Origin of the sequence: Pandoraea sp. LA3, from assembly GCF_022696215.1 — a bacterium.
Taxonomy (GTDB): domain Bacteria; phylum Pseudomonadota; class Gammaproteobacteria; order Burkholderiales; family Burkholderiaceae; genus Pandoraea; species Pandoraea capi.
On record NZ_PTPY01000031.1, the window covers coordinates 345,744 to 403,414 of the forward strand.

32 protein-coding genes and 1 tRNA gene (2 of these 33 cut by a window edge) are annotated in these 57,671 nt (G+C 65.5%); 11 read left to right on the forward strand and 22 right to left on the reverse strand.

The features are described from left to right. From C5N93_RS13555 to C5N93_RS13575, 5 genes are all read right to left on the reverse strand, one after another. Positions 1 to 18,966, reverse strand: the 5' portion of a protein-coding gene (locus tag C5N93_RS13555; protein ID WP_242559660.1) for a non-ribosomal peptide synthase/polyketide synthase. 9,369 nt of this gene lie to the left of the window's left edge; the window shows 18,966 of its 28,335 coding nt (coding positions 1–18,966); the start codon lies at positions 18,964 to 18,966; the stop codon falls past the left edge of the window. Between the two features lie 124 nt (positions 18,967 to 19,090). Then, positions 19,091 to 20,215, reverse strand: a complete 1,125-nt coding sequence (locus C5N93_RS28445) for a YqcI/YcgG family protein (protein WP_347403304.1) — start codon at positions 20,213 to 20,215, stop codon at positions 19,091 to 19,093. A gap of 212 nt (positions 20,216 to 20,427) precedes the next feature. Continuing rightward, a complete protein-coding gene (locus tag C5N93_RS13565) occupies positions 20,428 to 21,879 on the reverse strand; it encodes a peptide synthetase (RefSeq protein WP_242559661.1) in 1,452 nt (483 codons plus the stop codon). Positions 21,880 to 21,892: 13 nt separating this feature from the next. After that, entirely contained in the window at positions 21,893 to 22,654 is a 762-nt protein-coding gene (locus C5N93_RS13570) for an alpha/beta fold hydrolase (RefSeq protein ID WP_242559662.1), read from the reverse strand. Positions 22,655 to 22,705: 51 nt separating this feature from the next. Beyond that, positions 22,706 to 22,954 (reverse strand): MbtH family protein, encoded by a 249-nt coding sequence (locus C5N93_RS13575; RefSeq protein WP_150721794.1) that lies wholly within the window; start codon positions 22,952 to 22,954, stop codon positions 22,706 to 22,708. Between the two features lie 482 nt (positions 22,955 to 23,436). On the opposite strand from C5N93_RS13575, the gene C5N93_RS13580 reads away from it, so the two are divergent. The 3 genes from C5N93_RS13580 to C5N93_RS13590 are packed head-to-tail and all read left to right on the forward strand — an operon-like array spanning position 23,437 to position 28,045. Then, positions 23,437 to 24,528, forward strand: a complete 1,092-nt coding sequence (locus C5N93_RS13580; protein WP_242559663.1) for an efflux RND transporter periplasmic adaptor subunit — start codon at positions 23,437 to 23,439, stop codon at positions 24,526 to 24,528. Then, positions 24,522 to 26,594 (forward strand): MacB family efflux pump subunit, encoded by a 2,073-nt coding sequence (locus tag C5N93_RS13585; protein WP_242559664.1) that lies wholly within the window; start codon positions 24,522 to 24,524, stop codon positions 26,592 to 26,594. The genes C5N93_RS13580 and C5N93_RS13585 overlap by 7 nt, the downstream gene beginning before the upstream one ends. Before the next feature lie 5 nt (positions 26,595 to 26,599). After that, positions 26,600 to 28,045, forward strand: coding sequence for an efflux transporter outer membrane subunit (locus tag C5N93_RS13590; RefSeq protein WP_242559665.1), 1,446 nt, complete (start codon positions 26,600 to 26,602; stop codon positions 28,043 to 28,045). Positions 28,046 to 28,167: 122 nt separating this feature from the next. Here the strand turns inward: C5N93_RS13590 and C5N93_RS13595 are convergent, their stop codons facing one another. The 8 genes from C5N93_RS13595 to fdnG form a co-directional block, all read right to left on the reverse strand. Next, positions 28,168 to 28,404, reverse strand: coding sequence for a hypothetical protein (locus C5N93_RS13595; protein WP_242559666.1), 237 nt, complete (start codon positions 28,402 to 28,404; stop codon positions 28,168 to 28,170). Positions 28,405 to 28,643: 239 nt separating this feature from the next. Then, positions 28,644 to 28,739, reverse strand: a tRNA-Sec gene (locus tag C5N93_RS13600). 105 nt (positions 28,740 to 28,844) lie between these two features. Beyond that, on the reverse strand, positions 28,845 to 30,791 hold the full coding sequence (gene selB, locus C5N93_RS13605) for a selenocysteine-specific translation elongation factor (protein WP_242559667.1): 1,947 nt from the start codon (positions 30,789 to 30,791) through the stop codon (positions 28,845 to 28,847). Further along, a complete protein-coding gene (selA, locus tag C5N93_RS13610) occupies positions 30,788 to 32,218 on the reverse strand; it encodes an L-seryl-tRNA(Sec) selenium transferase (RefSeq protein WP_242559700.1) in 1,431 nt (476 codons plus the stop codon). The genes selB and selA overlap by 4 nt, the downstream gene beginning before the upstream one ends. Positions 32,219 to 32,246: 28 nt before the next feature. After that, on the reverse strand, positions 32,247 to 33,269 hold the full coding sequence (gene fdhE, locus C5N93_RS13615; protein WP_301232330.1) for a formate dehydrogenase accessory protein FdhE: 1,023 nt from the start codon (positions 33,267 to 33,269) through the stop codon (positions 32,247 to 32,249). A gap of 54 nt (positions 33,270 to 33,323) precedes the next feature. After that, positions 33,324 to 33,965, reverse strand: coding sequence for a formate dehydrogenase subunit gamma (locus C5N93_RS13620; RefSeq protein ID WP_242559669.1), 642 nt, complete (start codon positions 33,963 to 33,965; stop codon positions 33,324 to 33,326). A 2-nt stretch (positions 33,966 to 33,967) separates the two neighbouring features. Beyond that, on the reverse strand, positions 33,968 to 34,912 hold the full coding sequence (gene fdxH, locus C5N93_RS13625; protein WP_069344079.1) for a formate dehydrogenase subunit beta: 945 nt from the start codon (positions 34,910 to 34,912) through the stop codon (positions 33,968 to 33,970). A 9-nt stretch (positions 34,913 to 34,921) separates the two neighbouring features. Continuing rightward, positions 34,922 to 37,990, reverse strand: coding sequence for a formate dehydrogenase-N subunit alpha (fdnG, locus tag C5N93_RS13630; RefSeq protein ID WP_242559670.1), 3,069 nt, complete (start codon positions 37,988 to 37,990; stop codon positions 34,922 to 34,924). A gap of 217 nt (positions 37,991 to 38,207) precedes the next feature. Here fdnG and C5N93_RS13635 point away from each other — a divergent pair, with 217 nt between their 5' ends. The 5 genes from C5N93_RS13635 (at position 38,208) to C5N93_RS13655 (ending at position 43,373) form a co-directional block, all read left to right on the forward strand. Then, entirely contained in the window at positions 38,208 to 38,909 is a 702-nt protein-coding gene (locus C5N93_RS13635) for a paraquat-inducible protein A (protein ID WP_242559671.1), read from the forward strand. Further along, positions 38,906 to 39,550, forward strand: coding sequence for a paraquat-inducible protein A (locus tag C5N93_RS13640; RefSeq protein ID WP_069344076.1), 645 nt, complete (start codon positions 38,906 to 38,908; stop codon positions 39,548 to 39,550). The genes C5N93_RS13635 and C5N93_RS13640 overlap by 4 nt, the downstream gene beginning before the upstream one ends. Further along, positions 39,543 to 41,225: an MlaD family protein gene (locus C5N93_RS13645; protein WP_242559672.1), complete on the forward strand. Its 1,683-nt coding sequence runs from the start codon at positions 39,543 to 39,545 to the stop codon at positions 41,223 to 41,225. The genes C5N93_RS13640 and C5N93_RS13645 overlap by 8 nt, the downstream gene beginning before the upstream one ends. Next, positions 41,222 to 41,902 carry a PqiC family protein gene (locus tag C5N93_RS13650; RefSeq protein ID WP_242559673.1) on the forward strand — a complete coding sequence of 227 codons (681 nt, stop codon included), beginning with the start codon at positions 41,222 to 41,224 and terminating at the stop codon, positions 41,900 to 41,902. The genes C5N93_RS13645 and C5N93_RS13650 overlap by 4 nt, the downstream gene beginning before the upstream one ends. Positions 41,903 to 42,104: 202 nt before the next feature. Then, entirely contained in the window at positions 42,105 to 43,373 is a 1,269-nt protein-coding gene (locus C5N93_RS13655) for an ABC transporter substrate-binding protein (RefSeq protein WP_150721778.1), read from the forward strand. Between the two features lie 71 nt (positions 43,374 to 43,444). On the opposite strand, the gene mdtD is transcribed toward C5N93_RS13655, so the two are convergent. The 3 genes from mdtD to C5N93_RS13670 all read right to left on the reverse strand — a co-directional run bounded on the left by mdtD (position 43,445) and on the right by C5N93_RS13670 (position 46,573). Further along, positions 43,445 to 44,890, reverse strand: coding sequence for a multidrug transporter subunit MdtD (gene mdtD, locus C5N93_RS13660; protein WP_242559674.1), 1,446 nt, complete (start codon positions 44,888 to 44,890; stop codon positions 43,445 to 43,447). Positions 44,891 to 45,088: 198 nt separating this feature from the next. Beyond that, positions 45,089 to 45,664: a hypothetical protein gene (locus C5N93_RS13665; RefSeq protein WP_242559675.1), complete on the reverse strand. Its 576-nt coding sequence runs from the start codon at positions 45,662 to 45,664 to the stop codon at positions 45,089 to 45,091. Between the two features lie 126 nt (positions 45,665 to 45,790). Continuing rightward, positions 45,791 to 46,573: a sulfite exporter TauE/SafE family protein gene (locus tag C5N93_RS13670; RefSeq protein WP_242559676.1), complete on the reverse strand. Its 783-nt coding sequence runs from the start codon at positions 46,571 to 46,573 to the stop codon at positions 45,791 to 45,793. Positions 46,574 to 46,798: 225 nt separating this feature from the next. Here C5N93_RS13670 and C5N93_RS13675 point away from each other — a divergent pair, with 225 nt between their 5' ends. Beyond that, positions 46,799 to 48,142, forward strand: coding sequence for a PLP-dependent aminotransferase family protein (locus C5N93_RS13675; RefSeq protein ID WP_242559677.1), 1,344 nt, complete (start codon positions 46,799 to 46,801; stop codon positions 48,140 to 48,142). 81 nt (positions 48,143 to 48,223) lie between these two features. Here C5N93_RS13675 and C5N93_RS13680 read toward each other — a convergent pair whose 3' ends face one another. The 3 genes from C5N93_RS13680 to C5N93_RS13690 all read right to left on the reverse strand — a co-directional run bounded on the left by C5N93_RS13680 (position 48,224) and on the right by C5N93_RS13690 (position 52,487). Next, positions 48,224 to 50,104 carry a glycoside hydrolase family 15 protein gene (locus C5N93_RS13680; RefSeq protein WP_242559678.1) on the reverse strand — a complete coding sequence of 627 codons (1,881 nt, stop codon included), beginning with the start codon at positions 50,102 to 50,104 and terminating at the stop codon, positions 48,224 to 48,226. A gap of 342 nt (positions 50,105 to 50,446) precedes the next feature. Next, positions 50,447 to 51,706 (reverse strand): CoA transferase, encoded by a 1,260-nt coding sequence (locus C5N93_RS13685; protein ID WP_242559679.1) that lies wholly within the window; start codon positions 51,704 to 51,706, stop codon positions 50,447 to 50,449. Between the two features lies 1 nt (position 51,707). Continuing rightward, the gene (locus C5N93_RS13690; protein ID WP_242559680.1) at positions 51,708 to 52,487 is read right to left on the reverse strand and encodes an enoyl-CoA hydratase-related protein; all 780 of its coding nucleotides are present in this window, start codon (positions 52,485 to 52,487) and stop codon (positions 51,708 to 51,710) included. A gap of 210 nt (positions 52,488 to 52,697) precedes the next feature. On the opposite strand from C5N93_RS13690, the gene C5N93_RS13695 reads away from it, so the two are divergent. Further along, the gene (locus C5N93_RS13695; protein WP_242559681.1) at positions 52,698 to 53,372 is read left to right on the forward strand and encodes a GntR family transcriptional regulator; all 675 of its coding nucleotides are present in this window, start codon (positions 52,698 to 52,700) and stop codon (positions 53,370 to 53,372) included. Positions 53,373 to 53,423: 51 nt separating this feature from the next. Here the strand turns inward: C5N93_RS13695 and C5N93_RS13700 are convergent, their stop codons facing one another. Beyond that, positions 53,424 to 54,143: a GntR family transcriptional regulator gene (locus tag C5N93_RS13700; RefSeq protein WP_242559682.1), complete on the reverse strand. Its 720-nt coding sequence runs from the start codon at positions 54,141 to 54,143 to the stop codon at positions 53,424 to 53,426. A gap of 323 nt (positions 54,144 to 54,466) precedes the next feature. On the opposite strand from C5N93_RS13700, the gene C5N93_RS13705 reads away from it, so the two are divergent. Further along, a complete protein-coding gene (locus C5N93_RS13705; RefSeq protein ID WP_069344066.1) occupies positions 54,467 to 55,225 on the forward strand; it encodes a hypothetical protein in 759 nt (252 codons plus the stop codon). 40 nt (positions 55,226 to 55,265) lie between these two features. Here the strand turns inward: C5N93_RS13705 and C5N93_RS13710 are convergent, their stop codons facing one another. Both C5N93_RS13710 and C5N93_RS13715 read right to left on the reverse strand, forming a co-directional pair. Beyond that, a complete protein-coding gene (locus tag C5N93_RS13710) occupies positions 55,266 to 56,528 on the reverse strand; it encodes an MFS transporter (protein ID WP_242559683.1) in 1,263 nt (420 codons plus the stop codon). Positions 56,529 to 57,025: 497 nt separating this feature from the next. Continuing rightward, on the reverse strand, positions 57,026 to 57,671 hold the 3' portion of the coding sequence (locus tag C5N93_RS13715) for a LysR family transcriptional regulator (RefSeq protein ID WP_069344064.1). It continues 305 nt past the right edge of the window; the window shows 646 of its 951 coding nt (coding positions 306–951); its start codon lies beyond the right edge, outside the window; the stop codon is at positions 57,026 to 57,028.

The window sequence follows — 57,671 nt, forward strand, 5'->3', positions numbered from 1 at the left end:
CGCGCGATCGAGCTTGCCGTTGGTGGTCAGCGGCAGCGTGGCGAGCACGCTCACGCTCGCTGGCACCATGTAGTCGGGCAGATGTTGCGCCAGCGCCGTGCGGACCGATGCCCCGTCGAGCGCCGACGCGCCGCACACGTAAGCGTGCAGACGTGCGTCCGCCGTGCCGCCCACGGCGATCACCGCCGCGTCGGTCACACCCGGCACGCGCAGCAGTTGTGCTTCGATCTCGCCAAGCTCGATGCGATAGCCGCGAATCTTGACCTGCTGGTCGATACGACCGAGGTAGACGAGTTCGCCGTCATCGGTCCAGCTCGCCAGATCGCCGGTGCGATAGAGGCGTTCACCGTCCTGTGAAAACGGATTCGGCACAAAGCGCTCGGCCGTGAGCGCTGCACGGCCCAGATAGCCGCGCGCCAGCCCTTCACCGCTGACATGCAGCTCGCCCGGCACGCCGACCGGCGCGAGTTCGCCCCACGCGTCGAGCACGTACAGCCCGAGGTCGTCGATCGGACGCCCCACAGGACTGCGTTCCGCCCCGATGTCCCGCGACGTAATCTCACGGGCCGTGACGTGCACCGTCGTCTCCGTGATGCCGTACATGTTGACCATGGCCGGACCGCGATCGCCGTAATGCGCGAACCACGGCGCGAGCGCGCGCACTTCCAGCGCCTCGCCCCCGAAGATGACCGTGCGCAGGCACAGGCCGTCCTCATACATGGACGGCACTTGCAGCAGTTGACGGAACGCCGACGGGGTCTGGTTCAGCACCGTCACACCGGTCTCGCGCAACAACGTCGCGAACTCGGCGGGCGAGCGTGAGACCGCGTGCGGCACGATGACCAGCGTGCCGCCGTAGCACAGCGCGCCGAAGATTTCCCACACCGAGAAGTCGAAGGCGAAGGAGTGGAACAGCGTCCAGACGTCCTGCTCGCCGAACCCGAAGCGCGCGTGCGTGCGATCAAGCAATCGCATGACGTTGGCATGCGTGAGTTGCGCCCCCTTCGGCTTGCCGGTCGAGCCCGACGTGTAGATCACGTAGGCAAGCTGCCGCGCATCGACCTTGATCGCCGGGGCTTCTGCCGCTTCCACGGTGTCCGTGTCGCCCAACTCGTGGTCGATGTCGACCACAGGCAAGCCGTCCGGCACCGGCAACAGCTCGCGATCGCCCGCGCGGGTCAGCAGGCAGCGCATGCCCGAGTCCGCCATCAGGTACGACAGCCGCTCGGCCGGATAGGCCGGATCGACCGGCACATAGGCCGCGCCGGCTTTAAGCGTTGCGAGCATGGCCACGATCATCTGCGGCGAGCGTGTCATGCCGATACCGACGCGCGACTCCGCGCCGATGCCCATGGCGAGCAGACGGTGCGCGAGGCGATTCGCCTGCACATCGAGCTCGCCGTAGGTGACGACCGTCTCGCCGTCGCGCAGCGCCGGGGCATGCGGTGCGCGACGCGCGTTCGCCGCGATACGTTCGTGCAGACACAACGCCTGCTGTGCCACCGGCGACGCGGCTTGCGACTGCGGCGCACCGAGCGCCGCGATCTGCATGGCCGTGTCGGCGTTCAGGCGCAGCGCATCGGCCGCCGCCTGCGAACCTTCGCCGGCCAGCGCGCGCAACGTGCGGGCAAAGCGTGTCGCGAGCGTGAGCAATTCCTCGCGCGAGAACGCCTGCGTGCGGTAGCTCCAGCGAATGCGCCACGCCGCGCCCGGCACGACTGTGACGGCGAGCGGGTAATGCGTCGATTCGTCAGTGCTCGCCCCCGAGAGCGTCAGACCGTGCGAAGACGCCTGCGCAAGCGCACCGTCGACCGGGAAGTTTTCGAAGACGAACAGCGTGTCAAACAGCGAACCGCTCAGCGGCGCCACGCGTTGAATGTCGTGCAGCGGCGTGTGTTCGAAGTCGGCCGCCTCGGCACGCCGTGCCTGCAAGTCACGCAGCCAGTCGCCCGCCGCGTCGCGAAGTGGGCGGTGACTCACGACCGGCACCGTGTTGATGAACAAACCGACGATGGTCTCGGCGCCGGGCAGCGACGCAGGACGCCCCGCCACGGTCGTGCCGAACGCCACGCTGGCATGCCCCGTCGCCTGATGCAGCATCAACGCCCACGCACCTTGCGCAAGCGTGTTGACGGTGATGTGTTCGCGTGCGGCGAACGCATTCAACCGGCTGACGGTGTCGGCATCGAGTTCCGAGACTTCCGTCGCGAAATCCTCGCGCGCCTGCGCACCGGGCAATTCACGAGGTGCGAGACGCGTCGCGCTGTCGAGGCCGCCGAGCGTCTTACGCCAGAACGCATTCGCGCCACCGGCATCGTCCTGGCGCTGTGCGACAAGCCAGGCGACATAGTCGCGGAACGTCGCTGACGAGGCCGTCTGAGCCGCTGCGGATTCGCCGCGATAGTGGCGCATGACGTCGCCGATCAGGCGCGACGTGCTCCAGCCGTCGAGCAGCAGATGGTGGCAGGTCCAGATCAGGTGGTACGTCGACGCGCCGGTGCGCACGAGGGCGACACGTTGCAGCGGCGGCGTGGCGAGATCGAACGGCTGCTCGCGCTGTGCGAGCGCCAGGGCATCCAGCGCGACCGCCAACGACGTCGTATGCTCACGCCAGTCGTGATGCAGGAATGGCACGGGCGCCTTGCGGGCCACCCATTGCAGCAGCGTGCTGCCCGTAGCCACGAAGCCCGTGCGCAGCATCTCGTGACGCGCGCATACGGCCTGCCACGACGCTTCGAAACGCGCCGGATCGAGTCCGTCGATATCGACACGCATCTGATTCAGGTACGCCCCACCCTGCCCGTCGACCATGGCGTGGAACAGCAGGCCCGCCTGCATCGGCGCCAACGGGTAAAGATCGTCGACGTCGCGCCACGGCAGGGGCAAGCTGGCGAGCGTTGCCTCGTCCAGTGCAGCCAGCGGGAAATCGTCTGCCGTCACGCCGGCGGCGTGCGCATCGAGACAATGCGCGACGACAGCCGACAGTTCGCGGTCGATGGCAGCGGCCAGCGCTTCGACGTCCGCCTTCGCCAGACGTCGCGCGCTGAACGACAAGGCCACGCTCAACGCGCCGTCCACGACCTTGGCGTCGATGCTGAGGTCATGCGTGAGCGGCGTATCGCCAGCGACGGTCTGCCCCAGCGGTTCCCCGGCTTGCTGCCAATCCTGCCCCAGCGCACCGTCAAAGCGCCCCAGATAGTTGAAGACGACGCTCGGCACCGGCACTTCGGCGAGCGCCTCGCGGGTCGCGTCGTCACCCAGCCAGCGCATCACACCGAAGCCCAGACCGCGTTGCGGCACCGCACGCAACGCCGACTTCGTGCGCAGAATGGCGTCGCGAAGCTCACCCTGCGCCTGAACGGCAAACGGGTACAGGCTCGTATGCCACCCGACCGTACGCGACAGATCGACGTCGTCGCTCCACGGCTCGCGTCCATGCCCTTCGAGTGCGATGACGTAGTTCGACGGATGCGTCGGCGATTGCGTCGACACCGTCGCCGGGGCATCCACCCACGAGTGCAGGGCACGCGCCACGGCAACGAGCAGCAGCTCGGCCGTCTGCGTGCGATAGGCCACGCCTGCGTCTTGCAGGAGGTGTCGCGTCACGTCCCGATCGAACTGGCGTTCGACCCGGGTCAGATCTGCCGCCAGCGCCACGGCGCTGTCGTTCGTCACCGGCAGATGCGTTGCACCGCGAATGCCCGTCCAGTAAGGCAGCTCGGCGCGTTGCGCCTCGCGCGATGCACCTTGCGCCAGATGCTCGGCCCACGTGCGATAGCTCGTGCCCACCGAGAGCAGCGCCGGTGCGCGCCCGGCGCGCCATGCGTCGTATGCCGCACGCAGGTCGCCAAGCAGGATGCGCCAGGACACCCCATCGACCGCCAGGTGATGCGCACTGAGCAGCAGGCGCTGGCTGGCGTCCGGCAGCGTGATGAGCACGGCGCGCAGGATGGGCCCGTGCGTGAGATGGAGGCTGGCGTGCGCTTCGTTGCCGACGGCTTCGATCTCGTCGGCGCTCGCGACCGTTCGCGTCCACAGCACCGCCTGCGCCGCTTCGCGGTCGAACGGCGCATACGACTGACGCCATCCGCCGGTCTGCGCGGCGTCGGGCGTGAGGTCAGACGTGAAGCGCAGACGCAGCGAAGCATGAAGCGCGATGACGCTCACCAACGCCTGACGCAGCGCCTGCGCGTCCAGCGGCTCGGCCGGCGTGAGCAGCAAGGCCTGATGCCAGTGATGCACGTTGGCCATGCCGGTAGCGAAGAACGCCCGCTGGATCGGCAACAGCGGCAGGTCGCCCGGCGCGTCGTCGGTCGTCACGCGTGCGGCGCCGGCCTCGGCGGGTGTCGTCACCGCGGCCAGCCCGGCGAGTGTCGGCGCCGAGAAGAGTTGCTTCGGCGACAACGACAGCCCCTTCTGACGGGCGCGCGCCACGACTTGCAGACTCAGGATCGAGTCGCCGCCCAGTGCAAAGAAGTTGTCGTGACGCCCCACTTGCGGCACGCCCAGCACCGTTTGCCACAAGTCGGCAAGCACGCGCTCGGTCTCGCCCTGCGGGGCTTCAAACGCCGTGACGGCGGCGCCGGGGTCCGGCAGCGCCACGCGATCGACCTTGCCGCCCGGGGTGAGCGGCAGGGCGTCGAGCACGACGACCGTCTCGGGCACCATGTAGTCGGGCAGCGCCTTCGCGAGCGTCTCACGCAGTCGGACGCCGTCCACGGCTTGCGACGGCTCACAGCCCACATAGGCAATCAGACGCGTGCGGGCGCCGTCCGTGCGCACGATCGCAGCGGCTTCCCGCACGCCTGCTTGCGCCGTCAGCGCGGCTTCGATTTCGCCCGGTTCGATCCGGTAGCCACGCAGTTTGATCTGATGGTCAATGCGACCGAGATAATCAAGCGCGCCATCGTCACGCCAGCGCACCAGATCGCCGGTGCGATACAGGCGCGCGCCATCACCGGCGAAGGCATCCGGCACAAAGCGTTCGGCGGTGAGTGCCGGGCGGTTCAGATACCCGCGCGCGAGCAGGTCGCCACCGATCAGGAGCTCACCCGGGGCACCGCGCGCCACGAGCGACAGATCCGGCGACACGACATACAACCGACGTCCCGGCAGCGCACGTCCGATGGGCACGAAGGCCGACAGCGACGGCAGCGCGTCGGCACCGATCTCCGCAGCATCGTAGACCGTCGCCGTAATGGTGGCCTCGGTCGGGCCGTAAGTGTTGATCAGCGTGACCGGCGCCAGCCCGGCGCTCTCGCGCGTGCGGCGCAATGCCTGCGCGGACATCGCTTCGCCGCCGGCGTGAAATTCACGCAGCGGCGCGAGGGATTCGGCGCTATCTGCCAGATCCTGCGTCAGCGCGTGCCAGTAGGCCGTGGGCAAGTGCGCCACCGTCACGCCGTGACGGCGTACGCGCGCGACAAACTCGTCGCTCGACCAGACATCCGGGCCGCGCAACACGACCGTCGCGCCGACACACAGGCTCGGGAAAAGCTGTTCGACGAAGCCGTCGAAGTTCACCGTCGAGAATTGCAGCACCCGGTCGGCGGCACTGAGCTTCGCGTAGGCAATGGTGGCGTCGACGTGGCCCGTGAGTGCGCCATGCGAGATCGCCACGCCCTTCGGAACGCCGGTCGAGCCGGACGTGTGGATGACGTACGCCAAATTGTCGCTGTGCAACGCCACGTCGGGCGGCAGCGGCTGGCCGTCGGTCAGAACGGATTCGTCGATATCTAGACGCTGCACGCCCGCCGACAACGTCAGCGAGACGTCGGCCTGCGAGAGCACGACGCGCACCCCGCTATCGTCGATCATGTGCGCGATGCGCGCCGCCGGATATGCCGGATCGAGCGGCACATAAGCGCCGCCTGCCTTCATGACGGCCAGCAACGCGACCACCATGTCGATGGAGCGATGCATCGCGACACCGACGCGCGCTTCCGGCGTGACATGCATGCCGATCAGGCGGTGTGCCAGCCTGTTGGCCGCAGCGTCGAGTTCAGCAAAGCTCAGGCTGCGCTCGTCGAGGACAAGCGCCACGGCATCGGGGGTGCGTCGCGCCTGCGCCGCGATGCGTTCGGGCACGAGGGTCGTCGCGACGTCGGTCGCCACAGCCTCGCCCAACGCCGCGAGTGCGTTCGTCGTGTCGGCGCTCGGGGTCAGTGCGTCAACCACGCGCTGACCGGTCGCAGGGGCGTCGGCCAACGCGCTCAGCAACGTCAGGTACTCGCGACGCAGCCGTGTCGCCTGTGCGTCCGAACAACGCGTCGCGTCGAAGCGCCAGCCCAGCGTGGGCGTGCCGCGCGTGGCGACCGTGAGCGTGACTGGATAGTTGGTGCGCTCCCACCCCTGCACCTGCCCGACGCGCAAGGACGCATCGCCATCGAGCAGCCCGGCCGCCACCGGATAGTTTTCGAACACCATCAGGCTATCGAACGGTGCGGTGCCGTTCATGCCGAGCCATTGCTGAACGGAGGCGAGCGGCGTGTGCTCGTGCTCGCGCAGCGAGACGTTCTGTGCCTGCAACGCGCGCAGCCATTCCCCCAGGTCGCGCGACGGCTCGATGGCGACGAACAGCGGCAACGAGTTGATGCACAGGCCGAGCATGTCCTGCGCGCCGGGCAGCGACGCGGGACGGCCCGAGACCGTTACGCCGAACGTCACGCGCTGGCGGAAGCTATGCTGCGAAATCAGCATCGCCCACGCGCCCTGCATCACCGTGTTGATCGTGACCTGATAGCGCTGGGCGGCTTCGGTGAGTTTTGCCCCGAGCGTGTCGGGAAGCACATCCTCGAAGGTGAGCGCTTGCCCCGCAGCGCTGGACTCGCCAGCGGCGTAGGCCAGCAACTGCCCGCGCTCGGACGCATCACCGGCTTGCGCCACCCACCAGTCGCGTGAAGACGGCTGACGCGAGACCCAGTCGACGTAACGGCTGTACGGCACCGCCGGTGCCGCGTTCGCCTGTCCCGGCGTCTGGCCGTCGCACACCCGCCGATAGGTACCGACCACTTCGGCCATCAGCAAGGCGCTGCTCCAGCCATCGGTAATGGCGTGATGCGCTGTCCACACCAGATCGGCCGCATTGCCCGGACGCAGGAAGACGTTCACCCGCAGCAGCGGTGCGCGCTCGACGTCGAACCCGGCACGCAGATCGTTCGCCAGCCACTGCGTGAAACGGGCCTCGAACGCGGTCGTCGTTTCGTTGTCCGTCGCCACCGGATGCACGGTGAACGGCAGCTCGGCGCGTGACTGTACGATTTGCAGGATCGGGCCGCCATGGCCCCAGGCGAAACGCGTGCGCAGTGCGGCGTGACGTGCAACGGCGTGCTCCCACGCGGCGCGCAGGGCATCGACATTCAACTCGCCAACGAGCGTCACGCGCTTTTGCGTGATGTACATGCCCTCGCCGGGCAACGACAGATCGTGATACAGCAACCCTTGCTGGACTGCCGTGGCGGGATAGACATCCTCTACCCCCGACGCTTCCAGCGACAGCCGCTGCCATTGCGCGGCAGTCAGCGCCGCGCGCGGGAAGTCGCTGCGCGAGAAGAGGCGGGTGCGCTCGCGTGTCGCGGCCACCACGGCCTGCACCTGCGCGTCGAAACGCGCGATGCACTGCTCGACCTGTGCGGCATCGAGCAGATCGGGGTCGTAGTCCCACGTAATCGACAGCGCACCGTCCTGAATACGTGCGTTCAGATCGAGCGCGAACGGTGCAGGTGCCGCCACGGCCATCTCGCCGCAGGGCAGCGTCGACAGCGCGAACAGGCTGCCGCTCGCGACCGCCTGATCGAGGTTGCCGAGATAGTTGAAGCCGACCTGTGCGACGGGCAGCATTGCTACCGCATCGCGCACGTCGTCGCGCGCGTGCCACGCCAGCAGGCCCCAGTGCAGGCCCTTGTTCGGGACGTCGCGCAACGTGTCTTTCGTCGCGAGAAGCTGTTCGTCCAATGCACCGGTCGATGGCAAGCGCACCGGGTAGCGCGTCGTGAACCAGCCGATGGTGGAACTCAGATCGAGCTGGGCATGCTCGCCGCGACCGAGAGTTTCGCGACCGTGCCCTTCAACGGCAACAATCGCGTCGGCACCGCCGAAGACTTCACCCAGCGAGCGGGCCAGCACGCCCAGCAACGCTTCGTCCACCTGCATGCCCAAACGGCTGCGGGTCTGCGTCACCAGTTCGCGCGTCGACTGCGCGCCGAGCGACCACTGACGGGTCTGACGGGGCTTACCCGCACTGGCGCCGTCGAACAGCGGTTTCGCACCGGTGAGCGCGTCGCGCCACCACGGCAATTCGTCGATGACGTCCGCCGAATCGGCATGATCGGCGGCCGCCTGCACCCATACGCTCCAAGGGGTGTTATCCGGCAGCTCGATCGCGCGCAATTCGTGCGCGGCGTGGTAGGCACGCTCCAGCTCGTCGAGCAACACGCGCCAGGACACGCCGTCGACCGCCAGGTGATGGATGGTGACGAGCAGATAGGCGCCCTCGGGCACCTGCATGAGACTGGCCCTGAGCAGCGGTCCCTGCCCGATGTCGAGCGAGCGATGGACACGGGTGCCCTCGCGGTCGATGGCCGCCCGCCAGTCCGTCTCGGCGCGAAGGTCCAGCGTTTCGAGCAGGTTATGCGCGTCCACCGCCACGACCTGCTGCTGCCAGCCCGACGGCGTGTGCGTGAAGCGCAGCCGCAGCGCGTCGTGCGCCTGCATGACAGCGTCCAGCGCGCGTCGCAGCGCGGCGACGTCCGGCATGGATGCGCTATGCAGCAGCACGGCCTGATTCCAATGCGCTTCGCCGTGCGGGTGACGTTGGAAGAACGTCGCCTGAATCGGCGTGAGCGGCAGCGGGTCGCGGCACTCCACGTGTGTCTCGCGGCTGTGCAGCGGCTCCGCCAGCAGCGCGAGCCGCTCGATGTCCGGCGCGTCGAAGATATGGCGCGGCGTCAGCTTGAGCCCGGCGGCGGCGGCCTGCGCAATCACGCGCAGGCTCAGAATCGAATCGCCGCCGATCTCGAAGAAGTTGTCCGTCACGCCAACATCATCGCGTCCCAGCACGTCGCGCCAGATGTCGCGCAGGGCGGTCTGTACGGCGCCCACCGGCGCCTGACGTTCACGCAAGGCCATGTCCTGCGGCACCGGCAGCGCAGCACGGTCGGTCTTGCCGTTCGGCATGACCGGCAGCGCATCGAGGTGCACGAACACCGACGGCACCATGTGGGCGGGCAACTTGCGCTCCAGCGAGCGGCGCAGCACCACGTCCGCCACATCGCCCACGACGTAGCCGGCCAGTCGCGCGCCCTCGCCTGCGCCCACCAGCGCCACGACCGCGTCGCGAACCCCCGGCACCTGACGCAGCACGGCGTCGATCTCGCCCAGTTCGATCCGCAGGCCGCGCAGCTTGACCTGCGCGTCCAGACGGCCGAGGAAGTCGATACGGCCATCGGCGCGGCGTCGGCAGAGGTCCCCGGTGCGGTACATCCGGGCACCGTTGCCGATGAACGGGTCCGGCACGAACTTCTCCGCGCTCAATGCGGCGCGACCCAGATAGCCGCGCGCCAGCGTGTGGCCCGCGATGCAAAGCTCGCCCAGCGCATCGACCGGCGCCTCGAGACCGTGCTGATCGATCACGTAGACACGGCGCGACGGATACGGCACACCGATGGAGACGATGGCGTGCTGCGTGTCTTCGTCGCACGTGCGTCGGAACATGCAGGCCACGGTCGTCTCGGTCGGGCCGTAGAGGTTATCGAGCTGAATGCCCGCCAGCGGGCCATCCTGCCATTGCCGCAGCGCGTCGCCGGGCAGCCCCTCGCCGCCGACGGTGATCTGACGCAGCCCGGTGAGCGCTTCGCGCGACGGCGGATTGCGTAGCCATTGCTGCCAGTAGGCAGTCGGAATCCGCGAGAAGGTCACGCCCTCTTCGCTCAGATGACGGCTCGTGGTCTCCAGATCCCACGCCTGCGCGCCGCGCATCTCGATTTGTCCGCCCTTGCACAGGGCCGGCAGCATCTCGTGCAGCGCCACGTCGAAATTGATCGTGGACGATTGCAGTTGCTTGTCGTCCTGCGAGATCGCATACGTGCTCAGGAAGTCGTCGATGTGCTGGCTGAATGCGCTATGCGAGATCGCCACGCCCTTCGGACGCCCCGTCGAGCCCGACGTATAGATGACGTAGGCAAGCTGTTCGGGATGCACTTCCTGACAAACGACCTCGGTCGACGCCGGGTCCAGCGTATCGACGATGATGACTTCATGGCCGCTCAGGACATCGGCCATCGCCTGCGCGGTCGCGGCGTCGGCCAACACGCGACGCACGCCCGCGTCTTCCATCATGAACGCCAGCCGGTCGGACGGATACGACGGATCGAGCGGCACGAAGGCGCCCCCGGCACGCAGCACGCCGAGCAACGCCGCCGTCATCCACGGCGAGCGCTCGACGCACAGCCCGACACGCTCGTCGGCCAGCACGCCGGCGGCGGCCAGCGCCACGGCAATGCTGTTGGCCGCCGTGTCCAGCGTCTGGTACGTCCACCGGACGCCTTCGCAATGAATGGCCGGACGTTGCGGTGTGGCCCATGCCTGCGCCGCAATGCGATGCATCACCGGTTCGAACGCGTGACAGGTGAGCGGAGACGGTTCGATCCGTCCGGACAGCGTGATGGCGCCGACATTCGGCAGCACGTCGTTGGCCGGGCGGGCCAGTTGGTCGAGAATCGCGCGCAGGTCGTCCTGCAACTGGCGCAGGATCTGCGGCGCGATGCGCGACGCCCTGGCCTTCCAGCGCAACGTCAGCGTGTCGCCGGGCAGCACGGCGAGCACCAGCGGGTAATGGGTCTGCTCGGTCGTGGCGAAGGCGGCGAGCGACAACGACGCGTCGTCGGCACGCACGGCCGCATCGATCGGATAGTTCTCGAAGACGACGAGGGTGTCGAACAGCGCTTCGGCGGCGCGTCCGGTCCACTGCTGCACCTGACGCAACGGCGTGGTCTCGACGGCGCGCAATGCCGTGCCGCGCTGCTGCACGTCCTGAAGCCAATCGGCAACGCTCGACGCCGCAGGCACATCGATCCACAGCGGCAAGCTGTTGATGAACAGGCCCAGCGTCCGGTCGATCCCCGGCAGATCGTTCTCGCGGCCGGACAGCGTGACGCCGAAAGCGACCTGTGTGCGGTTGCCGTAGCGCGAACTCAACATCGCCCACGCGGCCTGCACCATCGTGTTGAGCGTGACGTGATACCGGCGCGCCGCATCGCGAAGGCGGGTGTCCAGCGCGGCGTCGAGCACATCGTCGACTTGCAGCAGGGTGCTCGACGTGGCGTCGTGTCCGGTCGGCCCTGCCGGCAGACTGGCGACCAGCGTCGCCGGTTCGTCCAGCGAGCGCATGCGGGCTTGCCAGTAGTCGGCGTGATCGGTCTGCGTGTCCAGCCAGCGCACGTACTCGCCGTACTGCGGCAATGCGCTTTCCTCGGGCAATGACTCGCCGCGATAGATCGCCAGCACCTCGGCGAGCAGACGTGCAGCGCTCCAGCCGTCGAGCAACACGTGGTGGTCGGTCCAGACGAGATCGGTCAGGCCGTCGGGGCGTGCGAACAGGTTCACACGCAGCAGCGGCGCGACGGCGAGGTCGAAGCCCTGCGCCAGATCGTCCGCGAGCCAGGCATGCAGACGCGCGTCGTAGGTCGCCTGCGGCCCGACGGACCAGTCATGACGCGTGTAAGGCAACCCGACATGACGCGAGACGACCTGCATCGCGTCGCCGCCGTGCGCCCAGCTGAAATGCGTGCGCAGAATGGCGTGACGTGCCATGACCTGCGTCCAGGCGTCGCGCATACGGTCGTGATCGAGCGCACCGCGCAGCGTCAGACGCTTCTGGTTCACGTAGATGCCGCGCCCGGACTGCATCAGGCTGTGGAACAACAGGCCGCTTTGCAACGGCGTAGCGGGATACATCGCTTCGATGTCGCCATTGGCGCCCACGTCCGCAATCGCGGCGACTTCCCGGCCGTTCGACGGACTCGCCGCGCCTGCCTCGGAGATCGGCTGCGCCAATGCGGCGAGCGTGGCGACGGTCTGTGCTTCGAACAATTGGCGTGCCGTGATCTTCCAGCCCTCGCGCGCGAGGGCCGTCACGATTTGCAGACTCAGGATCGAGTCGCCGCCAATCTCGAAGAAGTTGTCGTGACGGCCGATGCGGTCGATTTGCAACACCGACTGCCATGCGGTAGCGACGGCTTGCTCGGCGGGCGACGCCGGCGCCTCGAAGGTACCGCGATGCGCCCCGGCCTCAGCGCTCTCGCCACCGTGTGCAAGCATGAAATCGCTGGGCACGTCGTCTACCAGCGGCATGATGCTGCCGTCGGCGTTGCGCAACGTCACCTGCCCCACGGCAATGGAGGGATCGCCTGCCAGCGCCTCGCAGAAGTTCACGAAGTGCGCGGCCCAGCGAGCAACGCTCGCCTCGTCGAAGATCTCGCGCGCATAGGTCATCGCCGCGCTCACGGAGCCATCGGCAGCCTCCTCCGTGTCCAGCGTCAATTCGAACTGCACGTTCCGGCCTGCGATATCGATACGCGAGACCGTCAGGCCGTCGAGCGCGTCGAACACATGGTGATCGGGCTGGCGATGGTTGTGCACCACCTGAAAAATCGGGGTGTGCCGCAGGTTCCGCTCGGGATGGAGCGCGTCGACGAGCACGTCGAACGGCAGATCCCGATGCGCCTGCGCTCCGGCGGCATTCGCACGCACCGTGTGCAACAGAGCGCCAAGCGTCTGCGTGCGTAGCGGTTGCGCATGCAGGACCTGCGTGTTCACGAAGCAGCCCAGCACGTCGTTCACTTCCGGACGCTCGCGCCCGGCAACGGGAACGCCGACGCGAATGTCACGCTGGCCGGAGTGGCGATACAACGTCGCCATGTAGGCGGTCAGCAACGCCACGAAGAGTGTGCTGTCGTGACGCTGGGCGCTTGCCCGCAATTGGCGCGTGAGCGCCGCCGGCAGCACGAACGTATGGCGTGCGGCCGTGTAGTCCGCCAGCGACCGGCGCTCCCGATCCGCCGGCAACGCCAGCACCGGATGCCGATCGCCCAGCGTGGCGCGCCACCACGCCAGTTGACGCTCCCGCTCACCGGCGTCGAGCCAGCGGCGTTGCCACACGGCGTGGTCGGCGTACTGCACCGGCAACACCGGCAGCACCGGCGTCGTACCGTCCAGCGCCGCGCGATAACACGTGACGAACTCGTCGAGCATGCGGTCGATCGACCAGCCGTCGGAGATGATGTGATGCATCGAGACGAGCAGATGATGCTCGTCGGCACTCAACGTGACGATGCCCACGCGCAACAGCGGGCCCTGCGACAGGTCGAACGTCTCGCGCGCGAATGCGTTGGCGAGCGCTGCGGCTTCGGCCTGCGGATCGGCGGTGCCTGAAACGTCTTGATGACGCACAGCCACCGGCATCGTGTCGTGCACGATCTGGCGCGCGGCGACCGCTGCACCTGCACTTTGCGCGTCGCCTTGCGCCTGTGCGAACGTCACCCGCAAGGACTCGTGGCGAGCGACAAGCGTATCGAACGCAGCCTGAACCGCCTGTTTCGCGCGGTGATCGAACTTGCCCTGCAACCGAAGTCCGCCCGCGATGTGGTACGCGGAGCTTTCCGGTTGCAGATGCCAAAGGAACCACAGGCGTTGCTGCGCGTAGGACAGCGGCAGCACCGCGTCGGCGCCGCGAGGCACCGGCACGAGCGCGGGCTGTGTCCCCACGTCCCCCTGCCCTCCCTGCACGCCGCCTTCATGGTCGAGCGCTTCGGCCAGTTCCGCCAGACTCTGATGCTCGAACAGATGCCGCGGCGCGAGTGCGAGGCCCGCCTGCGTTGCACGCGTCACGACCTTCAGCGTGAGCAGCGAGTCGCCACCGATCGCGAAGAAATTGTCGTGACGCCCCACGGAGGCGACGCCCAGCACGTCCTGCCAGACCTTGGCCAGCACGGCTTCGGTGCCCGCGCGCGGCGCGACGTCGCCGCCACGGCCGAATTCGGGCGCAGGCAAGGCACGGCGGTCCACCTTGCCGTTCGCGGTCAGCGGAAACACCGGCATGACCACGATCGCCTTGGGCACCATGTAATCCGGCAGTACCGCACCCAGCGCGCTGCGCAGCGCAGGCACCTGAGCGGTGCCCGCCACGTGCGCGATCAGACGTGCGCCGCCCGGGCCTTCCTGCACGCTCGCGACCGCACCGTGTACGCCGGGCTGCGCGAGCAGTTGCGCCTCGATCTCGCCCAGCTCGATACGAAAACCGCGAATCTTGACCTGATGATCGATACGTCCGAGGTAATCCAGCTCGCCGTCGGCACGCCAGCGCGCCAGATCGCCGGTCCGGTACAGTCGGCCGCCGTCTGCCGCGAAGGTGTCCGGGATGAAGCGTTGTGCGCTCAGCGATGCGCGTTGCCAGTAGCCGCGTGCGAGGCCTGCCCCGCTCACGTGCAGTTCGCCCGGCACACCGATGGGCGCGAGTTCGCCCTCGCTGTCGAGCACGTACAGCCCGAGGTCGACGATGGCACGGCCCACGGGGCTGCGCGTCACGGCGAGGTCGTCCTGCGTGATCTGGCGGAACGTCACGTGCACCGTCGTCTCGGTGATCCCGTACATGTTGATCATGCGCGGGTGGGCGTCTCCAAAGCGCTCGAACCACGGACGCAGCGTCTGCGGCTCCAGCGCCTCGCCGCCGAACACGACCACGCGCAACGCCAGATCGTCCGCCGTCGCCAGCGCCGGGACTTGCAGCAACTGACGGAACGCCGACGGCGTCTGGTTGAGCACGGTCACGCGCTCGCGGCGCAACAGCGTCAGGAAGTCGTCCGCCGCACGGCTCACGAGGTACGGCACGATCACGAGCCGTGCGCCGTAGCACAGCGCGCCAAAGATTTCCCAGACCGAGAAGTCGAACGCATAGGAGTGGAACAGCGTCCACACGTCCTGCGCGCCGAAACGGAAGTCGGTATCCGTGGCGTCGAGCAAACGCCCGACATTCGCATGCGTGACGAGCGCGCCCTTCGGCTTGCCGGTCGAGCCGGAGGTGTAGATGATGTAGGCCAGATGCGATGGCAGCACCGGCACGTCAGGATTGCCCGGCGACGTCTCGTCCGAATCCCCGGCCGCGCTTGCGTGCTCATGATCGTGATGATCGAGCAGCAGCGTCTGCACGCCGTCAGGCACCGGAAGTTGCTCACGCAGACTTTCGCGCGTGAGCAGCAACGCCATGCCGCTATCGGACATCAGGAAACTCAGGCGATCCGCCGGATATTGCGGGTCGAGCGGGACATAGGCGCCGCCCGCCTTGAGTACGGCCAGAATCGCGACGACCATGTCCGGCGAACGCTCCAGCGCAACGCCCACGCGCGATTCGAGCCCCACGCCGCGCGCGATGAGCACGCGAGCCAGCCGGTTCGCGCGGGCATTCAGTTCGCGGTACGTCATGCCGACGTCCTCAAACGTCACGGCGATCGCGTCCGGTGTTTGCGCGGCGTGCGCTTCGATACGCCGATGCAACGGCAAGCCCGGCGACACCGGTTGGCTCGCGCTCCACTGCATCAGCCGGTCCTGCTCGTTCCGGTCGATCAGCGCCACGTCCCGCACCGCCTTCGCGGCATGGTCGATGAACGCTTGCACCGCGTTACACAGATGATCGGCCAGACGCGCGATGGTCGAGGCGTCGAACGTGTCGGCGTCGTAACGGAACCGGGGGGTGAGACGGCCATCGGCGAACGCCTGCACGTCCAGCGTGAGGTCGAATTGCGCTGCACTCGCGTCGATGCCATGCAGCGTGGCGGCCATGTCGGGCCAACGCGTGAGCGAACGCTCGTCTTGCTGGACATGGTTGTACATGACCTGGAACAGCGGCGTCTGGCCCATGCTGCGATGCGGCGCCAGGGCGTCAAGCAACACGTCGAACGGCAGGTCCTGATGCTGCTGCGCTTCAAGCGCCGTGTCGCGCACCTGCGCGAGCAGCGCCGCCAGCGTGCCGGCCGGTTGCACGTCGAGCTTCATCACCACGGTATTGACGAACAGCCCCATGAGCGGTGCGGTGCCCGCATGCTGGCGATTCGCCACGGGCATGCCGATACGCACGTCGTGGCTTGCGGTGTGCCGGCGCAGCACGAGGCCCAGCGCCGCCAGAATCAGCATCGACGGCGTCACGCCGTGCGTGGCCGCCACGCCCGCCAGTGCCGCGTGCACCTGCGGCGGGAAGTCGAACGCGTGGGCGGCAGCGCGTCGCGGCGCATTCCCCGCGCGCGTGCGGTCACCAAGGATGGCCGGCGCAGGTTCGTCGCCCAGATGGGCGCACCAGTAGGCCAGTTCCTGCTGTCGTGATTCGTGCTCGCGTTGATCGCGCTGCCAGACGGCAAAATCGGTGTATCGAAGTGCGGCAGGATCCTCGGTCGTCGACGTCGACTGGCCGCTCAGACAGGCCAGATAGTCGTCTGCCAGCGCGTCGACGAAGCCCTGCATGGACCAGGCGTCGCAAACGATGTGATGCAACGCCACGACCAGATGCGCACGACGATCCGGTGTCGTGAACAGCGCGGCGCGCATCAGCGGGCCATCGCGAAGATCGAACTGTGCGTCGATCCACGCCTGCGCCGCCGAGTCGAGCAAGGCCACGTCATCGAGTCGCGTCTGCGTCATCGTGAAGCGCGACGCCGTGTCGATGTCCGCAACCCGCTGCACCGGTTCGCCCTGCGCATCGGTATCGAACGTGGTGCGCAAGGCGGCATGACGGGCCACGCTGGCGCGCAACGCCCCTTCCAATGCCGACGCGTCAGGCGATACGCCGAACGTCAGCCGGCCGCCCACGTGATACGCGGTATCCGAGGCGTCGAGATTCCACAGGAACCAGAGACGGTGCTGCGCGTGCGTGAGCGGTGCAACGGTGTCATACGCGGCATTGCGCGCAATCAGCGGAACGGCCCCGGCCGTTCCCTTCTGCGCGACCTCGCCCTGACGTTGCGTCACGAGCCGCGCAGCATCGCGCAGGGCGGCCTGTTCGAAGACGTCGCGAACGTCGAACGGCACATGGAACGCGGCCTGCACGCGCGCGGCCAGTTGCACCGCCTGAATCGAATTGCCGCCGAGACGGAAAAAGTGTGCGCTGCCCACATCGATGGCATCGGTAGCGTGGCCAAGAACATCCGCCCAGATCGCCGCCAGACGTCCGGACACGGTGTCCGGCGACGCTTCACCTGCCACAGGTTTCGCTTCCACGCCCTCGTTATGCGACGCGCCGTAAGCCTCGTCGAACGTCCCACCGGCGTACACCGCCCAGGCGTCGAGCGTGCGCTCGCGCCAGCCGCGCGCCGCTGCGGAGCGTTGCAGCTTGCCGCTCGACGTCTTCGGCAGACCGCCCGGATTGAGCAGGACCACGACACCGAGCGCTTCGCCGAAGCGGGGGGCGACCACGGCGTCGAGTTCGTCGACGATCTGTGCCGGCGTCAGCAGCTTCTGCGTGCGGCGCGAGATTTCAGCGGCGAGACCGATGCTCTCGCGACCGTTGATTTCCACCGCGAATGCCGACACGCGGCCCGACCGAACGATGTCCAGTTCCGCTTCGACGACCTGTTCGACATCCTGCGGATACACGTTCTGGCCACGCACGATGATCAGGTCCTTCACGCGGCCCGTCACGTAGAGATGGTCGCCCCGCGTCATGCCCAGATCGCCGGTGCGCAGCCAGCGACGGCCCTCGTCCTCGACGAACGTCGCGGCGCTGGCCTCCGGATTGCGCCAGTACCCCGCCGTCACGCTCGGGCCGTTGAAGCGAATTTCGCCGATCTCGCCGTCGCCGAGCGTCTTGCCGCTGGTCGGGTCGACAATGCGTACCTCGTGGCCCTGCGGGGCCTTGCCGCAACTCACGAGCCACTTGGTCTCACCGTCGGCACCGTCCACTGACAGCGACGACATCCCGCTTGAGCGCGTCACCCCGGTCACGAGCAACGTCGCTTCGGCCAGACCGTAGCAGGGATAGACCGCGCCCGGCTGGAAGCCCCACGCGCCGAAGCGCTCGACGAACTCGCACAGCGTGTCGTGGCGTACCGGCTCGGAGCCCGAAAACGCGACACGCCAGCTCGACAGGTCGATGCCGTCCATCTGCGCGTCGCGCACACGCTCAGTGAGCAAACGGTACGAAAAGTCCGGCCCCCCCGAGATCGTGCCCCCGTGCCGGGCAATCGCTTCGAGCCAACGGATCGGCTGCTCCAGGAAGTGATTCGGCGACATCAGCACGAGCGGGATACCCGTGTAGACCGGCTGGAGCATCGTGCCGATCATGCCCATATCGTGCGGCAGCGGCAGCCAGCTCACGAACACGTCCGACGGCGTGACGCCCAGACGCTCCTGAATCGCCACCTCGTTGGCGATCAGGTTGCCGTGCGTGACCATGACGCCCTTGGGCGCCGAAGTCGACCCCGACGTGTATTGCAGGAACGCGATGTCTTCCGGCGTGAGATCGATGGCGATGCGCGAAGTGGATGCCGGCGCCCCCGAATCATCGATAACGATCAGCTCCGCCGTCTCGCCGTACAGGTCCAGCAGCGAGCGAGCGATCTGCGCGTGCTCCGGGGTCACCAGCACCCAGCGGGCCTGCGCGTCCGCGAGCATCACGCGCAGGCGCTCCGCGTACGCGTCGCGCGTGCGCCCGGGCGCGAAGGCGGGCACGGCGAGCACGCCCGCGTACAGGCAGCCGAAGAATGCAGTGAAATACGACAGGCCGCTGTCCATGAGCAGAATGGCGCGCTCGCCCTTGAGCGCGCCCCCACCGAGCCGGTGGGCGAGCGCGTTGGCACGCTGGTCGAGCTCGGCGTAGCCGTGCGACGTCTCGCCGCCAGCCTGCACGCAGATCAGTGCGGTGTCGTTCGGACGTTCGATTGCGAGCGATTGCAGTCGCTCAACCATGTGCTTGGGAGTCTGGGACATCGGAGTGCCTGAAGTTCGTTGCATTCTTTGCGATTCATTGCGTTCGTGGCATGCGTGTCATCCAAGGCGAACGGCGCGACCGAAGGGCCGCGCCTCGCTGGCATGCCGACAGGGCGCGCGCCGACTATTCGGGATGCTCGCCGTCGGTGCGCACGGGTGCCTGCGCATGCGGCCCGGCATGCGGCTTATGGCCCCCCGGCGTCTCACTCGATTCGCCGTCGCCCTGCTCGATCAGCCGTCCGTGCCCCGCATCGGCATGCATCTGACGCGCCAGATGCGCGCCATGACCGGCGTGACCCGCATGAGCGACGTGCGCGGGAGAAACGGATGGCGCCGGGTGCGGTTTGGGATGGACGGCAATCTTTCCGAGCATCGGCGCCGACGTGCCTGCGTCGGCCTGCACCGTCGGCGCTGTGGCGTCTTCCGTAATGCGACGCATGCGCTTGAGGAACGGGCATTGATCGGCTGCGGCAACGTTCTCGTCCTCAAGGAAGTACTGCTTCCATTCGAGGTTGCCCGGATCGCCGTAGAAGCCCAGGTCCGGGTGGGGGCCGACGGCGTCCCACTTGCGCAGCCGCTCGCGCACCTGCTCGCGCGCCTGACGCCCGATCACCTTGTTCGTGATGGTGTCGACGAACACCGCGCGCGGCTGGAACAGCAGCACCATGCCCGGCCCGAGGTTGCGACTGTGGCGCAACGAGAACGACGGGCAGGCGCAGACGACGAACATCTGAAGCCCGCCGTAGCCGAACTCCCAGTCCTCGTGCGAGGGCGGCACCTGATGATCCGCCTCGGGATCGGGGTCAACGTTGTGCAGATACTGCAACGTGTTCCAGAACAGGTCGTGATATTCGGCGTGCGTGAGCGGCGTGGCGTCCGGCTCGTAGAAGATCGCGATGTTGTTGCGTCGGAATTCCGGCTGCGACGCGAGACGCGCGAACGTGAGCATCGTGGCGGGCAGCGACGCATTGTCCTTGCCATTGACGAAGGTGTAGAACATCTCGCCGCGCCGCTCGGCAATCGTGCCGAAGAAGCACGGATACTCCGGGTGCATGACCTGCGTGCGCAACGTCTCGTACGAGGTCTCCAGCCAGTCAGGCAGTTCGATATCCCCGACCTGATCGCCGAGAATGACGCGCGAGCGCCAGTCGCTGGCCGTGGTGCGCTTGGGCGCAGGGGAATTCCCGGAAGCATCGGGGGCAGAGATAGAGCGTTGGGAACCCAGGGTATCGGGGGGATCGAGCTGCATGAGCTTCTCCGTCGAAACTGCGCGCGCCGGCCCGAGCCGGCTGTCATTGCGTCACGCATCGACCGTCGCCGGACAGCCGGCGGCGGGATGTGTGAACGTGCCTAGAATTTAGTAGTGCTAACAGGCTATTCGAGTCGATAGCCTTGAGTCTCTGGTCGCCGGCGCTAGGTGGGCGCGCCGGCGTCGCCGCGCATGGGCATGAGGCGCACTCGTCAGGCGAGTGCAGCAGAGGACTGCGGGGCCGGCATGGTGCCCGCATGGAGTGCCGCGATCCATTCGTCGGGGATGATCGGCTGATGGTAGGTGCATTCGTGCGACACCACGGTCGAGCCATGCAGACGGCCATCCGGAATCAGCACGCTGTCGCCCTGCTTCATCTTGAGCTGCATTCCCAGGTTGCCCCAGAAGATCATGTCACCCGACTCGATGACGACCAGACGGTGGTCGTTATGCACGTGCGTGGTCGAACACATCTCGCGAGGCTCGACGAACGTCTCCCGGTCGATGCCCGGGCATTCGACTTCGATACGTCCCTCGACTTGCTTCGCAAACGCGACGTAACGCTCGATGGCCGACAGCCAGCGCAATTGCTCGCCAAGGTCCCAACGGCCCCGTGCGGCCATGAGTTCGGCAGCGCCGAGCCCCTGACTGACGCGATACAGGCCCTGCTGGGCGTACTTGTCGTCGATTTGCGCCGTCGCGGCAGAGGCACGGCGAAGCAGATCCGCCACGGCGTCTTCCAGCGTCGGCTGCTGAATCGGCAAGCCATGGAGCATGTGCGGGCAGGCGGCAGCGGCGGCCTGACAGAACGCCAGCATTTCGGCCTCGGCAACGAACGCCGCGCCCAGCAGCGCAAAAGCCCGGTCCGGACGTGCGCCCAGCGCGTACAGCAGGTTGCACTTGGCAAGGCTCGTGGGCAGATAGAACTGCCAGTACGAATGCTCGCGGCGCGTCAGGTCGAGTGCCCCGGCAACGCGGGTGAGCAAGGCGTCCTGCGCGGCATCGACCATGACCGGACGGGCATCCGGTGAGACGGCGTCGAAATACCCGGAGGCCACCGCACGTGCAACGGCGGCGCGACGCGACGGCGCGAGGCTCCAGCGCTGGATCATGATGAAGCGCAGGCCCTCGGGCAGATACTCATTGCGCTGGAGCAGCGCGAACATCTCGCTCCACCACGCATGTTCGGTCTGCACGATGGCACGCAGGGCTTCGGTCAGCGACGCCGGCGTGGTGTCGGCCTTGCCCTCATTGCCGAGGAACGTGTAGGCATAGTTCTCGAGATACGGCCGGATGCGTGCACCGAGCACCTGATTGCGCTCGCTGTAGAACGCATCGGCGCTGGCAAAACCCTCGGCATCGCCGGGGCGCGGCATACGGGCGATGCCGACCTCGTTGATGCACATGAGCAGACGCTGGGACGCGAGCATCGGCAAACGGCTGACGGTCTCGGCGCGCACCGCCTTCTTGAACTGGAGGAATTCGAGATCCTCGGGACGCAGCGGTCGGCGATAGAAGTCTTCGTCCAGCTCCAACTCCTCGACGACGGCACTACGAAACGCCATATGCGACGCGAATTCCCGAATCAGGGGCAACGTTTCGTCGCGCACTTCGAGATAGGGGGCGAAATCGAACAGCGGGGGGAGGCCTTGCACGATGTCCATCTCCGTATTGACGTCAGGCGAGCGCCCGGACAGGCGTTTCGCTCACACCGACGGCGTCGCGCAGATGCGCGATCACCTGCGCCAGCAGCGCATCTCGGTGGGTATTGATGAAGAAATGCCCCGCAGGCACGCGCGCCGAGGCGAATGGCCCCGTCGTCTCGCCTGCCCACGCGGGGTCGTTTGCGGGAACGATGCAACGCGCGTCGTCCTCACCGTTGATCGCCAGCAGCGGACACGCCAGCGGCACGCGTGCTGGCGGATCGTAAGTGCCGCACAGGTGAAAGTCGGCACGCAGGGCGGGCATGACCAGCGCCATGAACTCGTCGTTCTCCAGCAGGCTGTCAGGCATACCGCCAAGACGCCGGACTTCGGCCTTGAACGTCATGTCGTCGCACGTCAGCCAGTGTGTCTCACGCTCACGCAGGCTCGGCGCCAGACTCGCCGACGCACCGAACCAGCAAGGCGTCACGCCCAGCCGGGCCCGCAGCACATGCGCGAGTTCCAGACCCACCAGCGCCCCCATGCTGTGCCCGAAGATGGCGAACGGTAATGGCGCCTGCCCCGGCACGACAAGGGACGTCAGTGCCTGTTTCGCCATGTCGTCGACGAATGCCGGCCAGCGATAAACCGGCGTATCGCCATGACGCACACCGCGACCGGCCGGATGCAGCGTCACCACACGAATCCAGTCGGGCAGCGAACGCTGCCAGTCGCGGAAAATCGCCGCGCTGCCTCCCGCATAGGGAAGACAGAACAGGAGGATCGGGGGGCGCATTGTGTCGGAAGGCGTCGGCGCGATAGGGTGCAGGCGAGGGTGCTGGCCCAATCAGTGCACCGACGCAGAGGCGTCGACAGCGGCCGACTGCCCGGCCTGCTCGCTCATCGCCTTTTGCAGGCTGAGCGGTCGCATGTCGGTCCAGTGCTCTTCGATGTACGCGAGACAAGCCGCCTTGTTGCCTTTCATGCCCACGGCGCGCCAGCCACCGGGGATTGCCTTGTAACTCGGCCAGATCGAATACTGCGCCTCGTGGTTCACGACAACTTCAAATTCCGCGTTTTCGTCATCCCAGCTCATTGAATCACTCCCTTGATGGTTCGTATTCCTTACCACTTGTTTCTCCGTCGAACGACCGATGTATGCGAGGGTCGTTACGAGGGTTCTTAGCAAGTTAATGAGAATCATTCTTCATTGGTGAGGTGGAATCTACAAAAGAGACATCGCCTCTGTCAACCGAATTTTGCTCATTTACTTCTAAATATTGGTCATCTTTGTAATATTTATATGACAGGCTTCTCGAATTTATCGGCTCGGCGGATACGATAGGCTTTCTCTGTAAATGAGAATCGTTCTATACTGTGCGCCGCGTCAGTGACGGCTTTCGCCAACCACCAGTTCGTTCACCAAACGACGTGCCGAGACCTGACAGGGCTCGGCCGTGCACGCCATCGAAGCAGATGCCACTCAAACCGAAGCGAATTCGTAGCGCCCTGTTCCTCCTTGTCGTTGCACTTCTGGCATTCGTGCTGTGGTTCACGATATTTCGACACGTCGAGCATGTGGAAACCGCAACCGTCAACCGGGGCAACCTGGAATTGAGCGTCACGGCGCTGGGCAATCTTCGTCCGCGAAACTACGTGGACGTTGGTGCGCAGGCGTCCGGCGCGATTCGCCGTCTGCATGTTCAGGCGGGGGCCCGGGTCAATAAGGGTGATCTGCTCGTCGAGATCGATCCGGCGGTGCAACAAGCCAAAGTCGATGCCGATCGGGCCAGCCTCGCCAGTCTGCACGCCCAGTTGGCGCAGGCCCATGCCGAGCGTGTGCTGGCGGCCCAGCGCGCAGCCCGTCAGCAGCAGATGATGAGCGACGGCGCGACGCGACTCGAAGACGTCCAGACGGCGCAAGCCAATCTGGACGTGGCCGCGGCCAGGATCAACGACCTGCATGCCCAGATCAACGGGGCGACGTCAACGCTCAAGGGCGACGAAGCGCAGTTGGGCTACACGCGTATCTATGCGCCGATTACCGGCACCGTGGTCTCCCTCGACGCGCGCGAAGGTCAGACCCTGAACGCCACCTATCAGACCCCGCTCATCATGCGCATCGCGGACTTGTCTCACATGACCGTGTGGACGCAAGTCTCCGAGGCCGACATCGGGCACGTGAAAGCGGGCATGCCCGTGTACTTCACCACCCTCGGCGGGCAGACCGACGCCGGCCCGCGACGCTGGCACGGCACGGTGCGTCAGGTACTGCCCGCGCCGCCCACGCCGCTGGACAAGAGCGGCGCCGACACTTCGCAACAGAGTCCGACAGGCAGCACGGGCAAAGTCGTGCTTTACACCGTGCTGGTCGACGTCGACAACGACGACGGCGTGCTGATGCCGGAGATGACCGCGCAGGTGTTCTTCATCATCGCCTCGGCGAAGAATGTGCTGCTCGCCCCGATGACGCCGCTCGTGCCCGTCAACGCGCAGGCAGGGGTCTTTACGGCCAACGTGCTGGTCGACGGCAAACCCGTCGAGCGCAAGGTGCGCATCGGCCTGCGTGATCGCCTCGACGGCGAAGTACTCGACGGTCTGAAACAGGGCGACGCGCTGATTACCTCAGTGAGCACCGTTCGCGCCGGGGCCGGGAGGTTCCAGTGGTAACCGACACCCATGCTGCGCCGACATCCGGCGAGCCGCCTGCGCCTGCGCCTGCCCCGCAGTCGATCCCGCTGATCGAACTGGTCGACATCTGCCGCAGCTACGGTGGCGAAGGCGGCACGCCGGCGACGCAGGTACTGCGCGGCGTCTCGATGCGCATCGATGCCGGGGAATTCGTCGCCATCGTCGGCGCTTCCGGCTCCGGCAAGTCGACGTTGATGAACCTGCTCGGCTGTCTGGACCGCCCCACCTCCGGGCAATACCGGTTCGCCGGTCAGGACATTGCGTCGTTCCGTGCCGATGAACTCGCGTGGCTACGCCGTGAAGCGTTCGGCTTCGTGTTCCAGAACTATCACCTGATCCGTACCCTCGACGCGCTGCACAACGTCGAGGTGCCCGCCGTCTACGCAGGCATGTCGCGCGCGGACCGGCACCACCGGGCAACGGAACTGCTCACCCGGCTGGGACTGGATGGGCGGATTCACCACCGTCCGCACCAGCTCTCGGGCGGTCAGCAGCAACGGGTGTCCATCGCCCGGGCGCTGATGAACGGCGGGCGCATCATTCTTGCCGACGAGCCGACCGGTGCGCTCGACACGCGAAGCGGCGCCGAAGTCATGGCGTTGCTGCGCGAGCTTGCCGACGCGGGTCACACCGTCATTCTGATTACTCACGACCGTGGGGTCGCCGCGCAGGCGCGCCGCGTCATCGAAATTCGCGACGGGCTGATCGTTTCGGATAGCGGCGAGGCGCAGCACGACGGTAGCGCGGGCGATCTGCTGCCGCCGCCCGACACCTCGACGCCGCCGGACAGCGCAGGCTGGACGCTGAACGCGCAAAACTTCGCGACCACAATGGCGCACGGGCTCTCGCGCTCGGCATCTCCGTGGGCAGACATCTACGAGGCGGTGCAGGCAGCGTGGCAGGTCCTGCTCGTGAATCGCTTCCGCACGCTGCTCACGCTACTGGGCATCATCATCGGGGTCGCGTCGGTCATTGTGATGCTCGCCATCGGGACCGGCACACAACGCACTGTCATGGCCAAGATTGCGAGTTTCGGCACCAACCGGATGTATGTGACGCCGGGCGGCGATACGGAGCGCGGCCCCGGCGGCACGCTATCGGAGGCGGATGCCGCGCTCGTCGCGCAGGTGCCCAACGTCGATATCGCAATGCCCTTCTTCGCGGGCAAGACCATCGTGCGCGCCGCCAATGTGGACGTCGGCACGCGACTGTGGGCCGTCACCGAGCAGGCCCCCCACGTGCTGAACTGGAACGTGTCGCGGGGCACCTTCTTCACGCCGCAGGACGTGCGCTCGCTGGCAACCGTCGCAGTCCTCGGCAAACGCATCAGCACCAAGCTGTTCGGCCCCGCCGACCCGCTGGGGCAATACGTGCTGGTGAACAACGTGCCGTTCCAGGTCATCGGCGTGCTGGCGGAAAAGGGGGCGACGTCCGGTCAGTCGAACGACGACGACGTGGTGCTCGTGCCGTCCAGCACCGGTAGCCGACGGGTTTTCGGCACCGCCAACCTGTCGTGGATTTCCGTGCTCGTGCACGACCTCGACAAGGTCGACGAGACGGCGGCAGACATCACGCGCGTGCTGACCGAAGCCCATCATGTGAAGGACTTCCAGGTCTACAATCAGGCGGCTTCGCTCAAGGCGCAGAGCGAAGCCCAGCAAACACTGACGCTCACGCTCGGACTGATTGCGGCCATTTCGCTCATCGTTGGCGGGATCGGCGTGATGAACATCATGCTCATGACCGTGCGCGAACGCACGCGCGAGATCGGCATCCGCATGGCGACGGGCGCGCGGCAGACCGACATCCTGCGACAGTTCCTGACGGAGTCCGTCATGGTTTCGACCGTCGGCGGCGTGCTGGGCCTCGTTTCCGGTCTGGCCTTCGGGCTGGTGCTCATTTTCTGGGGCGTCGATCTGGTGTTCTCCGTGCGGGCGATGCTCGCCGCGTTCGGATGCGCCCTCGCGACCGGCCTCGTGTTCGGCTACATGCCCGCACGTCAGGCGGCTCGCCTCGATCCCATCGTCGCTCTCGCGAGCGACTGACCGCCATGCGCAGCAAGCCCACTTCCCTCCCCTCCCAGCGCAAGGCGATGGCCTCGCTGTCGCTGCGTTCCCTGACGCTCGTTTGTGCTGCGGTCGTTAGCGGGTGCGCACTGCATGAGCCGCCCGCGTCCCGCGACGTCGCTACGCCGAGCGCTTTCCAAAGTGGCGCGGGGGCGTCCACGCCATTGCCCGTTCATCCCGTCGATCAGGCGTGGTGGCAGGCTTTCGGAAGCCCGTCACTCGACCGGGTGATCGCCATGACGGAGCGCGACAGTCTGGATGTCGCGGCGGCTTACGCCCGGGTGCGGCAAGCGCAGGCGCTCGCACGCATTGCGGGCGCGCCGTTGCTGCCGTCGCTCGACGGCAACGCCTCGGCATCACGGCAGGGCCGCATCGGCGGGAATGCCGACGTGTCCGGCACTGCGCTGACGTTAGGCGTATCGGCCACTTACGAGCTGGATTTCTGGGGAGCGAATCGCGCCGCACGCGATAGTGCGCTGGCGCAATTGCGCGCGAGCGCGTTCGACCGCGATACGGTCCGGCTCACGGCGACGGCGGGTGCGGCCAATCTCTGGCTGGCGCTGGCCGCAGCCCGCGAGCGCGCGTCCATCGCCACTCAGCAGCGCGATATTGCGGCGGAGGTCCTGCGTCTGGTTCGTGCTCAGGCACGCGCGGGTCAGGCAAGTCCGCTGGATCTGGCGCAACAGGAGGGACTGTACGATGCGCAACTGCGCAACCTCGCGGCACGCCGTCAGGACGCGACGGACAGTGAAAATACCCTGGCGGTACTGACAGGACACCATCTGGGCGACGTGCCGCTGGACACGCCGATGCTCGACGCGCTCACCGCACCGGCGGCCGTCGCGTCGTTGCCCAGCGACCTGCTCACGCGTCGCCCCGACATCGCGCGCGCCGAAGCGGTGCTCGCCGCCAGCGATGCCGACGTGCTCGAAGCCCGCGCACGCATGCTGCCATCGATCTCGCTCACGGGCGGCGTGGGGTTTTCGGGTGGACGTCTGAATACGGTGCTGGAGAATCCGATCTACAGTGTCGCGGCGAGCCTGAGCGCGCCCATCTTTCATGGCGGTGCGCTCGCAGGCGCGCGCGATCTGCGCGTCGCACAACGTGAGGCGGCACTGGCGGATTACCGGAAGACGATCGTTGCCGCGTTCGGCGACGTGGAAGCCTCGCTCAATGCCATTGACGGCATCAAGCGTCAGCAGGACGCACAGCAACGCGAACTGACGCAGGCACGCACCGCTTTCACACTTGCCCAATCGCGTTACCGCGCCGGAGCGGATACCTTGCTGACGCTGCTCGACACGCAGCGCACGCTGTTCACCGCGCTGGATCTGCAAGTGCAGTTACGGCTCGCGCGGCTGCAAGCATCGGTGGCGCTTTACAAGGCGCTCGGCGGTGGATGGCAAATGCCGGGCAGCCAGAGTTCCTGAGACGCCCGGCCTGATCCACTTCGTCCCGCCGTGTCCGCCACAGGTCACGATCGCCACCGGCTGATGACGCCACGCATGGCAAGGGACACCGTACGTGTCACTTCCGAGCGCCCGACATCGCCTCAGTGCCAACCGCGATGCCAGCCATAGCGCGGATGCCACCATCCCCAGCCATAGTGCGCGTGATAGCGCCACGAATAACCGGGACCCGGCACGACGCCGACGGGTGCGACGTAGACGACACCGGCAGGCGCGACCGTCGCGGGCTCCACCGGGGCGACCGGTGCGACCACGCAGCCGGACAGCGAAGCGCCCAACAGCAGCGACGCGGCTAGTGTGTAAAAAGATTGTGATTTCATGGTGAATCGTCCGGGCATTTGAGGGCAGATGCGTGGCATCTACCGTCGTAAACGCATGCGCAGCGACGCATGTTGACGTTGCGCCGTCGCGAATGTGTAAGCGCGTATTACCCGGTATTACGTCGCCGAGCCGCGAGCGACAATGTGTGGCCAACGGCGTGACTTTTACGGAACGGAGGATATTTGCGGGACGCCGCCAAGGAAGAACCCGACTGGCGAAAACCGCTGAAAGCCTGAGATGGCGGAAGGCAGCCGGAGTCGAACCGACCTGGGAGCGTCTGACGCCCCCAACCGGGTTTGAAGCCCGGCCGCATCACCGGATACGGATGCCTTCCTTAAGAGGGTGCAATGAGAGTGCTGTGTGATGGCAACGCCCGCGCACCGCGCGAAGCCTTGCCGTAATGCCTTGATGCCGTAATGCTGTAATGCCGTGATTTGAACTACGCACCGCCCCACGTCACGCCGGGACGCTGCACATGCCAGTCACCAACGCGGCGAGTATATCCCGCACGATCGAAGAACTCCAGAATCTGAATCGCGCGCTTGCGCCCCAGCCCCGTCGCATCCCGAAACGCGCCCGCCTCCACCCGACCACCGGCGCCGACAACGATGTCCGCCAAGGCCTGCACGCACGCGTCGTCGTAAAACAGATCCTTGACGATCTGATGTACCCGCCCCTGCCGCGCCAATTTGCGCAGCACCGCACGCACACGATCCTCGGACACGTTCAACTCACGTCCCATATCGCGCACCCACGGCGGATCGAAGCGTCCCTGCGCCACCTTCGGCAACAATGCCTCGGCCAGTGCATTCTCCTCGTCCGTCATCTCGACGCGATGCGTCGGCAGATGCCACCACGCGCCCGTGCGCGCCACCGCGCCCTCGCTCAGTAACGACTGCACGATCACCCGCCAACGCCCCGCATCCAGCGCGGGCCACGCCATACGGCCCAGACGCCCCGCGTCCAGCCCCGGATCATCCGGCACTCGCGCGTGATAGTCGCCCAGCGACGTCACCACGCGCGCGCGCATCGCCTCCCACGCCTGCGGCGCGAAGGCCAGCGACTCACCCTCCGCACCGGGCAGCACGACGGCATGCTGCGGCCACGTCCATTGGCCCGCCGAGGGATCGGTATTTCGTCGACCCGCGCCCTCCGCCGACAACCCCGTGAGCGCCACCACCTGTGAGCTCGTCAGACCGAACGGCGATTGCGCCAGCAGCGCATCGAGCCCGTTACCGTCGAGATAGTCGGCCACGGCGTCGAGCCACGCCAGCCGCGCCGCCGAGCGACGCTTGCGCTCCGGCGCCGCCGGATCCAGCACGCGCCCGCCCCCGACAGTCGCCGTCGCCTGCGGATTACGCACGATGAAGCGGTCGCCCGGCATCGTACAAACAGGGGTATCGAAAACCAGTTGCACACGCATCGACTGCCCCGGTGCAAGCGTATCGCCGCCCAGCAGCACCGTGCGCGCCTGCACGTGTGTCGTGCCCAGATGCACGTGCAACGGAAACCATTGCGTGAGCGGTGCGCTGCCGTCCAGCCAGTGCAGCTCGACGTCCACATGCGTCGACGGCGCCGACAGCCCCGGCGCGACGACCCAGTCACCCCGGCCGAGCTGGTCCCGTTCGATGCCCGCCAGATTCAACGCGCAGCGCTCGCCGGCCCTACCGGCATCCACCGCCCGATTCTGCGCATGAATGCTGCGCACCCGCACCGGCAATCCCTGCGGCATCACCGTAAGCGTATCGCCCACATGCACAGTGCCCGCAAACGCCGTGCCGGTGACGACCGTGCCATGCCCGGCCAGCGTGAATACCCGATCGACGGCCAGACGGAACAGCGCGTCGTCGCGACGCGCGGCATTGCCGGACGCCAACAACGCTTGCGCCGCACGCGTCAGATGCTCGCGCAACGCGCTCACACCGGCGTCGCCGGGTGTCGTCGCCGACACCGGTATCACGTCGGCCTGCGCAAGCGGTGTGCCCGCGAGCCACTGCGAAATTTCCTGCGTGACCGCTGCGAGACGCGCGGCATCCACGCGATCCGCTTTCGACAACGCGACAACGCCGCGCTTCACGCCCAGCATCGTCAGAATGGCGAGATGCTCACGTGTCTGCGGCATGATGCCGTCGTCTGCCGCGATCACCAGCAGCGCGAAGTCGATGCCGACCGCACCGGCCGCCATCGTGTGAATCAGCTTCTCGTGCCCAGGTACATCGATGAAACCCAGCACCTCGCCGTCGGGCAACGGCGTGTAGGCATAGCCCAATTCGATGGAAATACCGCGCGCCTTTTCTTCCTTGAGGCGATCGGTATCAACGCCCGTCAGCGCACGCACCAGACTCGTCTTGCCGTGGTCGATGTGACCCGCGGTACCGACGATCATGCGCGAAGCTCCGCGAACTGCAACGCCAGACGCGGCTCGTCATCCGCTTCAAGACAGCGCAGGTCGAGCCAGAGGGTCTGATCGGCAATGCGTCCGATGACCGGATACGGCAGCTCGCGCAACGCCGTTTCGAGTCTGGCGAGCGCCCGGCCACTGCCTCGCCTGGCACCGCCGGCCGGGGCAATCGCCAGCCCGTAGCTCGGCAGTTGCTCGACCGGCAACGCACCGCTGCCGATCTGGCTGACCATAGGCGCAGCCGTCACGGTGTATGCGTCGCCGAGCGATTTCACGAGCACCGGCACCAGCCGCTCGGCCTGTGCGGCCATTTCTGCGCGCGTACGCGTGAGCAGACGCAGCGTCGTCAACCGCTCGGTGAGATGGTCCGGATCGCGATACAGACGCAACACCGGCTCCAATGCCGCCAGCGTCAGCTTGCCCACGCGAAGCGCGCGTTTGAGCGGATGCTTCTTGATCTTCGCGATGAGATCCTTGCGCCCGACGATCATGCCCGCCTGCGGTCCGCCAAGCAGTTTGTCGCCCGAGAATGTGACGAGGTCGGCGCCTGCCGCGATCGTCTCCTGCACGGTAGTCTCATGCGGCAACCCCCAGCGCTCCATCGGCGTGAGCGTGCCGCTGCCCAGATCCACCGCCACAGGCACACCGTGCGGTTTGGCGATCTCGACGACTTCCGAGACGTCGACACTCTTGGTGAAGCCCGTGACTTCGTAATTACTGCAATGCACCTTCATCAGCAGCGCGGTCTTGTCGCCGATGGCATTGCGATAGTCGGCCGGGTGCGTGCGGTTGGTCGTGCCGATCTCGACGAGCGTCGCACCCGCATGCGTCATGATGTCCGGAATGCGAAACGCGCCGCCGATCTCGACCAGCTCGCCGCGCGAGACCACGACTTCGCGACGCTTGGCGAGCGTTGCCAGCATCAGCAGCACAGCCGCCGCATTGTTGTTGACGACGGTCGCCGCCTCGCCACCGGTCAGTTCACACAGCAATGGAGCGATGAGATCGTCGCGGTCGCCGCGTCCGCCCGTCGCCAGATCGAATTCAAGGTTAGCGGGCGCGGTGAGCGCCTGGATGACCGATTCGATGGCCACTTCGGGCAACAACGCGCGCCCGAGGTTCGTGTGCAGCACGGTGCCGGTGAGATTGAAGACGGGGCGCAGCGTCGGCCGGTTGCGCGCGCTCAGCTCGCCGACGATGCGGGCACCGAACGCCGCCGGCGTCAGCAGGTCATGCGTGAGCGTGCCGGCCAGCGCCGACGCCCGGCACGCGTCCAGATCGCGACGCAACGCGCCCGTGACCTGTGTGCGACCGAAGTCGACCAGCGCCGCCTGAAGCTCGGGCATGCCGAGCAACCGGTCGAGCGACGGCAAATCAGCCGCGCCCGCCCGTACGTCGTCCTGTTTGACCATCGGCATTCCCGTCATCCCTGTCATCCCCTCAGGCCTCCTCGGCGTTTTGCCAGAGCAACGGATTCCCGTTGGCGCGCGCATACCCGGCTTCGCCCATCAGCACATCGAGCGCGAGACTGGCGAGGTCGTCGGCGACCGGCTCCACGAACGGGTCCTTGTCCTGATAGAAAATCTTGCGATAGCTGTGACAGTCGTCGCACGACTCGGCACGGATGGGCGCCGATGCGACGCGCTTGGCCGCCTCGTCGAGCTTGGGGCGTCCGTCCTCCCCCTTGAGCAGGCCGCCGTCCGCTGCCGCGATCTCGGCGCCGGAGGCCGCCGCATCGCCCGACGTGTCGACCACGTGATACGCGACATGCTCGCTCGCTTCGCAATGCGTGCACTTCACGCGAACCATGTGCCATTCGGTCGAACATAGACCGCAGCAGAGATAGCGGTAGCCCTCGTGCGCGCCGCCGATACGCACGACGCTTGCCACCGGCAGCGTGCCGCACATGGGACAGACATTAGGGACGTCGAGCATCGGTACGTCACCCGCCTCGAACGTGCTGGCCACGCCCGTCCAGAGCACTTGCAGCGCCGCCATCAGAAACGGCGCACTCGCGGCGTCGACACCCTTGCCGTGGCCGGCGAGCAGCGCCTGCGCGCCCGCTTCGAGCGCCGCCGGATCGGCCGCACGCACGCGGTCGATAACGCCCCTGACCGCTGCCGGCAGATCGGCTTGCGCGGCAACGGCGTCGAGCAGCGGGGTCAGCAACGGTTGCCAGCGGCCAATGTCGTAGCCGCCGGTCGCAGGCACGAGCGGCATGCAGTGCTGCTGCGCCTGTTCAATCGATTCGGGGGACGGACGCTCCGGCTGAAAGTTGTCGAGCACGCGCTGCTGCGCATCGACGAGTGCAGCCATCAGTCGCAGGTAGTCGCCGAGCGGATGCCCGTCGGCCAGCTGACGCAAACGCGCCGCGCGCGCCGAAAAGACTTCGGCACGTTGCGGCATGCGCAGGCGGGGAATGGAGGTGCGATCGAGAGATTCGATCTGCCCGGGTTCGAGAATGCGTTGCAAGGTGGCCGGCCTCGTAAGAGCGTCCGGCCACCAGCAGGGCCGGACTTATTTGTTGAGCTGCTTGTACCAGGCGCGATGGTGTTTCCACGCCCAGCCGCGGGTGACGGTACCGCGCGTCATGGCGCGCACGGAACCCTTGATCCAGATCGCCGCGTAGATGTGCGTAATGATGCCGCAAATCAACACGAATGCACACACCGCGTGCACGTCGGACGCCAGACGAATCACCCAGATCGGGAAGTAGAACGCGAAGTACGCGCGCCAGATCACGATCCCCGAGAGCAACAACCCGATCATGCACAACACCATCACATAGAAAAGCAGCTTCTGTCCGGCGTTGTAACGCCCGACTTCCGGCAGATTCTCTTCGCGATTGTTGAGCACGTCGCCGATGTTCTTCATCCACTCGGTGTCGCGCTGCTCGAACTTGTTGTAACGGGCGAGCCGCATGGCGAGCCAGACGAAAGCGACGAACATCACGAGACCGACGAACGGATGCAGCACCCGCGTCCACGGGCCGCCACCGAACAGATTGGTAAGCCAGAACATCGACGGATGGAACAGCGCCAGCCCGGAGAGCGCGAGCAGGATGAACGTGCCCGCGACAATCCAGTGGTTGATGCGCTCCGCAGCGTTGTAGCGCTCGATCAGATCGTCTTTCTTGTGTTCGCTGTGTTCTTGCGACATGGTCAGACCTCCTCGTGCGTGACAACGCCCTTCGAGCCGTCGGGCCCCTTGCGAGACGCATCGTACCGGCGGGCTTCCTCTTCATCTTCCTCGGTCGTTTCGTTCGGACCGGTCTTGATGTAGTGGAAGAAGCCGGCGATCGCCGTGAGCGCCATGGCGGCGACCCCCAGCGGTTTGGCGATGCCCTTCCAGAACGTCACCATCGGGCTGATGCGCGGATTGTCCGGCAGGCCGTGATACAGCGACGGCTTGTCGGCATGATGCAGCACATACATCACGTGCGTGCCGCCCACTCCCGCCGGATCGTACAGCCCCGCGTTGTCGAAGCCCCGCGACTTCAGGTCTTCGATACGCTCGGCCGCCTGGTCCTTCATGGCGTCCTTGGTGCCGAACATGATCGCGCCGGTCGGGCACGTCTTCACGCAGGCCGGCTCCAGCCCCACGGACACGCGATCGGAACACAGCGTGCACTTGTACGCCTTGTGATCCTTTTGCGAGATGCGCGGGATGTTGAACGGGCAACCGGTAATGCAGTACCCGCAGCCGATACATGCTTCCTCGTGGAAGTCGACGATGCCGTTCGCGTACTGCACGATGGCGCCCGGCGACGGACAGGCCTTCAGGCAGCCCGGATCCTCGCAATGCATGCAGCCATCCTTGCGGATGAGCCACTCGAGGTCGCCCTTCGGGTTTTCGTACTCGGTGAAACGCATGAGCGTCCACGAGTCCGCCGTCAGGTCGGCCGGGTTGTCGTACACGCCGACGTTGGTACCGACTTCGTCGCGCAGATCGTTCCACTCCATGCAGGCGGTCTGACACGCCTTGCAGCCGATGCACTTCGAAACGTCGATGAGTTTGGCGACGTCGCCCGTGTGCGCTTCACGCACCGAGGGCGACGGCAAGGTCGTTGCCGAGCGCCGTTTGATATCCAGTGATTGCAATGCCATGGCGCCCCCTTATGCCTTCTCGACCTTCACCAGGAACGACTTGAACTCAGGTGTCTGCGAATTACCGTCGCCTACGATCGGCGTCAGCGTGTTCGCGAGGAACCCGGGTTTGGTCAATCCCTTGAAGCCCCAGTGAATCGGAATGCCCACGTGGTGAATCGTCTTGCCGTCCACCTTGAGCGCCCGCAGACGCTTGGTGACGACCGCCTTGGCCTTGATATAGCCGCGGTTGGACGACACCTTGACCGTGTCACCCGCCACGATCCCGATCTCCTTGGCCAGCGCCTCGCCGATTTCGACGAACTGCTCCGGCTGGATGATCGAGTTCAGCAGCGCATGCTTGGTCCAGTAGTGGAAATGCTCGGTCAGACGATAGGTCGTCGCCACATACGGGAACTTGTCCGCCTTGCCCATCGTGGCCAGATCGTCCGGGAACACGCGGGCGCCCGGGTTGCTCGTGGCCTTCGGTTGCTTCGGATGCAGCGGGTTGTAGCCCAGCGGCGTCTCGAACGGCTCGTAGTGCTCGGGGAACGGCCCTTCGGCCATACCCGCCTTGGCGAAGAAGCGCGCCACGCCTTCCGGGTTCATGATGAACGGACTCATGCCACCGGCCGGGTCTTCGTCCACCTTGAAGTCCGGCACGTCGGCCCCGCCCCAGGTCTTGCCGTTCCACCACACCAGCTTGTGCTTCGGATTGAACGGCTTGCCCGCGAGGTCGGCAGACGCACGGTTGTAGAGAATGCGACGGTTCGCCGGCCATGCCCACGCCCAGTTCAACGTCTGACCGATGCCGGTCGGATCGCTGTTGTCGCGACGTGCCATCTGGTTACCCGCCTGCGTCCACGAACCCGCGAAGATCCAGCAGCCCGACGACGTGCTGCCGTCGTCCTTCAGCTCCGCAAAGCCGGCCAGTTGCTCACCCGCCTTGCGCGTGACCTTGGTCGGATCCTTCGGATCGACGATGTCCTTGAGCGCGCGGCCGTTGTACTCCTTGGCAAGCTCCTCGGGCGACGGGCTCTCCGGCTGGGCGTACGGCCATGCCAGATTCACGATCGGGTCGGGATACTTGCCGCCCTGCGTCTTGTACATCTCGCGAATGCGCAGGAACAGGCCCGACATGATCTCGATGTCGGTGCGCGCCTCGCCCGGCGGCTCGGCACCCTTCCAGTGCCATTGCAGCCAGCGGCCGGAGTTGACCAGCGCGCCGTCTTCCTCGGCGAAACAGGTCGTCGGCAGGCGGAACACTTCCGTCTGGATCTTGCTGGAGTCGACGTTATTGTGCTCGCCGAAGTTCTTCCAGAACTCCGACGTCTCGGTCGCCAGCGGGTCCATGATCACGAGGAACTTGAGCTTGGCAAGCGCCTGATCCCACTTGAACTTGGCCGGGGCCGCCGCGAGCGGGTTGAAGCCCTGCGCGATGTAACCGGTCATCTTGCCCTGGTTCATCAGCTCAAGCACTTGCAGCAGGTCGTACGGCTTGTCGAGCTTGGGCAGATAGTCGTAGCCCCAGTTGTTCTCGGCGGTCGCCGCATCGCCCCACCACGCCTTCATCAGGCTGACGTAGAACTTCGGATAGTTCTGCCAGTAGCTCAACTGATTCGGACGCAACGGCTTTTGCGTGCGCGCCGTCAGATACTGCTCGACGGTCTGCTCGGCCTGCTTGGGCAAGGACATGTAGCCCGGCAGCAGATCGGTCATCAGGCCCAGGTCGGTCAGGCCCTGAATATTCGAGTGACCGCGCAGCGCGTTCATGCCGCCGCCCGCCACACCGATGTTGCCCAGCAGAAGCTGCACCATGGCGCCGGTACGGATCATCTGCGAGCCGATCGAGTGCTGCGTCCAGCCCAGCGCGTACATGATGGTCATGGTGCGCGTGGGGGTGGAACACTCGGCGATCTGCTTGTAGATGTACTCGACCTTGTCGGCCGGTGTACCGCACACCCGTTCGACCATGTCGACGGTGTAGCGCGAGTAATGCTGCTTCATCAACTGGAACACCGTACGCGGATGTTGCAGCGTCGGGTCGGTGATGACGTAACCGTCCGCGCCCTTCTGGTAGTCCCAGGAGCTCCTGTCGTACGTACGCTTCTCGGCGTTATAACCCGAGTAGATGCCGTCTTCGAACGCGAACTCGTCTTTCACCAGGAAGGTGAAGTCGGTGTAGTTCTTGACGTATTCGTGCTGGATCTTGTCGTTCGTGAGCAGGTAGTTGATCAACCCGCCGAGGAAGACGATATCCGTGCCGGTACGGATCGGGGCGTAATAATCCGCGACCGATGCCGAACGGTTGAAGCGCGGGTCGACGACGATCAGGCGCGCCTTGTTGTGCGCCTTCGCCTCGGTCACCCATTTGAAACCGCACGGGTGTGCCTCGGCCGCGTTGCCGCCCATGATGAGTACCAGATCCGCGTTCTTGATGTCGACCCAATGGTTCGTCATCGCTCCACGGCCAAACGTCGGGGCAAGACCTGCCACCGTCGGGCCGTGTCAGACACGTGCCTGGTTATCGAATCCCAGCATCCCGGTACTGCGGATGACTTTGTGCGTGATGTACCCGACTTCGTTGCTCGATGCCGACGCGGCCAGCATGCCGGTAGTGAGCCAACGGTTGACCGTCATGCCGTCGTCCGTCTTTTCGACGAAGTTGGCATCGCGGTCGGCCTTCATCAGCTTGGCGATGCGATCGAGCGCGTCGTCCCACGAAATCCGTTCCCACTTGTCGGAACCCGGCTTGCGGTATTCCGGATAGGTGAGGCGGTTCGGGCTGTGGATGAAGTCGATGAGGCTGGCGCCCTTCGGGCACAACGTGCCGCGATTGACCGGGTGATCGGGGTCGCCTTCGATGTGGAAAACGCTCTTCTTCGCGTTTTTCGCACCGTCGCCATAGCTGTACATGAGCAGCCCGCAGGCCACCGAACAGTACGGACAGGTATTACGGGTCTCGGTCGCTCGCGCCAGCTTGAACTGACGGACTTCCGCCAGCGCCGCGTCGGGCGCGAACCCGAGCATTGCCAGGCTGGACCCGGCCAGCGTTGCGCCACTCACTTTGAGGAACTGGCGCCTGGACATATTAAGCATGGGGGAATTCTCCTCAAATTTTGAGAAACTTTGCGGGAGTGTGTTGAGTATAGAGCAAAGAAGTAATGATTTCCGTGACTTAGCACAAACCATGCCGTATGTTGCGTTGAGCTTTAGTTGCGGGGGATTACATGGGAACTTCCTTGACATTTTGGTATTCTGAGCGTCACTTTGGTCACGGTCCCCGGTAATGGATACATTGCCCCCAGAAGATGACGTGACGAGCCTGATCGCCTGTCCGAACTGCGACACCCTGCACCGTCGCACGGACCTGCCGCCGCACGAGACTGCTCGCTGCGTTCGTTGTCATTCAGTGCTTTACCGCTCTCCCGACCTGCGCCTGTCGCGTGTGCTCGCGCTCACCCTGACGTGTCTGATCGTGTTCGCCATCGCGAACGCGTTTCCTATCGTCGAGATCGAGGTACAGGGCATCTACACCGAGACGACGCTCGTGGGCGCCGCCTGGGCGCTGTATCGGGAGGGCATGTGGCTCGTCGCGCTGCTCGTGTTCGCCACGACCGTGCTGTTTCCCCTGTCGCAACTGCTCGCGCTGATTCATCTGATTACGCCGCTCTCGCTGGGTCGACGCCCATATGGCGTGTTCCATGTGATGCGCGCCATCGAGTTCTGCCGCCCGTGGGGCATGATCGAGGTCTTCATGCTCGGCGTACTGGTTTCGCTGGTCAAACTCTCGGCCATGGCCAGCGTGCTGCCCGGCGTCGCCCTCTGGGCGTTCGGCGCGCTGACCATGCTGCTCGCGCTGGTGCTCTCCTACGACCTGCGCAATCTCTGGATCGTGATCGACCGCACGCCCGACCCGGCCGTGGAAGCGTTGAAGGCGGCGAAGGCTGCCGATCCATCCACAGCGAATGCCGCGAATGCCACGAAAGCGATGCCGTCGCGCTCGGTGCCACGATGAAATATCTCTCCGCCAAAGCGGCAGGACTCGTTGCGTGCCATGTTTGCGGGCGCCTTTCGCGCGAGGTCAAGACACTGGAGAAGGCGCGTTGCCCGCGCTGCAACGCGGTGCTGCACCAGCGCAAGGTCGACAGCCTCACCCGCACCTGGGCCTTGCTGATTGCGGCGGCGATCCTGTACATTCCCGCCAACGTGCTGCCCATGATGCAGACCCGTTCGTTGCTCGGAAACTCCAGCGACACCATCATGAGCGGCGTGATCTATTTCTGGACCAGTGGCGAGTACGATCTGGCCATCGTGGTCTTCACCGCGAGCATTCTCGTCCCGATGCTCAAGCTCTTTGCGCTGTCGCTGCTGTGCTTTACCGCGCAGCGCGGCGTGCGCTGGAAACCGCACCAACGTACAAAGCTGTATCACATGGTCGAGTTCATTGGCCGCTGGTCGATGCTCGATGTCTTCGTCGTCGCGCTGATGGTGGCGCTCGTGAACATTCAGTCGCTGGCCGTGATTCAGGCCGGCCCCGGCATCGTAGCCTTCGGCTCCGTGGTCGTGCTTACCATGCTGGCCTCCATGCAGTTCGACCCTCGCCTGATCTGGGATCAGATCCGCGACGACGACACCGAACAGGACGATCATGACTGATCCGAAAGACCCGAAAGACACCCAAGATCCGCAACCGTCGAAAGGCGCGCCGCCCGGCGGCACCGACACCCTGCCCACACCGGCCATCGAGCCGCGCAAGCGCTGGGCGCCGTCGCTCGTCTGGCTGATCCCGCTGGTCGCCGCGGTGATCGGACTTTCGCTCGTGGCAAAGGTCCTCATCGAGCGAGGCCCCAGCGTGACCATCGACTTCAAGACGGCGGAAGGGCTCGAAGCGGGCAAGACCAAGGTCAAGTACAAGGAAGTCGACATCGGCACGGTCAAGAGCATCGAGCTGTCCGACGACCTCTCGCACGTGCGCGTGACGGTCGACCTCACCAAGAACGCCAAGAACTTCGCGGTCAAGGATTCGCGCTGGTGGGTCGTGCGCCCGCGCGTGGCCGGCGGCAGCGTCTCGGGTCTGTCGACGCTGCTCTCCGGCGCCTACATCGGCGCGGACGCCGGCAAGTCGAAGGAAAGCGTCAGTCATTTCACCGGACTGGAAGTGCCGCCCGTCGTCTCCAGCGGGCAGCCGGGCAAGCCGTTCGTGCTGCACGCCACCGACATCGGCTCGCTCGACATCGGCTCCCCCATTTACTACCGGCGCATTCAGGTCGGTCAGGTCGAGGCGTATTCGCTCGATCCCGACGGCAAGGGTGTCACGCTGCGTGTCTTCGTTCAGGCCCCTTACGACCAGTATGTCGGCACCAACACGCGCTTCTGGCATGCCAGCGGCATCGATCTGCGACTCGATTCGAGCGGCTTCCAGGTCAATACGCAGTCGCTGGCGTCGGTGGTCATCGGCGGCATCGCCTTCCAGGCGCCGAGCGACTCGGGCGCGGGCGTGATCGCCAAGCCGGGACAGGAATTCCGTCTGGCGCCGGACGAAGCGACCGCCATGAAGGCCCCCGACACGCATCCTGTACGCGTGGTGTTCCGCTTCCAGCAGTCGCTGCGCGGGCTGGTTGTCGGCGCGCCCGTGGACTTCCGGGGAATCACGCTGGGTGAAGTCACGTCGATCGGCGTGGAATTCGATCAGGCCACCAAGCAGATCAATATGCCGGTGACGGTTGACATCTACCCGGATCGCCTGCGCCGTCGCGACCCGAAAAACAGTGTGCCGCCCACGGAGCTGAACAGTCACAAGATTCTCGACGCCCTCGTGCAGCGCGGCCTGCGCGGCCAGTTGCGCACCGGCAACCTGCTGACCGGTCAGTTGTACGTGGCGCTCGACTTCTTCCCGAGCGCGAAGCCTGCCAAGGCCGAGATGATCGACAACACGCTGCAAATGCCGACCGTGCCGAATACGCTCGACCAGTTGCAGCTTCAGATCGCCGACATTGCCAGCAAGCTCGACAAGATTCCGTTCGACAGCATCGGACAGAATCTCGATTCCTCGCTGCGCAAGCTCGACAAGACGCTGGAGAGTGCGCAAGGCCTGTTCCGTCAGTTGGACAGCGAAATCGCGCCCGAGGCGAAGGCCACGCTGGGCGAAGCGAAGAAGAGCTTCGGCGCCGCCGAGCGAACCCTGTCCGAAGATGCCCCGGTGCAGCAGGACGTGCGTCAGGCCATGCAGGAACTGACGAAGACACTGCGCTCGCTTAACACCCTCGCCGATTACTTGCAGCAACACCCTGAAGCACTGCTGCGCGGCAAACCGAAGGATCCGCAACCATGACGAGGCCGCCCGAGATGACCCGTAGCCAGCCCCCGCGTTCGACGTCAGCGGCGCGCGCCACCCCGCTGGCGGCATTCGCCGCCGCAGCCGCCCTCGCGCTGGTGTTGGCCGGCTGCGCGTCGCCGCAGTCCACGTTCTACACGCTCACCGACGCGACCGGCACGACCGGCGGTGCCCCGAACGCGAGCGCGCCGGCCACGCCGTACGCCGTCGAAGTCTCGCCGGTCGCGGTGCCCGAGCAGGTCGACCGGCCGCAGATCGTCGTCACGCGCGGTGGCGGACGCGTCGATATCCTCGAAGAATCCCGCTGGTCCGCCCCGCTCAAGACGGAGCTGACGTCGACGATCTCTCGCGATCTCACCCAGCGCCTTGGCGCGATGGATGTCTACGGACTCCCGCGTGCCGACGGATTGACGGTGTATCGCGTGTCGACGTCGGTACAGCGCTTTGAATCCGTGCCCGGTGAGCAGGCGGCCCTCACCGCCGTATGGAGTGTTCGCAAGGTGCCGGGCGACATGGTGCTGACGTGCCGCTTTGCGGGCACCGAACCTGCGTCAGGCGGGATCTCCGGGGTCGTGAGCGCGCAGCGCAAGCTCGTCGACCGGCTGGCGGACGGCATCGGCAACGCCATCGCCACCAGCGCACAAGGCACGGCAACACCCCGCTGCCCGAATTGACCAGGTAGCAAATCCGGCGCCCTGAGCACGGGCCAGCCCATCGGAAAGGTCGGGAAATCCCCATGCGCGTCGAGCGCATTACGGATTGCGCAATCGATTACGTGATGTTTAAGATGTTCGAGACTTGCCGCACGGGTCATCCATCAGAGATGCCGGCGGCAGGTCGCCATAGCGCGAATAACTCGAACATTGGAGACACGTCATGCCCAGCCTTGCCGGCCATTTGCGCCGTACGATTGCCGTCGCTGCTTCACTTGCCCTGACTTCCCTCGCATCCCTGTCGTCGCTTGCCCTGAGCGCCGCCGCGGCGCACGCCGCCGCCATCTCGGACGGCGTCGTCAAGATCGGCGTGCTCACCGACCTGTCGGGCGTGTCGAGCGACAACGCGGGCAAAGGCAGCGTGCTGGCCGCCACCATGGCCATCGACGACTTCTCGCGAGACCACAAGGTGCTCGGCGCCCCCATCGAACTGATCTCGGCCGACTCGCAGGGCAAGACCGATACGGGGGCAACCATCGCCCGCGAATGGTACGACCGGGGCAAGGTCGACATGATTACCGACCTCACGTTCTCGAACGTTGCGCTCGCGGTCGACCGCATCGCCGACGAAAAGAAGAAGATCGCCCTCGTCACCGGCGCCGGATCGTCGGCCATCAGTAACGAACAATGCACGGCGCACAGCGTGCAATGGATGTACGACACCTACGCGCTGGCGAACTCGACTTCGCAGGCACTGCTGCGTCGCGGGCTCAAGTCGTGGTACTTCATCACCGCCGATTACGCATTCGGTCAGGCGCTGGAAAAGGATGCGAGCGAGATCCTCACGCGTCAGGGCGGCAAGGTCGTCGGCTCGGTGAAGCATCCGGTCAACTCGCCCGACCTGTCGTCGTACCTGCTGCGGGCGCAGACGTCCGGCGCGCAGGTCATCGCCCTGGCCAACTCCGGCACCGATACCCTCAACACCGTCAAGCAGGCATCGCAGTTCAACATCATCCAGAGCGGCAAGCAGGTGTTCACGCCGCTGCTCTCCCTGATCACCGAGGTCCACGGCATGGGCCTGAAGAATGCGCAGGGCATGATTCTGACGAACGGCTTCTACTGGGATCAGGACGACCGTTCACGCGCCTTCGCACAACGCTTCTACGCGCAGCACAAGAAGATGCCGACGATGATGCAGGCCGCCGTCTACTCGGCCGTGCTCAACTATCTGAAGGCGATTCAGGCCGCCGGCACCGACGAAGCCGACGCCGTGATGACCAAGCTCAAGTCGATGAAGATTGACGACCCGGTGATCCGCAACGGTCAGATTCGCGCCGACGGCAAGCTCGTGCACGACATGCTGCTGGTGCAGGTGAAGACGCCCGCAGAGTCGAAGTCGGAATGGGATCTGTACAAGATTCTGGAGACGATTCCCGCCGACAAGGCGTTCGCCCCGCTCGCGGAATCGAAGTGTGCGCTGGTGAAGAAGTAAGCAGCGAAACAGTGAGGTAACGTGCAGGTCAGGCGTGGTGTCCGATCTGACGTTTGCCTCAGAAGTTTACTTCAGCGCTTGAGATCGGTGGCAGACGCCGCAGGCGTTGCGCCACCGTCACGGCTCGCCCCTGCCGCAGGATCTTCCACGCGACGGAACACCAACGCCGACGCGAGCGTGATCAGGCCAACGCAGACGAACGTCATGCGAAAACCGGCGACCGTACCGCCAACGCCGATCTCTCCCGCCTGACCGGCCAGATGGCCGAACAGCGCCAGCAACTGGCCGCCGATGGTCACCCCCAGCCCGAGAGCGAGCATCTGCGCCATCGAGAACAGGCCGTTGCCGGCACTCGCGCGACGCGTGCCTAGATCCTTGAGCGTGACGCTGTTCATCGCCGCGAACTGCATCGAGTTCGCACCGCCGAAGACTGCCAGTTGCAGCAGGCCCAGCCAGATCGGCCAGCCCGGCCCGAACAGTGCGAAGCTGGCAATCGATCCGCCGACGACGGCCGTATTGACCATCAGAAAGCGCGTGTAGCCGAAGCGCACCACGAGCGGCGTGACCATGCGTTTGACGACGATGCCCGCCAGCGCGACCGGCAACATCATCAGGCCCGAGGCCAACGGGCTGTAACCCATGGCGACCTGAAGCAGCAACGGCAGCAGGAACGGCACGGCGCTGCTGCCGATACGGGCGACGAGGTTACCCAGGAGGCCGAGACTGAAGCTGCGCGTCTCGAACAGTTCTAGCGGGAACAACGGTGCCACCCGACGACGGGCGTAGGGCCAGTAGCCCACGGTCGTCGCCACGCAGAGCAGTGCGAGCAACACCGACGGCCACCATCCCGTATCGGAGAACGGGTGATCGAGCGCCAGCGTGAACGACACCATCGCGACCGACAGCAAGGCGAAGCCGATCCAGTCGAAACCGGTGTCGATGACCTCGTCCTGCTTGGGACGCGGGAGGTAATGTCTCACCGCGAGGCTACCGATGAGACCGATCGGCACGTTGATGAGAAAGATCCAGTGCCATGACGCCACCTGCACGAGCCAGCCGCCAAGCACCGGGCCGATCATCGGGCCGACCTGCCCGGCAATCGACACGAAGGCCAGCGCCGCCAGATACTCGCCGGCGGGAAACGTGCGCAGCACGGCCAGACGCCCGATCGGCAGGAGCATCGAGCCGCCCGCCCCTTGCAGCACCCGCGCGATCACGAGTTGCGGCAACGTGTGCGCCATCGCGCAGGCGATCGAGCCGAGCACGAACAGCAGGATCGCGACGAAATAGACGCGTCGCGTGCCGAAACGATCGGCGAGCCAGCCGGACGCGGGCGTCAGCATAGCCATCGTGAGCGAGTAGGAAACGACCACCGGCTGCATGCGCAACGGGTTCTCGCCGAGGCTGGCAGCCATCGCTGGCAGTGCCGTATTGACGATGGTCGTATCGAGCGCCTGCATGAAAAAACCCGCCGCAACGATCCATAGCAGGGCGGTGAGCGTCTTGTCTTGCTTCATGCGGCGGGGGACGGCGCGCGGCGGCGAGCCACGCGTCAGAGAAGAATTAAGCGAAGGCAGAATTTTAGCGCGCTTTCACCCCGCGACGCGCCGACTCATCGATGCACGTTTCGCAGCAATCGATGAGTCCCGTGCATCAGTGAGATGCCGTCCGGTGCGCGCGCTGGACGGTGTCAGGCCCGTCGGGCCATCAAGCCATCAGGCCGTCGTGTTGACGTGATTACCGGTCGGGCTCATCAGCGCCAGAATCTGCGCCTGAATCGACATGGCCTGCGACGACAGCGCGTTGACCTGCTGGAGTTTCTCTTCAGGCGGCAGACGGTCGTTGTTGCGCACCGCGTCGAGCTGCGCCATGACCTTGGCGAGCATCTCCTTGAGCTTCTTGATGGTCTGCGAGGCGATGTCGTTGCCCGCAGCGCCCGCGTCCGGCGCGGCCTGCGCCTTGCCCTGATCCTTTGCGCTCTGATTCACCGAACGCAGGTCCACGAGCGTCTTGTCGCCCAGTTGGCTGACGCCATCGCTCGCGGGCGCTTCGGAAATGCCATTCGGATTCGACGTGTTGGTCGTACCCGTGGCATTCGCGTTTCCGGCGGCCCCTGAAGCCGGCGTCGCGCTCGTCTGGCTGGCCGTATTGGTTGAATTGGCGGTCGCGGCCGGTTTCGTCCCGGCCTGCGCGGCCTGCGCCTTGTCGGCCTGCTGTTGCTGGATATGCGACTGCCAGATGTCGAGCATGCTGGACGTCGCGCTGCTCTTGGTCGGAATGATGATGGTCATGGAGCGAGGGGCCTCCGTGAAAAACGGAAAAGTAAGGATTCGAAAGTATTACGGCAGATTGCACGACTTTCTTTACCCGTCCTCCCGCACGCCACCGACCGACATGCTCCCTACATGACATCCGGATCAGGCGAGATAGCCGGAGATGCCGTCCCATAGCAGCTTCATCGCCGTGACCACCAGCAGACCGTAGCAAGCGCGGTAAATCTGGCGTTGATCCAGATTCGCGTGTAGCCGCCACCCGGCGAACACACCGACGGGGATTGCCCACAGGCAGATGCCCATCAGCACCCACACCGATCCCGTCGGACGCACCAGCAGAAGCCACGGCACCGCCTTGGTCGCATTCCCGACGGTAAAGAACAGGCTCGTCGTACCGGCGTACACCTCCTTGGTCAGGCCCAGCGGCAGCAGATACATCGCCAGCGGAGGACCGCCCGAGTGCGCGACCATCGTCGTTACACCGGACGCCACCCCGGCCGTGATCGCTTTCGGCGTGGAACGCTCCCGCGTGACTGGCTTTGCCCCGGACAGCAGCCACAACCCCACGAACATCAGCGTAATTACCGCCATCACGATGGAAATCGCCCGATGGTCGAGCACACGAAACAACCCATATCCCACACCGATGCCCACCAGCAATCCCGGGACCAGTCGCGCGAGATCCGGCCGCGACCATGTCGACGGCTTCCAGTAACGCAACGCGAACAGATCCATCGCAATGAACAGCGGCGCGAGAAGTCCCCCCGCACTCACCGGGTCCATGACGAACGACAGCAGCGGAATCCCCACGATAGAGAAGCCACCGCCGAAAGCGCCTTTCATGAACGCAATCAGAAACACGGCGGCGAACGCGACGATGGCGGTCGTGACTGAGAGTTCAGGACCGGGCAACAGAGGCAGCGCCATCACGCACTTCCTGCCGGTGCGCGGCCGTGCCGACATGGCAATGCGCCTGCGATAAAGGATTCGAAAAACCATGACTGAGCGAACACGAAGCGTCTCCTTTGGACGAATGCACCTGCCGGGGAATGGGGGCGAGAGAACGTTGCAGACAAGCGGCAACGGCAGGTGCAAACAGAATGCTCCGATGCTAAAGTCGGTGCAATTAAAACATTGCTCTCGGTGCAATATATGACGAAGGCCGATTATCTGAAGCTCGCCGACCAAGTCGCGGCAGAGATTGCCAACGGCACGCTGGCGCCGGGCGATCGTCTGTCGCCGCAGCGAGATTTTGCGGATGCGCAGGGGATTGCCGCCTCGACGGCGAGCCGCGTCTACGCCGAACTGCTACGGCGTGGACTGGTCGTGGGCGAAGTAGGACGCGGAACGTTCGTCTCGGGCGACGCGCGACGCGGTGTCGCCGCGCCGGGGGAGCCTCGCGGTGTGCGCATCGATCTGGAGTTCAACTTCCCGATTCTCCCGACACAATCGGCGCTCATCGCCAGAAGTCTTGCCGGACTGGAGCGCCCTGCCGATCTCGAACTCGCATTACGCCCGGCCACGAGCGGCGGCACGGCAACCGTGCGCGACACCGCAGCGAAGTTCCTCGCGCACGGACCGTGGGCGCCGTCTCCCGATCAACTGGTCTTTACCGGCGCCGGGCGTCAGAGCATCGCCACCGCGCTCGCCGCCGTCGTGCCGCCCGGTGGACGATGCGGCGTCGAAATACTGACGTATCCCTTCATCAAGGGGATCGCCGCGCGTCTCGGCGTGACGCTCGTGCCGCTGGCGATGGATGAGGGCGGCGTGCGTCCCGAAGCGATACAGAGCGCGCACCGCGAAGGACAACTTGCCGCCGTCTATCTCCAGCCGACGTTGCAAAGTCCACTCGGCATGACGATGAGCCCGGCACGACGCGCCGAGCTGCTGCGCGTGGTCGAGACGCTCGACATCACCGTGATCGAAGACAACGTCTATGGCTTTCTCGACGACGCCAAGCCGCTCGCGGCACATGCGCCGGAGCGCTGCGTCGTCGTGGACAGCTTGTCGAAGCGTGTGGCGCCGGGTCTGAATCTGGGGTTTCTCGTCGTCCCGCCGCGACTTCGGGAAAGTGTGATGGCGGCGGTGCGCTCGGGCGGATGGGCCGCACCGGGCTACGCGTTCGCGGCCGCGCAGCGCATGATGCGCGACGGCACCATCGACGAACTCGTGCGACTCAAGCGCCTCGATGCGCAGGCACGCCAACGAATCGCCGCCGATTGCCTCGCAGGCTTCGACGTGCGCACGAGCGGCAAGAGCTATCACCTCTGGCTGACGCTCCCCGCGCACTGGCGCTCGCAGGCGTTGGTGGCGGCCGCGTCTCGCCACGACATCGGACTGACGCCATCAACGACGTTTGCCGTTACGCCAGGCCACGCGCCCAACGCCGTACGGCTCGCGCTCGCGGGTCCGTCCATGGAACTGCTGGACATGGGATTGCGTACCCTCGCCGGGATTCTGAACGCCCGGGAAGACGACTTCGATCTGACGGAGTGAAGCTACGGCGAGGACACAAATGGCGAGAGGCCGGACGAACCGGCCTCCGCGTTACGGTGAATCACCTCGGCATCACGCTCATCATGCACGAATGGCGCGATACCCCACGTGCTCCAGATGCTCGAACCTGCCTTCGTCTTCGGTGTCGGGGTTGTCGGCCGCGTCGTCGGCACGGTCATCGTCAGCAAGCGCCTCGAGACGAATCGCCGCGTGCACGAGCGCGATGTGCGAGAAGGCCTGCGGGAAATTGCCGACCTGCCGCTCGTGCGTCGTGTCGTATTCCTCGGCCAGCAGCCCCACGTCATTGCGCAACGACAACAACCGCTCGAATAGCGCGCGCGCATCCGCGTGACGGCCGATCATCACCAGACAATCGACCATCCAGAAGCTGCACGCGAGGAACGCGCCCTCACCGGCCGGCAAGCCGTCGTCGACACGACTCGTGCGATAACGCTGCACCAGCCCGTCCTTCATCAGATCGCGCTCTACGGCTTCGACGGTACCGATCACGCGCGGATCGTCCGGCGGCAGAAAACCCACCAGCGGGATCATCAACACACTCGCATCCATCTCCGACGAACCGTAGGCCTGCATGAAGGCGTTGCGCGACTTGTCAAAGCCGTTCGCACAGACGTCCGCGTGAATCTCCTTGCACAGTTGCCGCCAGTGGTCCACCGGCCCCGGCAAGTCGAACCGCTCGGCCGACTTGATCGCGCGGTCGAACGCCACCCATGCCATCACCTTCGAGTAGGTGAAGTGCTGACGTCCGCCGCGCACCTCCCAGATCCCCTCGTCAGGCTCTCGCCACACGGTCTCGAGATGCGCCACGAGTTTCGTTTGCACTTCCCAGGTGGCATCGTCCGGCGGCAGCCCGCCAAGGCGCGACTGATGCAGGGCGTCCATCACCTCACCGTAGACGTCCAGTTGCAACTGCCCGACCGCGCCGTTGCCCACGCGCACGGGCTTCGATCCTTCGTAACCGGGCAGCCAGTCGACTTCCCATTCCGGCAGACGCCGCTCGCCCGACAACCCGTACATGATCTGCACCTGCGACGGCGCACCCGCGACCGCACGCACCAGCCAGCGACTCCAGTCGCTGGCCTCGGTGTAGTAGCCGCCGAGCATCAGCGCCTGCAAGGTCAGCGTGGCATCCCTCAACCAGCAATAGCGATAGTCCCAGTTACGCTCGCCGCCTAACTGCTCGGGCAGCGACGTCGTGGGCGCCGCCACCACGCCGCCCGTCGGCACGAACGTGAGCGCCTTGAGCACGATGAGCGAGCGACGAATCGCACTGGACCAGCGCCCGTCGAGCTGACAGCGATTGGCCCACGTGCGCCAGTAGCGCTCGGTATCGGTGAGTGCCGCGAGCGGGTCGATCTCGCGCGGATCGGCGTGGTGCGACGGCACGCGCGAGAGCACGAACGGCACGGTCTCGCCCGCCTTCACGTCGAAGCGCGCGCGCAGACTTCCCGGCACATCCTGAATCTCGACGGGGGTGCGCATCACGACCTTGTCCGGTCCGGCGATGAGCCGCATGCCGGGGCCCGTGGGATCGTCGCTGTCGAGCGGACGCGACCACGGCACCGACGCCCCGTAATCGAAGCGCAGAATCAACTCCATCGACATCGATACGGTACCGTGCACGCCCTTCACAAGACGAACTAGATCGGCCGCGCCATCGCGCAGCGGCATGAAGTCGATCACCGCGACGCAGCCTTCGACCGTTTCGAAGCGTGTCTCGAGAATCAGGGTGTCATCGTGATAGCGACGCGTGCAGGTCGCACGCGAGTCGTCAGGGGCGATCTTCCAGCGGCCGTGCTCCGGGCCGCCGAGCAAGGCGGCGAAACACGCCGGGGAATCGAAGTACGGCCAGCAGAGCCAGTCAATGGAGCCATCGCGCGCCACCAGCGCAGCGCTTCGGCAATCGCCGATCATTGCGTAATCTTCAATGCGTGCCGGCATGCTCACCTCGCGATCGTGGGAGAAACGATATCCCGCGACGCGCTCATCGGCGATCGCGGAACCGCAAGCGTAGGAAGCCCTATGGTACGCGCGTCGTGCTCGCGCGACCATCCTGGGGGCGCGTAAGCCAGCGATGTGCCAAGAGTTGTGCCAGGGGTTCTGCCAAGGGTCATGCCTCCCTCCTTACAACGTTGCCGTCGGGTCAGATGAATCGGTGGCCGCACACGCCATTGTCACGGCCAGCTCAAAAAAACCGACCGGCCACCGAAAGGGAAGTTCTGACGAATTTAGCTTCGAAGCGTCAACTCGCGGCGAATCCGCATGAGAGACGCCGCTCATACATTATGCGTTCACCTCGGCCGTCTCTGTGAGCACATGCACCGCCCCCTGTGCGACGAGATCGCGCACGTGCCCGGCATCAAAGCCGTATTCGGCCAGCACTTCATATGTGTGTTCACCGAGCCGGGGCGCGGGACCGCCGGTGCATTTGGGGGTCTGCGAGAAACGAATCGGCAGGCCGATGCTACGCGTCGGGCCATCGAGCGGATGGACGGTTTCGACGACCATCTCGCGTGCCACGATCTGCGGGTGCGACACGGCTTCCGAAATCGGCAGCACCGGCCCGACCGGCATGCCGACGGCATCGAGCCGCTCGACCCAGTGCGCCGTGGTGTCGCGCATCAGATAAGCGGTGAGACGCTCGACAAGCGCCTCGCGATTCGCCGTGCGCCCGGCGTTGGTGGCGAAGCGGGGATCGCCGGCGATTTCGGGCGCGTCGAGCACCTGAAGCAGACGCTCGTAGTTCGCCTGATTCGCTGCGCCGATGTTGATCCAGCCGTCCTGCGTACGGAAGGCCTGATACGGTGTGCTCGTCGGATTCGCAGACCCGAACTTCGGCGGATTTTCGCCGCTGGCGAAGAAATTGGCCGCGGCCCAGTACATCTGCTGAAAACCCGCTTCGAGCAGCGACGTGTCCACGATCTGCCCTTCCCCCGTGCGCAACCGGTGCGCGTACGCCGCCGAGATACCGAGCGCCGCCAGAATACCCGCGTTGATGTCCGCAATCGGCGAGCCCGCCTTGATGGGCGCCTGCCCCGGTTCGCCGGTCACGCTCATCAGACCGGAGAGCCCCTGTGCAATCAGGTCGAAGCCGCCCTTGTCCGCGTACGGCCCCGTGCGTCCATAGCCGGAGATCGAGCAATAGATCAGGCCCGGGTTCGCCTCGCGCAGCGTTTCGTAGCCAAGGCCCAGCTTCTCCATGGTGCCTTTGCGGTAGTTTTCGGTGACGACGTCCGCACTCGCGAGCATTTTGCGCAGCACGGCGCAGCCGCCTTCGGTCTTGAGGTTGAGCGCGATGCCTCGCTTGTTACGGTTAAGCATCATGAACGACGCCGATTCGCCGTGCGAGAGAATCGGCGCGAACCGACGCGCGTCGTCCCCGTCCATCTTCTCGACTTTGATGACGTCGGCGCCCATGTCCGCGAGCATCATGCCGCACACCGGCCCGGACATGATGTGCGACAGTTCGATCACTTTCACGCCCTGCAACGGGCCGGCCCTCTTCGTTTGCGCCACCTTCGTTCCTCCATTGGTCCCGGTCATGTCAGCGCCCCTCGAAAACCGGCATCGTCTTCGCGAGGAAGGCGCGGTAGCCGGCCTGAAAATCGGCCGTGCCGAAGCACGCGAATCCTTCGTCGATCTGCGCTGGCGTCAGCGGTTTGCCACTGACCAGTTCTCGTACGAAACGCTTGTGCCAGCGAGCCACGAGCGGTGCACCGGCGGCAATTCGCTCCGCGCTCGCCAGGGCTTCGCGCGTCACGTCGGCGTCGGAGACCACACGCGTGACGAGGCCGATGCGCAGCGCTTCCTGCGCATCGAAAATCCGCCCTTCGAGCAGAATCTCGAGCGCCTTCGTCGGACCGAGCAGGCGCACGAGCCCGGACAACTCCGCGTGCGCCATCACGAGTCCCAGCTTGTTGATCGGTGCGCCGAAACGGCTCGACTCGCCACAGATCCGGATGTCGCAGGACGCCGCGATCTCCATGCCACCGCCAACGCAAATGCCATGAATCATCGCGACGAGCGGCACCGGACAGGTCGCCAGCGCGTCGAGCGTGCGGTGCATGAGCGCACCGTAGGCCCGCGCCTGTTCGACATTGGCACGATCCGTCTCGAACTCGGCGATGTCGTTACCGGGCGCGAACGACTTCTCGCCCGCGCCGCGCAGCACGATGCAGCGCACATCCGGCGACTCGGACAACGTCAGGATGGTGTCCCCCAAGGCCTGCCACATCGGCTTGGTCAATGCGTTGAGCTTCTCGGGACGGTTGAGCGTGACCAGCGCGATTGCGCCAAGTCGCTCGGTCAGAACGGTCGATGCCACGTTGCCTCCTTCAATCGCCGGTACGCACCCAATGTCGTCCGGTTTCGATTTTTTGGTATACCAATTTTCGTAAACGATAAATTTATCGATACGTCATTGGCAAGCAGCAATGCCAAAAATAAGGGTTAACATGGAAAATCAGGACATGACGGATTGACGGATGATGACATCACCCTCAAAATTGGCATTCCATTTTTGCAATCCTCACGCATGATCACCTCTGCATCGCTGAATGCCGCAGCCTACGAAGCCCTGAAAGCGCGCATCGTGCGCGGCGACCTGCGTCCCGGCGCACCACTGTCCGAGCGCGCGCTTTGCGACGAGCTGGCGGTGTCGCGCACGCCGCTGCGCGAGGCGCTCAAGCGTCTGGCGAACGAGGGACTGGTGGAGATTTCCGAGACACGCCGCGCGCGCGTGGCGCGGGTAAGCGTGGATGAGGTCGTGAATCTGCTTGCCGTGATGGCGGTGCTGGAAGGACTCTCGGGCGAGCAGGCGTGCGAGAAGGCGTCCGATGCGGATCTGAACGAGTTGGCGCGCTTGCAGGACGAGATGGAAGCCGCTTACGCACGCACCGATCATGCCGCCTACTTCGCGCTGAACCAGCAAATTCACCTGAGCATTCTGCGCATGGCGGATAACGGGCCGCTGGCCGAATACTTCCACAACCTCAACGCCCGGCTGCGCCACGTGCGCGAGCGTTTGACACCCACGCCTGAGCGCTGGCGTCAGGCCGTCGACGAGCATGCGGAGATGCTCGCACTGATGCGTCGGCGCGATGGCAAACGTCTACGTACGCTGATGGAAGCCCACTTGCGCAGCAAGACCGACGCTTACGTTGCGGCGATGCTCAACGAAGGGCTCGTCAGCATGAGCCGCGCGGCCTGATTGCGCGCGGCCTTGTCCGGCATATCCGGCAGACTTGAAGCTTGCCGCCGCTCAGGCGGCAACGCGCACGTTCGCAAGCACCGCCGCGCACTTCGCCATGAGGTGAGCGCGCAGCAACCGGCCGAGCGCCGCACCGTCTCGGCGATGCAGTGCGCGCAACATCTCGACGTGCTCGTCGATCGCACGTTCCCATTTGCCGGCGTGCAGATTGGAGCGAAAGCGCAATGCCTGAAGCCGGTGATTGACCGCCTGATACATCTGCGTGAGCGCGGGGTTGCGCGCCGCCGCGTTGATGCGGTCGTGGATCCGTTGATTGCAGTCGAAGTAGCCGGGCAAATCGCCGTTTGCGTAGCAGGCGTCCATCGCGCTATGGAGTTCCTGAATCTCGTCGAATTCGACCTGGGTGATGCGCTCGCAAGCCAGTTCCCCCGCCAGCGCCTCGAGACCGCTCAGCAATTCGAACGCATCGGCGATATCGCTCGCGGACAGCGTCACGACACGCGCGCCGCGATTGGGCAGCAGATCGATGAGACGCTCCACCGCCAGCATCTTCAACGCCTCGCGCAACGGCGTGCGCGATACGCCCAGTTGTTCGCACAGCGCGCGCTCGTTCAGATGCGAGCCCGGCGGCAGCACGCCTTCGGTAATCATCTTGCGCAGACGGTCCATCACGGCGAGATGCAGCGCCTGACGGCTGATCGGCTGGCTGGCCGCAACGTCGGGCGGATGGATGGTGTGATCGCGTACGGCGTTCAAAGTCACGGAGTGCATAGGCTTGCCCTGGTCATTCGTTTCGGAAGGAAAGACAACGACGGTACGCACAGCACTTTCGCAAGCGGCAACGATCACAGTCAGAGCTATGCCGCACACGAAATCACGCAATATTTCTCGGAATATTACTAATTATTACGAAATATTACGAGCATCGATTCTCGCAGATCGACGCCGTTTTGACTACGTTATGTGGTGTTTTCACCGAGAAAGCGACAGGTTTGCGTCGCAGCGCAACATCGCCTGAATTTTGTATACGATGTGTGGCGAAATGCGACCGGCGACTGACCGGCGCATCGCCCTTCCCCTAGGAGATTCGCAAGATGTTCGAGACCCAACCCGCCGTCGAATCGCTGGCCCGCCTGCTGGCCGACACCCGTCGCGGCGACACGCCCATCGATTCGCCCGCCGCCGCGCTACTGCCGGCCGACGCCAACGCCGCTTACGCCGTGCAATTGCGCACGCTGGATCTGCTCGGCGACACGATCGCCGCCTGGAAGGTCGGTGCGAAGACGCCGACGGACCTGCCGAACTGCGCACCGATCCCCGCGTCCGTGGTGAGCGACGCCGGCGGCGCGCTCGCGCTCGACGACTTCTTCCGTCCGGGACTCGAACTGGAGATTGCGTTCCGTCTGGCACGCGACATCAAGCCGGGCCGATACGATGAGCGCGAAGCGATGATGTTCGTGGACGACATGCTCACGACCATCGAAATCACCGACAGCCGCTTTGCCGAGAAGGGCCTCGACAGCCGATTCGCACTGGCCGATCTTCAGAACAACGGTGCGCTCGTGATCGGTAGCGGCCGCGGTTACGACGCCGGCTTCGATTACCTCAAGCCGAAGGCTGTCTTCACGCTCGATGGCCGCGACATCACCCCGGAAAAAGTCTTCAATACCGGCGGCGATCCGCGCGCCCTGCTCACCTGGCTCGTCAATCACAACGGCAAGCGCGGCATCACCATGCGCGCGGGGGCGATCATCACGTGCGGCTCGTACGTCGGCATGATCCCTGCGGCCGGCAAGGGTGAGTTGCGCGGCACCATCGAGGGCATCGGCGAAGTGGCCGTCACGCTGAAGTAAGCGCGCTCAAGTCTTTCCGGCGCGCCCGAAGCCCAGTCGCTTACTTGCTCAGCGACTCGGGCTTTGCAGTGCGCCCGTCCACGCCCGCCAGCATCTTCGGCGCCAGCAGCGCAATCGGCACGATGCACAGCAACCCGGCGCCCAGCGCCACCGGCAAGCTGATGCCGTGGGCGATCGCGCCGATCAACACCGGCCCGATCAGCAAACCGAGATAAGCCAGACGCGCCATCACCGCGATGGCTTCGGCGCTCGCCATGCCCGCACTACGCGCCACTTCCCCCGAGGCGGCGAACATCACCGGCATGACGTTCGACAGGCCCAGCCCCGCCAGCGCGAAGCCCGCAACCGCCGCGGCCGGTTCACGCCAGAACAGCGCGAGCAGCACCCCGCCGACACACAGCAGACTACTCACGCGCAGCAGACGCGCTCCGCCCATGCGGGCCCGCACCGGGTCACCACTGAAACGTCCGGCAGCCATGCCGACCGAGAACGCCGCGTATCCGGCGCCGATCCACGCCCCCTGCGCCGAGACCACTTCGCGCATGTAGACCGCCGTCCAGTCGTACATGGCGCCTTCGACTACCAGCCCGAGGAACGCCAGCACGCCAAAGCCCGTAAGTTTGCGATGCAGTTGACGGCGCGACGCCTCGCTCAGTGCCGGCGGCGGCGTGTGCTTCACGCGAGACGCTTCACCATCGCTCCCGACCGGCGCTTCACCGGGCAGCATGTCAGGCTGCATGAAGCGCGCGCCGACCACGATCACCACGGCACAGCCGAGCGCCGCGAGGCCGAGGTGCCACTGCGGCGATCCGTGATGCGCGAGCCAGGCGCCACCGACCAGCGCCCCGGCCATCCCGCCGAGACTGAAGCAGCCGTGCAACGACGCCATGATCGGTTTGCGGTAACGCGCTTCGAGCGTGGCGGCCTGCGCATTCACGGCCACGTCGTAGGTCGCGTTCGCCGCGCCGTAGAGGGCCAGCCATCCCACCAGCGCCCAGTAATTCGGCATCGACAGAATGAAGGCGCTCGTGAGCGCGAGCGCGATCCCCGAATGCAGACTGGCGCGCTGACTGCCGGCGCGCCCGACCCAGCGGGCCATGCGCGACATCGTGACGATAGCCCCGCCGGCCACGGCAAACATCGCCACCGACAGGCTCGCATCGTTCAGGTCGAACATCGCCTTGACGGTGGGCACATGCACGCCCCACGTCGCGTAAAGAAATCCGCTGCAAAACAGCAATGCCATCGTTGCCGCGCGCGCAGGCCAAAAGCCCGTGCGCGGCTGCGCAATATCAGAAGTCATGGAAATTGGAGAAATGCAGACGTGACGCGGCAGAGACTTCTGCGTTGTCGTTTGATGAGGATGTGCGAGTCGCCAGCGTTGCGGAACTCGCAATCGATGTTGAGAATTCTAGCGCACTCTACGTGACAGTACAGTACTCGTTTCGCAACATCGCGGCCGAAGGGCGCCGGCTACGCGTCAATGTGACGGTGAAAAAAGCGGGATGGGGGCATGCAGGACGACGGCGCGAACCGTGATGGGGCACGGTGCGCGAGTCTCATGGGCGTAATTCATCGGCGTAACTTATCCACCGTTTTTGTTCACAAAGCTGTGGACAACGAACGGAGCACGCTACCCAAGCGCTTGATCGGATTGAGGTTTTCGAGGGATGCAATCAGACGGCGACACTCGCAGGCAAATCGCCTTCGAGTGTCGTCGGCTTATCCACAGATTTTGTGTTCAAGTCTGTGGACAAGTCCTTGATGAGGATAGGCAAGTCGTTGATTCGAATCGGGGATTCAGTTGACCACGCCCGCCGCAGCAGCTTGCGCCTGTTCGATAGCCAGCGCGAATCCCTTGTTACGCTCGCGCACCACGCGATGAATCAGCTCCCACACGGTATGGGCGACGGGCGAAAGCGAGCGGTTCTTGCGACGTACCAGCACGATGTTGCGCTCGAAGGCGGGCAGCAACGGACGCACCGCCAGCGTGGAGTTCTCCGGCAGCGGCAACGCCAGCGGCGGCAGCACGCTCACGCCCAGTCCCTCCTGCACCATGCGGAAGATGGTGCTCACGTGCCCCAGCTCCTGCGTGATGGTGCCCTGCACCTTCTGCGTCGTGAGCGCGCGATCGATCAGCGGACGGCTGCCCGAACTCTGGTTGAGCAGCACGAGGTTTTCGCCCGAAAGCTCCGACCAATGCACGGCCGCCTGCGAGGCGAGCGGATGATCGGTACGGCACACGAGACAGAACGGCTCGCTCATCAGATGCTCGGTCGTCAGATCGTCGGCACCTTGCGGCGCCACCACGATGCCGAAGTCGACGTCGCCCGCACGCACGCTATCGAGCACCGCGCGTTGCATCTGATCGACGAGCGCGAGTGCGATATCGGGATAGGTAGCCTGCGACGCCAGCAGCACGCGCGGCATCAGCGTGGCGGAGATG

Coding starts and splice junctions, on each gene's coding strand:
- selA (WP_242559700.1), bottom strand. CDS start 32,218: ATGGTCAAACAGGACGACGTACGGGCGGGCGCGGCTGATTTGCCGTCG.
- C5N93_RS13665 (WP_242559675.1), bottom strand. CDS start 45,664: ATGACCATCATCATTCCGACCAAGAGCAGCGCGACGTCCAGCATGCTC.
- C5N93_RS13675 (WP_242559677.1), top strand. CDS start 46,799: ATGACGAAGGCCGATTATCTGAAGCTCGCCGACCAAGTCGCGGCAGAG.
- C5N93_RS13670 (WP_242559676.1), bottom strand. CDS start 46,573: ATGGCGCTGCCTCTGTTGCCCGGTCCTGAACTCTCAGTCACGACCGCC.
- C5N93_RS13685 (WP_242559679.1), bottom strand. CDS start 51,706: ATGACCGGGACCAATGGAGGAACGAAGGTGGCGCAAACGAAGAGGGCC.
- C5N93_RS13700 (WP_242559682.1), bottom strand. CDS start 54,143: ATGCACTCCGTGACTTTGAACGCCGTACGCGATCACACCATCCATCCG.
- C5N93_RS13565 (WP_242559661.1), bottom strand. CDS start 21,879: ATGGACATCGTGCAAGGCCTCCCCCCGCTGTTCGATTTCGCCCCCTAT.
- C5N93_RS13650 (WP_242559673.1), top strand. CDS start 41,222: ATGACGAGGCCGCCCGAGATGACCCGTAGCCAGCCCCCGCGTTCGACG.
- C5N93_RS13640 (WP_069344076.1), top strand. CDS start 38,906: ATGAAATATCTCTCCGCCAAAGCGGCAGGACTCGTTGCGTGCCATGTT.
- C5N93_RS13680 (WP_242559678.1), bottom strand. CDS start 50,104: ATGCCGGCACGCATTGAAGATTACGCAATGATCGGCGATTGCCGAAGC.
- C5N93_RS13655 (WP_150721778.1), top strand. CDS start 42,105: ATGCCCAGCCTTGCCGGCCATTTGCGCCGTACGATTGCCGTCGCTGCT.
- fdxH (WP_069344079.1), bottom strand. CDS start 34,912: ATGGCATTGCAATCACTGGATATCAAACGGCGCTCGGCAACGACCTTG.
- C5N93_RS13710 (WP_242559683.1), bottom strand. CDS start 56,528: ATGACTTCTGATATTGCGCAGCCGCGCACGGGCTTTTGGCCTGCGCGC.
- C5N93_RS13570 (WP_242559662.1), bottom strand. CDS start 22,654: ATGCGCCCCCCGATCCTCCTGTTCTGTCTTCCCTATGCGGGAGGCAGC.
- C5N93_RS13590 (WP_242559665.1), top strand. CDS start 26,600: ATGCGCAGCAAGCCCACTTCCCTCCCCTCCCAGCGCAAGGCGATGGCC.
- C5N93_RS13620 (WP_242559669.1), bottom strand. CDS start 33,965: ATGTCGCAAGAACACAGCGAACACAAGAAAGACGATCTGATCGAGCGC.
- mdtD (WP_242559674.1), bottom strand. CDS start 44,890: ATGAAGCAAGACAAGACGCTCACCGCCCTGCTATGGATCGTTGCGGCG.
- C5N93_RS13705 (WP_069344066.1), top strand. CDS start 54,467: ATGTTCGAGACCCAACCCGCCGTCGAATCGCTGGCCCGCCTGCTGGCC.
- C5N93_RS28445 (WP_347403304.1), bottom strand. CDS start 20,215: ATGCAGCTCGATCCCCCCGATACCCTGGGTTCCCAACGCTCTATCTCT.
- C5N93_RS13595 (WP_242559666.1), bottom strand. CDS start 28,404: ATGAAATCACAATCTTTTTACACACTAGCCGCGTCGCTGCTGTTGGGC.
- C5N93_RS13695 (WP_242559681.1), top strand. CDS start 52,698: ATGATCACCTCTGCATCGCTGAATGCCGCAGCCTACGAAGCCCTGAAA.
- selB (WP_242559667.1), bottom strand. CDS start 30,791: ATGATCGTCGGTACCGCGGGTCACATCGACCACGGCAAGACGAGTCTG.
- C5N93_RS13575 (WP_150721794.1), bottom strand. CDS start 22,954: ATGAGCTGGGATGACGAAAACGCGGAATTTGAAGTTGTCGTGAACCAC.
- C5N93_RS13645 (WP_242559672.1), top strand. CDS start 39,543: ATGACTGATCCGAAAGACCCGAAAGACACCCAAGATCCGCAACCGTCG.